Raw genomic sequence first — 56203 nt, forward strand, 5'->3', positions numbered from 1 at the left:
CATTGGCCTGTGGGTGCAGCCGGTCGCCCTCGATGAAACGCCAGCCCAGTGCCGTGGCGAGCCCCTCGCCGACCACCGTCTTCCCGCAGCCGGCTACGCCCATGACAACCACTGGCCGCCAGTGCGCAGGATCGGTCCGAGCTTGCGCTGTCCCCTCGGGCATTTCCATCACCGGCTAGCTGGGCTGCGGCCGTAAAGCAGCAGCATGACAACAATGACCACGCCGTAGATGATCTGGCGTCCGGCCTCGGGAATTTGCATGACCGACAGGATCGACTGCAGAAGCGTTATCAGGATCACGCCGGCGATAGTGCCGAGATAGGTGCCGCGCCCCCCCAGGATCGATGTGCCGCCAAGCACGACGGCCGCGATGGAGGGCAGCAAATAGGCGTCGCCCATCGCCTGCGCCGCCTTGGAGGCATAGCCGGCGAGCAGCACGCCGCCGAAGGCGCTGAGCCCTCCGGAAATGGCGAACGCGGTCATCACGACGCGCCGCGTGTTGACGCCGGAGAGATAGGCTGCGCTCTCGCGATTACCGATCGCATAGATCGAGCGGCCGAAGGTCGTGCGGGTGAGCAGGAAGATGGTGACAGCGCCTATCATGGCCCAGATGACGACCGCGTTGGGAATGCCGGGCAGCAAGAAACCGGTCGCGATGTAGCGCACCGCGGCCGACGCCGAATCCTGCGGCGAGAAGCCCCCGGTGTAGACGACCATCAGGCCCTGCGCCACCGCATTGGTCGCGAGCGTAACGATCATCGAGGGTATCCGCAGATAGGCGACCCCGACGCCATTGACCAAACCGATCGCGACCCCGCAAGCGATGCCGAACGGCATCGCCAGTATGATGCCGGCCGTGCCATAGGCAGCCGCCGCCGAGGACATCATGCCGCCAACTGCGACCACCCAGGGCACCGAAAGGTCGATCTGGCCGAGCAGGATGACGATCATCATGCCGGTCGCAATAACACCGAGGAAGGAAGCGACCTTGAGCTGCTGCAGCAGATATTCCGGCGAGAGGAAGCTCGTCGAATAGAGGCTGCCGAGGAAGAGCAGCAAAAGGATACAGGCAAAAGCGGTCGCCACGGCCGGGTCGACGCCGCGCAGGAAAGGGGGCAGTCGCCGAGCCGGAGCGATCTGGTCGCTCATTGGAACCACTCCAGCTTGTTGCGGACACGAAATAGCGCAAGTGAACCGAGGCTCACCGCGATCAGCAGCACCACGCCCTGGAACAGCGGCTGCCAGAGCGGGTCGAGGTCGAACACGAAGAGCAGGTCCCCGATCGTGCGGAATGCGAGGGCGCCGAAAATCGCTCCGATCGCGCTGCCACGGCCGCCGAATAGCGACACGCCGCCGAGCACGACCGCCGCGATCGAGAAGAGCGTATAGGTATTGCCACTCGCGAGCGCCGCCTCGCCAGTATAGGTGAAGAAGGTGAGAAACAGCCCGCCGATCGCTGCGAGCAGGCCGGCAAGAGCATAGGCGACGAACTTGCCCCTTCTGATCGGTAGGCCAGACATATAGGCGGCAACTTCCAGCGAGCCCGACGCATAGGCTGCGCGGCCGGCCATCGAGCGGCTGAACGGCACCCAGATCACCAGGACCACGACTGCCAGCGCAATGAGGCTCGACGGCACCACGCCGAACAGTCGGCCGGTCAGGGCATCGGCGAGGTCTTCGTTGACCGAGCCGCCGGGGAATGGCCGTAGTAGCAGCGCCAGCCCGAAATAGACCGCGCCGGTCGCTATCGTCGCGACGATCGGCTGCAAGCGTCCATAGATGACGATCGCGCCGTTGACCGCACCGCAGGCGAGGCCCGTCGCCAGCACCGCGAAGACCCCGATCGCGGTTTCCAGAGCACTACCCACCACGAGCCAGGAGGCCAGGCAATTGGTGAGAACGAAGATCATGCCGACGGAGAGGTCGATCCCGGCCGTAATCACTACCAGCGTTTGCGCCATGGCGACGAAGGCAAGCAGCACGCCCTTGTTCGCCGCCGTGTTGACGACATTCGCGATCGCGGCCGTCGTGAAGCCCTGGCTTTCGATGGCCGGATGGTTGACGAGATAGATCGCGAACATGATCGCGAAGATGCCGAGCGCGAGCAGTGTGCCGCGCTGCTCGGCGAGGCCGTAGCGCCATTCTTTCAATTGAGTGCCACCGACTGGATGCCGGCCTCCCCACCCTTGATGTCCAGCGCCGCCGCGACCAGCGCCCGCTCGGTGATTTCCGCACCGGTGAGTTCGCGTTTGATCGATCCGTCATAGAGGACGAGCACGCGGTCGCAGCAGCCGATCAGCTCGTCGTAATCGGTGGAATAGAAAAGGACTGCCGCGCCCTGGTCCGCCAGCTTTCGCAGAAGTTGATAGAGTTCCTGCTTGGTGCCGACATCGATACCGCGCGTCGGGTCGTTCAGCAGGATGATACGCGGCGAACGCATCAGCCATTTGGCAATCACGACTTTCTGCTGGTTGCCGCCCGATAGCGCGCCGACCGGGACGTCGAGGCCCGCCGTCTTGATGGCAAGCAAGCGGATCATCTCGTCGATCCGGGCCTGCTCGGCCGCACGGTCGACGACGCCGCCCCTGGAGATGCGGTCGAGGGCTGCGAAGGAGAGGTTCTCGCGCACAGACATCGGCAGCATCAGCCCTTCTGTCTTGCGATCCTCGGGAATGAGCGCCATGCCGATACGCTCTTCCTTCGCGGCGGCGGGGCTTTCGATCGTCTGCGCCTTGCCGTCGACGAGGATGGTGCCTGTCAGGCCGCGCAGCACTCCGAACAAGGCGAGCAGAAGCTCGCGCTGGCCTTGCCCGTCGAGCCCTCCCAGACCGACCACTTCGCCGGGCCCGACGCAGAGCGATACGTCGCGCAGCCGGTTGGTCCAGCCGAGATTGCGGCACTCGAGCACCGGCTCGCGGCCCGTCGGCGACATGGCCGGCTTGGGCGGAAAGACGTGGCTGTATTCGCGGCCGATCATCAGCTCGACCACGTCATTGTCCGATTTCGTGCCCGCCTGGTAGCTCGCGACATTGCGTCCGTTGCGGAAGACAGTGCATTCGTCGGCAAGCTGGGCGATCTCATGCATGCGGTGCGAGATGTAGAGCAGCGCCATGCCTTCCGAGCGCAATCGCTTCAGGACGGCGAAGATGCGTGCGACGTCGCTCGCGGTCAGCGCCGAGGTCGCCTCGTCGAGGATGAGGATGCGGGGATTGCGCGCCAGCGCCTTGGCGATCTCGACCATCTGCCGGCGCGACAGCGGCAGGTCTTTGACCAGCGCGCGCGGGTGGATGTCCTCAGCCCCGGCGCGTGCCAACGCCTCTTCGGCGATGCGGCGCTGCGCTTTTATGTCGATCATTCCGAACCGCGTCGGCGGATTCGAGATCACGACGTTGTCGGCAACGCTGAGGTCGGGGACGAGCGACAATTCCTGGAAGATGCAGGCGATCCCGGCGGCATTTGCCGCTGCCGGCGAGGCGAAGGTGACCTCCTGCCCATCGATGGTCATGCGGCCTTCGTCCGGAGCGACCACGCCAGCCACGACCTTGATGAGGGTCGACTTGCCCGCCCCGTTCTCGCCCAGGATCGCATGGATGCGGCCCCGATGGACCGTAAGCTCAGCCTTCTCCAAAGCGCGGACGCCGCCATATCGCTTGGAGACGCCCTCCATCCGGAAGAGCGGAACCGAGCCATCCTCCTGTTTCAGGACATTGCGCACGCCTTCCGCTGCCCTAATATCCATGCGAGCCATCGTGAGTTGGCACGGGCGCTGCGGAAACCCGCAACGCCCTGCGGTCATCACCGAAAGACTACTGGTTTTCCTTCGTCTGTCCCATGATTTCCTGCGCGGTAAAATTGATTCCGCAGGTCGGGAACGAATTGCCGACGAAGAAGCTGTCCGATTGGTCGGGGAAGTAGTCCTGCCCTTGCTTGAAGTTCGGATCCTCCACGATCGCCAGCGGCAGCTTGACGGACTGCGGAACCACTTGCCCTTCAAGCGCGGCTATCGCCGTCTTGATGGCGACTGCGACCTGCGCAGGACCGGTGCCCGCCGACGAGCACTTCAGGCCATCTGCCGCATGTTTCGCGCAGAACTTGCGGAACCCGTTCTCTGTCTCGCCGCCGAACGGCACGAAGGGATGCTTCGCGTCGATCATCGCCTGGACGATGCCGGTATCGCCGCCCTGCCCGGTGATGCCGTCGAACGGTCCGTTCGTGGCAATCGCATCAGCCGTCACCTTCTGAGCTGTCGGATCGTCCCATTTGCCCATGACTTCGGTCACGTTCCATTTCTTGCCGGACGCGGCGAGAGTCTCCTGGATACCGTTGTGGCGGTCGGTGTCGACCGACGTGCCGGCCACACCGCGCACTTCCAGAATTTTGCCGCCGTTCGGCAGGTGGTTGACCAGCCAGTTGGCCCACAGCACGCCGAGGCCTTTCTGGTCGACGTCGACATTGATGGCGTCCTGGGTGTCGAGGGTGTTGTCGAACGCGACGAGGACGACGCCGGCTTCCTTAGCGCGCTTGATGACCGGCGCAAAGGCTGTCGGGTTCTGCGCGTTGACGACGATTGCGTCGAAGCCGGAATCGATGAAGTTGTTGATCGCCGAAATCTGCGCCGGCACGTCCTCACCGGTCGAGACCACCTTGAATTCCTTGAGCTTGGCTTTGACGTCAGGCTGTGCCGCATAGGCCTTCGCCGTCTGGATCATCTGAATGCGCCAGAGATTGGCGATATAGCCGTTGGCGAGCGCGATACGATAAGGCCCTTCCTTCTTCGGAAACTTGAAGAACTTGGTGTCTGCCGACCAGGGCTTGAAGCATTCAGGATCGGCCGCCGGCCCCTTGACGATCTCCGGCCCGGCGATTGCCGTGGAGCTCAGCATGACGAAGGCCGTGGCGGCAACGATGCCGCCAAGCAGTGACTTGATCATTGGTTTCCTCCCAGTTTGTCATTGCGGATTGACTGCGTTCCCATCCGGAACGAGTACCTCCACTCGTCCCGGCAATCGGACCGGCATATGCGATGGCCGTCATCGACAGAAACCTCCCTTCCTGCCGGTCGCCCCGCTGACCCACCTTATCACGTACTCATTCTACCAGCTGCCGCTACGGAAGTGGTAGTGCCATCAAATCAGTCTCACCGGCGGCACGGGGATCGGTCCCGGCGGTGGGACGGGCTGAGGCATAGGGTCGGGATCGGGCGCCGGTCCCGGGAACGGCTGAGGAGGCACGGGTATTGGCTTGGGACGACTTGCGGACATCATCGCACGTCTCCTGCAAGAAATCGGTCCGGCGAGTTTATCCCGCCCTGTTCCTGTTTCCTCCGCACAATCTATGGCTGCCCAGGCGAATGAAACGGGATAGTCGAACGGGGTTTTCACGCGCTCACTGAGCGTGCTCCCCGGTGCGTTCAGCAAACGCGCACAAGCGCACGCCGTTCCGTCAGGATGCGAGCGAAATCAAAGGGCCTGCCCGGCGTAAGAGCAGACCGGGAACGCTTTTTCGATTGGGCGGTTGAATCGGGTAGTCGGTGACGGCCGCCGGCCCAGGAGAATCAAGCATGAAATTCAAGCTGATCGTGCTCGCCGCGTTGTCGCTCGGCCTGGCCGGAGCCCCCATTGCTTCTGCCCAGAACAACACTCGGACCTCGTCGACCGGCTCCGCAGAAACGGATGCTTCCCACTTCCTGTCCGGACCCGGGACCGAGGATTTCTTTACGGACGAGAACAAGCGCACGTTGAAATCGGAGGACGAGGTCAAAAAAACCTATGAGGCGATGAACAAGGACGACCAGGCCAAGCTGAAAGCCGCCTGCGCGGCCAACCAGGAATCCCGCTTCTCCAATCTCTGCAAGATTGTGAGCGCGATGTAGCTTCCGCGGCGAGCTGCCGCCCATTGCGCCGATCCAGGCCAATCGTGGGAGAAGTCGAGGCCAAAACGCTCTGGAAAGAACCCTCGGCGGAACGGTTCCGGCTGGCAGAGGTTTGAGCCGCGGCAGAAATTGCAGTTCAGGAGGAAAGCCGCCATGAAATCGAAACTGCTTGCTCTCACTGCCTTCTCGCTCACTCTCCTCGGAGCCGCCCCGCTTGCTTTCGCACAGACGAACAATGGCGGCCGGCTCACCCCCAGGAGCACCGGGCCCAGAACCGCCGAGCCCGGCAACACTTCTTCGATATCTCGCGAGGACGCCAACCCCTCGTCCTACCTCACCGATCGGAACGTCCGCCCCTTCTTCACCGACGGGAGCATGAGAACATTGCGCCCGGAAGGCGAGCTCAGGCAGACCTTCGATGCGATGAGCCTGGACGATCGCACCCGCTTGAGAGCGGCCTGCATTGCAAACCAGAACCCAAGATACAACCATCTCTGCACTACGGTGAGCGCGATGTAGGCTTCCAACCGTTGGAACGCCGCCACATCGCCTGCGTTATCCTCGGCACTCACCCTAACGGAGGATACGGATGGTCACGTTCAAAGAGATGAAGGTGCAGGAAATCATGCAGGACACCTCCCTCAGCCGAGACGATAAGATCTCCCGGTTGCGGGAGATCGAAGACGAAGCTCGGGCCCTGCAGCGCACTGCGTCGGAAAGCCCGATGAACGCTGACGACGGCTGGGAAGCCGATCTGCGCGAGGTACGGCTTGCGCTTGCCGAGCTCGGTGCCGAAACACCGCGGAAGGGGGCGGCCTCGCTCTGATCAGGGGAAGGTTTGGCTAGCCCAGGCTGATACCGGCCTTCTTCGCCTCCTCCTTCAGGAAAGGCAGCCCGATCTCGATGACATCGTCCGGCCGCTCGGCGACCGGCCGCCAGACGGCGAGCCCGGCGGCAATGTCGATATCGACATGGTTCATGCTCTCGAGCGTGACCGCTCCCTTGTATCCGATATCGGCCATCGCCTTCATCATTGCCGGCCAGTTGAGCATTCCCCTGCCCGGCACGCCGCGGTTCGCCTCCGAGAGATGCACATAGCCGAGATAGGGTTCGGCCGCCTTGAAGCCGGCCTCGAAGCTCTCTTCCTCGATATGCATGTGATAGGTATTGAGATGGATGAAGAGGTTTTCTGCGCCGATCCGTTCGATGATGCGCGCCGCATCCATGCCGCGGTTGACGAGATGCGTCTCGTAGCGGTTGCACGGCTCGATCCCGACCCTGAGACCGAAGCCGCGGGCGAGCCGGGCAGCACGTTCGAGAAAGCGGCAGACGCCATCGATCTCCTTCTTTGTCGCTGCCCTGCCCGTCGTTTTGCCGATCGAACCGTAAGTGACGCCGCCCAGCATGGAGCTGCCGACCTCGGCGCAGACCTTGAAAGCCGGCGCCAGGAAATCCAGCCCCTCGTCCGGCTGCTCCACCACGTCGAGCACGCGCGGCAGTGCGAGGGAGCAGACGAGTTCCACGCCCCAGCGGTTGCCAAAGGCGCGGCTGCGCTTCGCATCGATCTCATCCGGCCTCAGGAGTGGAATCTCCAGAAGGCCGATTCCGTATTCCCTGAGTTGCTCGATCCGGGGCTCGATGCGGTCGAGATCCCAGACCGGGGCAATGGCAAAGGTGTGGAGTCCAAAAACGTTCATCGGCTGGTCTTTCAGTTCGGTGGCGCTCGGGCACGGGGGGCTGGGGACCGTTTACTTTTTGCCGCTCGCGTGAGTTTTCCAGCGCAGTACCTTTCTGCGGCAAAAAGTAAACTGTCCCCGGAGCCTTGCTGGACGCGAGCATGGTCAAGTCCGGCCCCTTTTCGCGCCTGAATTCGGAAAGCGCCACAACGGTTCCCTCGATGAACCAAGAACACTCGCTCTCGAACTCGGGCAGTTTTCGGTTAAGATCGTGCTGGAAGAGCAAGAAGCAGGATGAAGTATTCCGCTCTCATTCATCCTGTCGGAGAGACGCGTTCCGCGCGCAGGGAGGAATTCGATGCCCGAAAGCAATAAGCCGCTGGTGGTGAGCACGCCCGATCCGCGTACGCTCGACCTGATCTTCACACCTGAAGCCCTGCAGCATCTCCGCGAGCGCTACGAAATCGTCGAGACGGAGCCCGACAGCATCGCCGCCTTGCCCGAAGATCAGCTCGAGGCTGCACGCTACATTGTCGGCCAGCCGCCGCTGTCCAAGGAGACTCTTGACCGGATGAAGTCGCTGCGCTGCATCTTCAACGTCGAGACCAATCTCCTCAACAACATGCCCTATGAGGTGCTGTTCGAGCGCGGCATTCATGTGGTGACGACAGGTGCGGTCTTCGCCGAGCCTGTCGCGGAGCTCGGGCTCGCTCTGGCGCTCGCCCTCGCGCGCGGCATCATCGATGCCGACCTCGACTTCCGCCACGGCATGGAGCAGTGGGGCGGCGAAGGCAACAAGAACGCCCGGCTGATCTCCGGCTCCGAAATCGGCATCATCGGCTTCGGCGATCTCGGCAAGGCGCTGAACCGGCTGCTGAGCGGCTTCCGCGCAAAGGTGCGGGTCTACGACCCGTGGCTGCCGCCATCGGTGCTCCTCGAACACGGCGTCGAGCCGGTAGACCTCCACACGGTGCTCTCCAACAGCGACTTCGTATTTGTGGTTGCTTCGGTGACCAGCGAGAACCAGGGCTTCCTCGATGCCGAAGCGTTCGCGAAGATGCGCAAAGGGGCTGCCTTCATCCTCTTGAGCCGTGCCGGTGTTGTCGATTTCGAAGCGCTGATGAAGGCCGTCCATGACGGCCATATCCGCGCCGCCACTGACGTCTATCCGGAAGAGCCGCTCCCGCGAGACCATCCGGTTCGCAAGCTCCACGGCTTTCTGCATTCGGCGCATCGAGCCGGCGCGCTCGACCTCGCCTTCAAGAAGATGGGCGACATGGTGCTGGAGGACATGGACCTGATCGACCGAGGCCTGCCGCCGATGCGCGGCAAGCGAGCCGAGCGGGAGACGGTATCGCGAATGAGGTCGAAGCCGGTGGACAGAAATTAGGTAAGCGCCGAAGGATAAGTGCCCGGGGACAGTTTACTTTTTTCCGCTTGCGCCAGCCTTGGTGCGCCTCTGCCTATGTGCGGAAAAAAGTAAACTGTCCCCTGCGCCTTCGCAGCTAAGATAGCTGCGCGGAAAGCAGGCGGCGCGGCTTCTGCCGCCCCGCCTGCAAGCGTGGATTTTCAGGCCTTGCAGAACGCCAGCAGGTCTGCGTTCACCTTGTCCTTCTCGGTCGTGCACATACCGTGCGCGCCGCCCGGATAGACCTTTAGCGTCGCATCCCTGACGATCTTGGACGAGAGCTCAGCGGAGGCGGCGATCGGCACGATCTGGTCGTCGTCGCCATGAAGGATCAGCGTCGGCACGTCGAACGCCTTCAAGTCCTCGGTGAGATCGGTCTCGGAGAAGGCCTTGATGCAGAAATAGGACGCCGGCAGGCCCGCCATCATACCCTGCAGCCAGAAGCTCTCGCGCACGCCTTCCGAGATTTTTGCGCCCGGCCGGTTGTAGCCGTAGAACGCCATCGAGAGATCCTTCCAGAACGCCGACCGGTCGGCGAGCACACTGGCGCGCAGCTGGTCGAACGCCTCGATCGGCGTGCCGTTGGGGTTGGTCTCGCTCTTCAGCATGACTGGCGGGATCGCACCGATGAGCGCCGCCTTGGCGACGCGGTCGGTGCCATGACGGCCGATATAGCGGGCAACCTCGCCGCCACCGGTCGAATGACCGACATGGATCACGTCTTCCAGATCGAGCTCATCGATGAGCTCGGCGAGGTCGTCGGCATAGGTGTCGAGGTCGTTGCCTTGCCAGGGCTGGCTGGATCGGCCATGGCCGCGGCGGTCATGAGCGATGCAGCGATAGCCATGCGAGGAGAGGAAGAACATCTGGTCCTCGAAAGCATCCGCCGAAAGCGGCCAGCCATGGCTGAAAACGACCGGCTGTCCCTCTCCCCAGTCCTTGAAATAGATCTCGGTTCCGTCTTCGGTTTCGATATATGGCATGGCTGACTTCCTTCTCGTGACTGAGGGTGGGGCGACAATCAGTCCGTCGCGCCGAGCCGGTGCATACGGCGACCGTCAGGGCGGTCGGGATCGGATCGGCATGCTGAGCCTAATCCGCGAACGATGACATGTCTTGTACGGAGAGATGGCGCGGGCATGGCAGCCACACGCTATGCACTGAATTGCTTCGCGGAGACTTAGCGGCCGAGCACCGGCGAGGGCTCGGTGTTTCGGCAATCCGGTGCGGAGAGGGAATTGGCCACCATCTCCCTCTCGCCCCGGGGCGCGCGGTATCAGTCAGTTTCCTCTCTGGGCACAGCACTGAGCCGCTCCGGAATGTCGGTCAGCGGCAAGTCCTGCACATCGGGATACCGTTCCTCGCGAACCCAGCGCGCCCGTCGCAAAAACCACCAGGCAATATTAGTCGCCAAACCCGGCCGGTACAGCGCATTCGGCATGAAAAGCGTAAAGGCCAGCACCGTTTCGTCAGTGCGACTTTCCGTTGCGTGCCAGCAGCCGAGCTGTGGAAAGCCAGTCCAGGAGAGAGTTTCATACAGGTTTAGCACGGCAGCTTCCTTCGCAATCGCGGGGAGCGTGTCCCCATATGGCAGCTCCAGTGTGGCCATGAGACCGTGGCCCAGCTGGAGATGTTTTGCCTCTGTCAGAAGGTGGATCATTGCGAAGTTGTTTCCAAAGGAAGTTGCAAGCGACAATCTCGTGCGATTACCCATGCTGACACAGTAATCGGACTGACCCCACTTCTCGGCAAAGATTTCGAATTCGTCTGTGCCGGACCAGCGGCTCGGGCCCTTGCCGCTAGGGGCATAGATATCACCCACGACGCCAAGGACCCCATTGAATTCAATGTCACGGAGATGGGCGGGACGAGACGTGTTTGGCTCCCCACCTAGCAACTCTGCCATCATAGACGCATGAAGCTGCGCATTGATCGGCTGAATCACCGCGGTCTCGGCCAAAAGTTCCGGCATCCAGCCGATTGTGTCACGCGTGAAGTAAGCAGAGCTGCTGAACCGCAAACCTGAGACCGTTGGTGTAGGCCCGGGTGACTCCACAGGAACATAAACCCACCCATAGGTCGATGTCGCGACCGGCGCCGTCATCGCGACGAATTTCATGAAACGATCACTCTCGATCGGTGCGTTCTTCAGAAAGTCCGTTACGACCATGATCCTCAGCTCGCTGTCCGCCGCCGCCTCCGCGGCCTGCTGAACGCGCGCGCATACACGGAAATCACCGGGCCACCAATTAAACCCCGGCGCCTCACCTTTCCCGCCTTTTATCCAGCGAACCTCACCATCGACCTCCCAGATTTCGGCAAGGCGCTCGAGCGCTCTCTGTCCGAGCTCATCGAAGCTGCTCATAGAACCTCCAAGCGCGAAGCCCTGTTCCCCCTGGACCTTATGGCGGCGCCAATCCCTCAACCAAAGATTGCAATCAAGCGACGCAGCAAATTCCGTCGCGCCGAGCCCTCGCGTGCTGCGGCGGACAGACCGATCTGGTTGGCGAGTTGGCAACCGCCTCCCGTCACCCGAGCGCTCCAGTCCCCTTCTATTTCTTCACTGAGCCTGCCAAGGCGCTGCTCTAGATCGTCGACCATCGGCAAATCCTGCATATCGGGATACACCTGCTCGTAAGCCCAGCGAAGCCGCTGCAAAAACCAGACAGTGATCTGAGTGGCCAATCCCGGCCGGTACAGCGCATTCGGCATGAAAAGCGTGAAGGCCAGCCCACTTTCTCCCGGGCGTATTTCGTCCGCGTGCCAGCACCCAAACTGCGGAAAACCGGTCCATCCCCCAAACTCGAACAGGTTTAGGGCCGCAGCCTCCTTGGCAATAAAGAGGGACGGGCCGAAATACGGCAGCTCCAAGCTGGCCATGAGACCGTGGCCCAACTGAGGATGAACCTCTGCTGTCACGAGGAGGATGTGTGCGCTGTCGCTTACAACAGGAATTTCAAGCGAGATCCCGGCGGGATCACCGTTGTCAGACAATTGATCTGACCGACCCCATCTCTCGGCGATCATCGTCAATTCATCCGTGCCGGACCAGCGGCTCGGGCTTTCGCCTAGAGGGGCATAGTCGTCAGCGACAACCTCGAAAATTTTGTGGAATTTGAGATGACGGAGATGCGCGGGACGAGACGTGTCGGGTTCCCCGCCGCCAATCTCATCTGGTATGACAGTGGTTTGGAACTGTGCATTGATCGGCTGAAGCAATGCTGTCCGAGCCAGAAGTTCCGGCATCCAGCCGATCGTATCCTGCGTGACGTAAGCGGTGCTGCCGAGCCGCAGGCGTCGCACCGCTGGTTCGGAGCCGGCTGCTTCCGGGGAAGCTAATTCCGGGAGAAAATAAACCCACCCATAGGTCGAATTCGTAAAGAGCGCTGTTGCCGCAGCCCATTCCACAAAGTGATCACTCTCGGTCGGCACGTCCTTTAAAAAGTCCGTGCTGACGATAACCCTCAACTCCCTCTCCGAGGCCCCTTCCTCGCGCCTGTTGATGCGTACGCTTACCCGGAAATCACCCGGCCACCAGTCAAACCCTGGTGGCTCATGTTCCCCGCCCTCCACCCAGCGGATTCCACTATCGATCTGCCAGATTTCGACGAGGCGATCGAGCACCTGCTTTCCGAACTCGCCCAAGCTGGTCATGGTACCCACCGTGAAGCCTGTCCTTTTTGGACCCGCAACCCCTATCACCGCGCCGTCATCTCTGCAACTGTCGGTTGCTGATAAGTCTAAGTGCTCTTACGATCGCATACACTCGCTGACGTCGCCGACTTACGTTTAGGCGGTGCCACGAGTCGTTTCGAGCATTTGCCGTGCCGGAGCCTGCATCAGGTTTGGTGCTCGTTCGAACTGAACGCTCTCTTAGCGCCTGATCAGTAGCTCATGATTCATTATGGGACGGGGCGTGCGACTGGCCCCGTCCGCGGGCGGATTGCCTGGTGCAACTCAACAGCGCTGCCCTGCCTTAGCCTGGTGTCCGGGCGCACAATTGCCGCTCGAACTTGAATTCCCGTTTATCGAGCCGGTAGAGCCGCTGTTACCATTGCTGCCGGTTCCGCCTCCGTTGTTCGTGGCGCCAGTGCTACCCGCGGCGCCTCCGGTTGCGCCGCCCGTGCCCATTGACCCGGTGCCACCCGAAGTGCCTCCGGTCGCGCCGCTCGTGCCCATGGAGCCGGTGCCACTCGAGGTGCCCCCGGCTCCGCCACCTGTGCCGGCGGAGCCGCCACCGGTCCCGGCTCCAGTTCCGCCCCCCGCGCCACCTGCGGCTCCCGTGCCGCCTCCACCCGTGCCGCCTCCGCCGCCGGCTTGGGCGACCGCCAGACAGGTTGATAGGGCGATCGCTGCCGACGCCAGTAGAAGTCGCTTCATCATGGGATTCTCCATCATTGAATGCGCATCATGCGCTGGGCCCTAACAGCATCAGCGATTGGGTGTTCCTGCCGCGCATGCGACGACTCGATGCACCGCCAGCGGCTGCCCTTCGGCATTCCCGTTCGCCTGACCTGGTCGGCGGCCACCTCCTCGATCATCCGGCGGCCTGCGTGAACGTCGCCGCATCCCGTCCCCTGGCGCGCAACGAGATCTGGAATTATGCCGGCGTGCTGTTTGCCCGCACCGAACCGGACGCGCCCTGGTCCGACATAGAAATTCAGCTCGGTCCGGAGCTCTTCGAACAGCAGACGGCGCCTGCGGGCTATCCCTCGTCGCCCTTCAGCTTCGCTGCCTATTTTACGGTGAACCGCGCGCGAAGCGAGGGCAGCGCGACCCTGGCGTCACCCGATCATCACGATCATCTCAGGGTCGATCCGGCTTACTTCACCGACCCCGACGGCTACGACATGCGCATCATGGTTGGCGGCGTGCGGATCGCCCGACAACTGTTCACGACGCACGCGATGCAAGGCCGGGCCGGCGCTCCATCCTACGGGCTTCCGGTTTCGATGCGTTTCAGAGTGCTTTCAGCCGCCATCCTCCGTTCGACGAGCCCAGTTGAAATTCGGTAGCGACTTCACCGCGCAAGTGCTGGTCGATCTGGATGATTTATAGCTCCACCTCCGAGGGCCGATATTTCGCCTGTTCGATGGCCGCCATGAGTTGACAATGCTCACCTTCGAGCCGCGCTGCATCGCGCTCCACCGCCATGAGGCGAATTGATCGAAGCAAATTCTTGCTCCCAAAGCGTCCTGACACTTTGAAGTTCAAGCGCTATGAGCTTAGAAGGGAGGCGTTGGCGAGGCCGCACGGAAGTGCTCGCGCAGCGTCTCTGTCTCATACTCGTGGCGGTACAAACCGCGTCTACGCAGAATCGGCACGAGTTCATCGACGATTACCGCAAGCCCATCGATTAACCGATCAGGCTGCAAATTGAAGCCGTCGATCGCCCCGCCATGGAACCAATCCTCAATGTGATCGGCGAGCTGCTCGGGCGTGCCAACAAATCCGGCATGGCCTGATCCGGTGTAGCGCGTCTGCTTGAGGTACTCGCGGACGGTCGGGTTCGTTTTGCGGATCTGCGCAACGATCGATTCGCGGAAGCCTATGCTGCCGAGGAAAGACTGAGGGTCCTTGAGCGGGCCGAGGACATCTTCGGGAAAAGGCTCGTCGAGTTCGAGTTTCGAAGCGTCGTAGCCGATCGCCTGCGACAGCCAGCCGATCGAATATGATGACGGTCCTGCGTCATGGAGTTCATCGCTGCGGCGACGCGCCTCTTCCTCGGTGCTGCCCAGGCTCAGCAACAGGCCGGGCAGGATCTTGATGTCGTCAGGTGAACGGCCATTGTCACGTGCAAAACCTTTGACCAGGCGGTAGTGCTCGATGGCTTGATTCTTGGTGAGTTCCGCGGCGAACACGCCTTCGGCCACGCGCCCAGCTAGAGCGCGACCCTGCGGCGAGCCACCTGCCTGAAAGATGACCGGGCGGCCCTGCTTCGACGGCGGCACCCGCAAACGCCCGTCGACATTGAAGAACTCGCCATGGTGATGAACGTCGTCACTTGTGGCTGCGGACTCCCATAGCGCCCGCACGACGTCGACGAACTCGCTCGCGCGTTCGTAACGGTCGTCGCGAAAGGGGATGTCGGGCAAGCCGAAGTTGCGTGCCGCGGGGACGCCGCGGGTGGTGACGACATTCCAGGCCGCACGGCCACCCGTCTGATGGTCCCAGGAGAGGAAGCGCTCGGCGAGCTCAAAGGGGTCATTGAAGGTCGACGAAGCGGTGGCGACCAGGCCCACGCGCGAGGTCGCTGCGGCCACCTGCCCCCAGTTCACCGTCGGCTCAAGTCGGATCGGATTGGCGTCATAGGCCGGGTCGCCCAATAGCGGTCCATCAGCTAGAAAGAGGGCGTCGAGGGTGCCGCGCTCGGCGGTCTTGCCAAGGCTCGACCAATAATCCGGGTCGACGAAGGAATCCTTCTTCAGAAGCGGCGTCTTCCATGCCGCCGGGAGATAGCCCAGCACCAACACGTTGATGCCGAGGAGCACGTGACCAGAACGCCTGTTCGTCATGAGTGATGTCTCCGTTGTCTCTAAAGCGAGACGTGCGGCTTTGGCGCAGGGAAGGCGGCGCGCGCTGGGGACGGCAGCGGCGCCGGTGCGGACAGGTTGAGCGCGGCGCGCAAAGAGCCGCCGGGCTCGATGGGAGCAAAGCCGTCGGCAAGCCACCGCTCGGCGGTGTCGAGCAGGTCAGCCACTGACTGCTCAACACCTGCGCGCAGAACGATGCCTTCGATCCCACCCGCCGGCGGCTCCTTGCCCAACTCTACGACCGGCACCGAGCCCGCAGCACCGAGGACGAGTTCGATCGGATCGTCACCGCTCACCGGCGGCGTGTCCGCCGCCGTTGCGGCGTACCACGCGATCACCGATGCACCCGTCGCGGGCTCGGGCGCGTTCAACGGCCCCGCGATCGAGAAACTGTTGTCGATATCGACATGCACGATGCGGTTCGACTGCACGAGGATACCAGTATCCCGGTCGCCGACGATTGAATCGTGCGGCCAGCTTTGCTCAAGTGCGCGCACCGCGCGGGCGGCGTCGTAGGCTGTCTGGGCGTTGAGCGGCGCGCCACCGCCGAGCCCCGCTCCACCCCAGGCCGGTGCTTCCTTCGGACCTTCTGGCGCATAGGCATCACGCACCCCGATCAGCACACCGCTGCGACCACCCGACAGGTGAGCAAGCGAGGCGACACGGCGCGCGATGTTGTAGGGGTGGTCGCGCTGCGGCGTCGTGGTGATGAGGAAACGGCCGTATTTCGTGCTGCCTGCCAAGGTCGCGCCGACCGCGCTGCTTGTCAGCGTGACGGCTGCCGGCGCGCTGCCGTCGACGCGGTCGATTCCAAGGACGGTGAACGCAACCGGCAATGCGTCCCACCGGGACAGCAGCGCGCGGTTGCCCGTGAGTTCCACAAGATGCGGTCCGGCCAGGCCAAGCGCGAGGTAGGGAGTTGTCATCGAGCCTTCTCCTCAGTTGCCTTGGCCGCCGCGCCCGAGTCGAGCGATGCTCGACACAGGCGAATTGTCATTGACCAGGTAGTCGCCCAGGATGCGCGCCTTGTAGGCGACCGGGTTATGCGACGCGAGCGTGCGTGCATTGCGCCAATGGCGATCGAGCGCGGTTTCCTCGGAGGTCGCGGACGCGCCGAGAGCATCGAAGACATGCGTGGCCGCGTAGAGGACGCCATCGATGATCGCGAGTTGCGCCTGCGATACAGCCACTTCTCCGTCCACGGCGCGCTTGTCGCGCAGCGCCACGTCGCCGGCCGCGTGGGCAGCGGCGATGAGATCGAGGGAGCTTGCGGCACGGCGCAAGGCGGCCTCCGTCGAGAAGACCCGCACCGATACTTCGCCGATCACTTGCAGCAGTTGCGGGTCAAGCGCCGGTACCGGGTTGAGACCTTGCGGGTAGTTGCGCCCGCGCGACTTGAGCGCAGCGATGCCGTCGCGCAGGATTGCGCGCGTGATGCCGGCGAGCACGGCCAGGATAGCCGTCTGGTAGAAGTGTCCTTGATAGACAACGCGCTCGCTTGCCGGGAAGACGTCGCCCTCGCGTGCGAGAGCATTCTGGTAGGTGGCGCTGCCGCTCGCCGTGGTGCGCTGGCCAAAGCCCGGCCAGTCGTCATTAACCACGACGCCCGGCTGATGGCGGCTCACCAGGGTGGTGATGAGCGAGCCGTCTTCGCCCTTGCCGATCACGTCGAGCCAGTCGGCATAGAGGCTGCCGGTGGCATAGAACTTCGCGCCGGTGACCTTGTAGTGGTCGTCCTCACGGGTCACGGTCGTCTTGATGGTGGCGTAGGTGCCGTTGTTGGCTTCCGTCCAGCCGCCGCCGACGAATTCGCGGTCACGGAAGCGCTGGAACCAGCGGTCGTTGGTCGGCGACGGCCGCGCGTTAAGGCGATCTTCGATGAAGGCCAGGTGATTGCGCCATACGTGGGCGACATTCGCGTCGGCTTCCGCCAGCAAGGCCAAAAGGTAGTACGTCTGCTCGAGCGAGGCACCCCACCCGCCAAACTCCTCGGGTATCCGCACTAGAGCGAAATCGGCATCCTTGAGCCACTGCACCTGCTCATAGGGAAAGGTGCGATTGCGCTCGCGCTCGACATTGCCCTCGGCGATGCGGTCGAAGATCGGCTGGAAGCGCGCCACGAGATCTTCCTCCCCCGCCGTAGCGGGGCGCAAATAGCTCAGCGAAGTTGGTGCTTCCACTGCCGTCATGTTCATTGTCTCCTTGTTGCTGACGCCGCGTGCTTCTGTGCCGATGTGACCTTCAGGAGGCATTGGAGGGATCGCGCCATCTGGTGACGACGTCGACGACAAAGGTGCAGAGCACGAAAGATGCGGCCGCAAAGATGGTCGTTCCGATGACGACGGGAAAATCGCCGTCCAGTGCCGAGTTGATCGCCAGCCGGCCGACGCCGTCCAGCCCGAAGATCGTCTCGGTGACGATCGCCCCGCCCATGATGACGGCAAGTTCCAGCCCACCGAGGGTGATTACTGGGTTGAGTGCAGCCTTCAGCGCGTGGTCGTAATAGATCCGCCATTCCGGCACGCCCTTGGCGCGCGCCGTCCTGATATAGTCCTCGCCGAGTACCTCGAGCATGCTGGCGCGGACGACCCTCTGGAAAATGCCGATCTCGGCAAGCGCCAGCGTCAGCCAGGGCAGCGCCAGATGACGTGCCCATTCAAACGGATTTGCGGTCAGCGGAACGTAGCCGCTGCTCGGAAACCAGAAGATCCCGTAGTTGGAGAGCTCGAAGAACAGAAAATAGGAAATGAGGATGCCGGACAGGAAGGTCGGCACCGACAAGCTCACATAGGCAATGCCGGAGATCCCGGTGTCGAGCCACGAGCCTTGCCGGCGCGCCGAAATGACGCCGAGCACGATCGAAAGCGTCATCCATATGACGACGGCGCCGAGGGCCAGCGACAGCGTCACCGGCGCCTTGGACAGGATCAGGTCCGTCACCGCCGTCTGCTTCCGAAAGGAATAACCCAATCCCGGCGGCCAGTGTGCAAGCCCCATCGGCGCACCCTGGATGTCCGGGCCGCGATAAAGGTAGTACCAGAGCTGCTGATACCACGGCTCGTTCAGTCTCAATGCATGTGCGATGGCGTCGATCGCCTGCTGGCTTGCGTTGCGCGGTGCCAGCATGGCAGCCGGATTTCGATAGGCGATGCGCGTGATGAAAAACGCGATCACCAGCACGATGAGAAGGGTCGAGGTGGCCCGAAACAGCAGGCCGGTAGCATGCCGGATCATCACGTCACCCGCTGTGGCGATGGGGATCGAGCACGTTGCGCAAACCGGCGCTCAGCGTGTTGAAGCCGGCGACGGTCAGGAACAGCGCTATGCCCGGCCCGAGCAGGAACCATGGCTGTACCTGGTAGAGTGACGAGCGCTGCGCCTCGGCGATCATGTTTCCCCAGCTCGGCTCGGGCGCCTGAACGCCGACTCCGAGGAAGGAAAGCGTGGCCTCGGCTATGATATTGGTCGGCAGTTGGACTGCCCAATAGACGAGGATCACCGGTGCGATGTTGGGCAGGATCTCGCGCAGGATGATGCGCGCCTTCGACGTGCCGATCGTCTGCGCGGCCTCGACCAGCGGGCTGCGGCGCAGCACCAGCACGAGGCCGCGTGTAAGACGCGCGAAATAGGTCCAGGAAAACAGCGTGATGATGAGCACCACCACCACCGAAGGCGCTACCAGCACCTTGCCGTCCGTGCCCCGGTTGAGCGAAAGCAGACTGAGCGCCGTGACGATGAAGGGGAACGAGAGCGCGACGTCGATCCCCTGCGAGATGATGCGATCGATGCGCGCCCCGAGAAAGCCGCTGACAAGGCCAATCGCAGTGCCGATGAACATGGCAAGCGTGGTCGCCGGGATGGCGATAGCCAACGATACGCGCGCGCCGTAAAGCGTGCGCACCAAGACGTCGCGGCCGTTACCGTCGGCACCTAGCGGAAATTCCAGTGTGGGGCCGGTGGGCAGTCCCATCTCGGTCAGCGCCGTATCGCGGAACTGTTCCGTTGGCCCGTGTCCCAGCAGCCACGCAACCGCCGGCGCCAGCAGCGCGCCCGCGGCAACGAAAGTGATGATCATTGCACCGGCGCGAAAGGATTTTTCCCGAAACAGCGCGCCAACGACAAGCGACGCATAGGACCTGACGACCTCGCTGCGGCCCTCAAGGACGTCCGTACCGGCAAGCGCGTGGACTTCAGCCATGCGCAGCCACTCTCTGTGTCGTGGGGCTTTCCTGCAGCGACTTGCCGGGAATGGCGTCCACCAGCTTGCGGGTATAGGGATGCCGCGGCGACCCGAAGAGGGTGGCCGTCTTGCCCGCTTCCACCACGACCCCCTTCTCAAGCACGACCACGCGATCGCACAGTTCCGACACCACGCCCAGATCGTGCGAAATGAACAGGAGCGACAGCTTCCTTCGCTGACGCAAGGTTTGGAGCAGGCGAATGATCTTCACCTGAGTTGTGATATCCAGCGCCGAGACCGGCTCATCGGCCACAACCAGCGAAGGCTCCAGCGCTATGGCGCGCGCGATGGCGACGCGCTGCCGCTGGCCACCGGAAAGCTGCGCTGGAAACCGGTCGAGGAGGTCTTCGCCGAGTTCCACATCGCGTGTCAGTTCCTGCACGCGCCGGCGTATCGTGACCGCATCGAGTTCGGTGCCGACGATGAAAGGCTCGGCCAGAATGGAGCGGACGCGTCGCCGCGGGTTGAGGCTTGCATAGGGGTCTTGGAAGACGACCTGTATCTCCGAGCGCAGTTGCCGGTCGATGCCGATCCCACCCGGCCCGGGACGCGAATACACGCGCTCACGCATCGACAGCTTGCCCTCGTCCGGCTGGTCGAGGCCCGCCACGAGGCGGCCGATCGTCGACTTGCCCGATCCGGACTCGCCCACCAGCCCGACGATCTCGTTCTCGCCGATCTCGAACGAGACATCTTGAAGCACGGGTCGGATCAGGCCACCGCCCAGAGGAGAGCGGCCTGCGAAGGAACGCCAGACGCCCGAAATCGAAAGCAGGTTCGGCTTCGGCGCGGCCGGCGGCAGCGGTTCTGGTGCGCGGGCAGCCAAACCTCCGAGCCGTGCGGCGCCCAACAGTTCTTTCGTATAGGCCTGCTTCGGCGCGTGGTAGATGACGCGCGCCGGAGCCTGTTCCACCACGTGGCCGGAACGCATCACCAGAACGTCGTCGGCAATGTCCGACACCACCGCGAGGTCGTGGCTGACGAAGATCATGCCCGCGCCGTGATCCTGCTGAATGCGCTTCAGCAGATCGAGGATCGAGGCCTGGACCGTCACGTCCAGAGCGGTCGTCGGCTCGTCGGCGATGATAAGGCCGGGATTGAGCGCAATGGCCGCCGCGATCATAACGCGCTGGCGCATGCCGCCCGAGAACTGTCGCGGATAGTCGTTGATGCGGGCGGCTGGATTTTGGATGCCGACATCGGCCAGAAGGCCGAGCACGCGCTCACGCAATTCCTGGCGCCCTACCCTGTGATGCGCGGTGATTGCTTCGCCGATCTGAGCGCCGATCGTCTTCAGCGGATGGAGGTTGCTAAGCGGATCCTGGAAGATGAACCCGATGTCGGCGCCGCGCCGCTTGCGTAGGCTTCGGACGGGGAGCCCAAGCAACTGCTCGCCCTTGTGCAGGACGCTGCCGCTGACGGTCGCCGTCGGCGCGAGGAGTCCGGTCGCGCCGAGCAGCGAGGCACTCTTGCCGGACCCCGACTCCCCCACGATGGCTAGCGTCTTGCCAGGCTCGACCGCGAAGGAGACGCCCTGGACGACCTCTGACGTGCCGAACGCGACGTGCAGGTCGGCAACGGAAAAGATGGCCACGCGCGCCTCCTTACAGGTACGCCAGTTACTGCTTGAGCGCGATGTTGGTGATGTCGGCGTTGACCGCCAGCGACGACCAGACCCAGTTCGCCAGGCGATCGGAAGTGATCACAACCTTGCGCTTCTCGAACAGCGGTATCCATGGCAGGTCGGTCGAGACAAGCTGGTCGGCCTTCGTCCAGATCGGGCCGGGATCGTCCGAGGGATAAGCCTCTGCCGCGAGCTTGTTGAGTTCAAGATTGCTGTAGCAGATCGCGTGAACGTTGCCGGTTCCGCAGGGTGCTGCATCCGAATTCAGCCAGCCACCGAGCAGCATGCGCGTGCTCGGTCCCTGCCAGTCGGGCGAGAAGCTGCCGCCAAGGTTCAAATCCCATCGGGCCTTCGGATCCTGGATGTTCGAATACCACTGCGTCAGCGGGATCGGAATCAGGTTCAGGGTGATGCCGGCCGCCTCGAGATCCTCCTTCAGCGTAATCGCTATCGCCTCGTACTGGGCGTTGGCGCGATAGATCGCGTCGAAGGCTATGCCGTCAGGATAGCCGGCCTCCGCAAGCAGTTCCTTGGCCTTGGCGGGATCGCCTTTGTTGCCTTCGCTCGGATAGGGATCGAACGGCTCGTAGCCAAGGATTGTCGAGGTGATGATCTGGGTGAGCGGCACGGCGCCGATCGAGCCTGCCTGCGTCTGGACCAGATGCTCGCGGTTCACCGCATAGGCGAGCGCCTGACGAACCTTGGGATTGCGCAGAGCCTCCGCGCCCTTGCTCTTCACCTCCGGCCGCTGGTTGAAGGTGATGAAGTTGGCTGAGCCGCTGTTCGTCACATGGAGGTTCGGGCTTTTTTGGGAGAGGAAGCGCTGGATTGTCGGGACCGGCGGGATGTCGAGATAGAGAGACAGATCGGCCTCTCCGGTGATGATCTTCTGGACGATGCTGTCCTCGCTGTTGGCGGTGAAGTCGATGACGATTTCGTCGACATAGGCCTTGCGGGCCTGATCGGATTCGGCCTTGAAGTTTTTGGCCTTATTCAGGACCAGCTTTTGACCCTGCTCGTAGCTGTCGACGTAATAAGGTCCGCTCGACGGAAGGTTCTTGCGGGAGTCCAAAGAGTCCGGGAAATATTTCGACGCAATCTCGGGCGCCACGGGCGAGACGAAATTCATCGAGAGAATGTTCAGGAAGTCGTAGTTCTTGGTGTCCGACTTGATGACCAGCGTGTAGTCGTCCGGAGCCGAAATCCCGGCGATCTCGTGCGTGTCGGTGAAGGCCTTAGTGGCCGCGAGGTCTCCCGTAGGGACCTTTGCGAACTCCTTGCAATAGTCGACGAAACCGGAAATCACGAGGTTGAAGTAGTTGATGGCGGCGACCTGCTTGTTGGGGTCGCAGAAACGCTTCACGCCGTAGACGAAGTCGCTCGCCACGATCGGACGCTCGGTGCTGCCGGAAAAGAAGACGTCATCCCTCAGGTGGAATGTGTAGGTCTTGCCGTCGTCGCTGATATCCCAGGACTTCGCCAGATCGGGTACAAGCGTGGTGTCTTCCTTCAGGCCGGCGGGCGAACCAGGATAGGTGACCAACTGGCGTGTGGTCGCGCGCAGGATCTCCCAGGAATCGATGCTGTAGCCGGTGAGCGGGTCGAAGGCGTCGAGGTCCGACTGCAGCGAGGCTATGCGCAGCGTGCCGCCGAATTTGAGCTGTTCTTCCGCCTGAACCGCACCAGAAGCTGACAGCATAAGAACGCTGGCGGCGACGCCACTGATTAGCTTACTTACAGTCATATTTGAACCACAAATGATACAATCTTATATTAATAGGCTATACAAGACCATTTGTGTTGTTGAGATAAAATAAACTATTTTATGTAATCCGAGTCAAACTTGATTTTATATTATGTAGTGACGTCAAAAGATTGTTCCTGAATATGGATTAGTCGGTACAGCGAACAAAGCATCAAGCATCTCGACCTCCTCTCTTTCAAATGTCCCGAGCCTTCCGGAATGGGCGAGTTGCCACCACTTCACACCGCCAAGATAAGCTGCGGACACAGTGGCGATGTCTGCCGTCACGGCGGCCGAGAGATTGGTGCGCTCCGCGCCATCACGTGAAATCCTGAGGCGGGTCGTGTTGGCGGGCAGGATAGGATCGGCAACCTCCAGCACGACGCTGTCCCGACCGGCATAGCTGCGCGATGACAACGCCTTCTCGACGTCCAGCAACCGCAGCCACGTCTCGTCCCGGATAGCCGTCACGCGAACGCTGCGGAAATCCTCAAACAACCAGGGAAGCAGATCGTCGGCGGGTCGGCTCGCGAAGAGAATGCGATGCGGCAGGTCAATGGCAAGGAGATGCGCAACCAGCGCGACATAGGCGGCCGGATCGTGAGCGACGATATCGTCGACCACGACGGTGCGTTCCGAACTGAGGAACCAGTGCTCGGAGCTAGACGGATGGTATCGCACGAAGCCGGTCTCCGCCCCCTCCGGGCCGACAACGGCCACGTAGGCCGGCACACCGCTTTTGTCCTGTCGCGTTTTCTGCATGTCCCACCAGTAGCGGGACCTGAAGATCACACCGGCCCGCGGAGCGGGCTGGCTTGCGTAGATGCGTGCCTGGGCGGGCCAAGAACTGTCGATGTCGATCAGGCGAACTCGATCGCTGGACGCGATGCTCTTTCTCAGGCGCGCGCGCTCGGCATCGACCTCGAAACTGACCGAAGTGTTTGCGATCGCGTAGCCGAAGTTGCCATAGATCCGTGCATCCGAGGCCCTGAGCGTGGCCACCGCCTCGCCCTGTTCGCGAGCCGCAGCCAGTTGCGCGTTGAACAGTGCTGTTGCGATGCCGCGCCGCGTATGCGTGGGCAACACGCCGACATGGGTGACGGCGGCCTGCGGCACCCAAGCTCCGCCCGGCACTGCAATACGTCCCGAGTAGGAATCGGTGGTTCCGACGAGCGCACCATCCTCGAAGGCGCCGTAGGTCCGATCGGGTTCAAACAGGCCTTCCAGGAGAGCGTCGTCAATCGGTCCGAGAGGCGGCAGACCAACCATTGCCGTGCGAAACGTACGCGCGGCCTGGGCCAGGTCGGCCTTATCCGTCAACAGGCGAACATCGATATCCGGCATTCTTTCTCCGTCTTGCTCAATTGATGCCACCCCGGCGGCGCCTGAGCATTGCCTAGGTCGCGAGGAGCCCTCTCGATCGCAGGATGGCGAAGGCTCCTTCGCCGAAATGATAGGCTTCCTCGACATGCGGCTGGCCCGAAAGAATGAAGTGGTCGAAGCCAATCGCGTGATATTCCTCGATCAGCGCCGCGACCTGCTCATGGCTGCCCACGATCGCCGTTCCGGCGCCGCCGCGCACCAGACCGTAGCCGGCCCAAAGATGGGGCGAGACTTCGAGATCGCGCACGCGAGGCGCCGTGAGCGCCGCGATTTCTCCGCCGCCATGCAAGGCGTTCATTCGGTGCTGCCCGTGCGATTCCGTGCGAGCGAGGATGGCCTGGGCGTTGGCGATCCGCTCCGGCGTGAGCTTTTCGAGCAGCCGCTCGGCTTCCCTCCAGGCTTCGGCTTCGCTGTCGCGGCTGATGACGTGAAGGCGGATGCCGAAGCTGAGATTGCGGCCATGCGCGGCAGCGAGTTCCCGTACATGCGCGACCCGTCCGGCCTCGGCGGCCGGGCTTTCGCCCCAGACAAGGTAAGTATCGACATGGCGGGCGGCGACTTCCTGGGCCGCGGAACTTGCGCCGCCGAAAAAAATCTGGGGCAGCGGCCATTTGCCGATATCGATCTGCGCGCCCTCGATATGGTAGTGCTTGCCTTCGAAGTCGAAGCGCTTCTCCGACTTGGTCGGCGAGACCACACCGCGCAGGATCTCCAGAAACTCTCCCGTGCGCTCATAGCGCTGGTCGTGGCCCAGATGATCGCCAAAGCGCCTCTGCTCAAGCGGATCGCCGCCGGTGACCACGTTGAGGAGGAGTCGTCCGCCCGATATGCGCTGGAAGGTGGCCGCCTGATGGGCCACCAGCGTCGGCGAGATCAGTCCCGGACGAAAGGCGACGAGGAACTTCAACCGCTTCGTCACCTGTGAGAGCGCCGCCGTAGTGATCCATGCGTCTTCGCACCAAGTACCGGTCGGCGTCAGCACAGCCTCGAACCCGAGCGTTTCGGCGGTCTTGGCGATCAATTCCAGATAGTCGAGGTTGGCTTCCCGGAATGCCGATCGTGACGGGCCGCCAGCGAGGTGGGAATCGTCCCCCGAGCCGACGATCTCGCGGCTGTCGCCGTTGGTCGGCAGGTACCAATGTAGGTGGATACCGCTCATCCTGCAGACTAGCCCCAGCCGGCCAGCTATTGCGCCACCGCGCGCGCCTGCGCGCGACGCGAGACAGCCGCTTCAACATCGTCCAACGCCAATTCGACGCGCGCCTTGATGGTGTCCGATACCAGGATGCCATCTACAAAATCCCTGTCGGATGCGTAGACCGCCGTTGGCAGCGACAGGGCTTCAAAGAAACTGAACAGTGGCCGCAGCTGATGCTCGACGATGAGGGCATGCCGATCGCCCCCGCCAGTGGCCAGGAGCACGACTGGCTTGCCGCGGAGCGCAGTCGGGTCGACGAGGTCGAAAAAATGCTTGAACAGGCCCGTGTAGCTGCCCTTGTAGGTGGGCGAGCCGACAACGAGGATGTCAGCTCCGACAACACGATCGAGCACGTCTTTGGCCTGCGCGTCCAACTCGCGCGACCACTTGGCATTTGCAAGGCTGGGGCCGACATCAAGAATGTCGTGGGTGCTCGCTGCCAATCCGTGCCTGCGGGCTATCTCCTTCACAATCTGATCGACGAAGCCGCGCGTCTTTGACGGTCGTGTGAAGTTGCCGGAGAAGCCGACGACGGTCGGGTTGGCCATGGCTGGAGCCCTCTTACTTAAATCGGGCTGCCGGCCCGCTGCTATTCTCCACAATTTTTATAGACACAATGGATAAAGAGAAGAGATGGACGAACTCTTGAGGGCGCGAGGGCGAGATAATTTTTTCGCGCCACAGCTGCGTAAGGCAGTGAGCGCAATGGTTTGATGTCCTAAGTTGTCAGTGGGAGAACAAGCTCGACCACGAGCGTAGGCTGGGCTAGCGCGTCAATCGGTCCGCCGATTCCGCGCACTGCCTTCAGATGTCCGGTATGGCTTTGATCTCGAAGAACGTACCGCGGGTGAGCGCGCCGACTGCATACAGCCTGTCCGACGCGATACCCTCCGCATTGATGACCGGGCAGTCTTCGGCTAGGTCGAGGCCCAGCCTGCGATGCATCCGGCCGCGCCATTCCGCGAACGGTGCCGCCAATATGTCGTGACACGAAGCCATCTCGTTGCAGGAATCGCAACACCTTTGGAATTATTGTCAGCGGCGGTCGGAGCGCTTGAGATAGCGTTCCAGCCACAGGCTGTAGCGCGACCCACCGAAGCAGAAGACAAAATAGATCGCGGCCGCGAACACATAGGCCTCGTTGTAGAAGCCAAGCCATTGCGGATCGGTTGCGGAGGCCCGCGCCGCGTTGAGCAGGTCGAAGATACCGATGACCGCGAGCAAGGAGGTCGCGAGCAGGAAGCCAATCGCGAGGTTGACCATGCCGGGTATGACGATGCGCAGCGCCTGCGGCAGCACGATGAGAAGCATGGTCCGCCAGTAGCCGAGGCCGAGCGCCGTGGCGGCCTCGTATTGCCCATCGTGGATCGCCTGCAGGCCGGCCCGCACCACTTCGGCGACATAGGCCGACCAGAAGAGCGTGATCATGATCATGGCGCGGATATTCTTGTCGATGAGCTGTCCGCCGGGGATCGCCATCGGCAGGATCAGCATGGCGACGTAGAGGATGGCGACCATCGGCGTGCCGCGCATCAGCTCGATGAAGGCGACGGCGACCCACCGCAGCCCGCCCATCTTCGATCGGCGCGCCAGCGCGAGCAGGATGGCGATCGGCGTGGCGAGGCCGAAGCACACCGTCCACACGAACAGCGTGACCGGCAACCCGCCCCAGGCGTTCGTGGGCACGGTGGGCGGCGTCAGCGTGCCGGCCATCAGCAACCAGCTTGCGGCGATCACTACGGGCCACGCGACGAAAAGTTCGCGGCGCCAGAAGCGCGGCTGAGCCGTCACCACCAGCAGCATGACGAGCAGCACCATGACGAGCAGCGGCCGCCATTGCAGTTCGGGCGGGTAAAAGGCGAAGAGGATGAAGCGGAACTTCGCCGCGACGAAGCCCCAGCAGGCGCCCTCCCCCGCGGCGCAGTCCTGTGCCGTGCCGCTCCATGTCGCGTCGAGCACCGCCCAGCGGAAAAGCGGCGGCACGATCCAGAGCAACAGGGCGCTCGTGGCGATGGTGATCAGCGTGTTGCCGAGCGAGCCGAACAGGCCCTGGCGCATGGTCGCCAGCCGTGCCGAGGCGCGGCCTGGCAGGACGACGAGCGTGTCGGCGATGCTCATCGGCGTTCTGTGCTCCTCAGCGCGACGCGGCGGTTGTAGACGTTCATCGAGGCCGACACCGACAGGTTGAGCGCGAGATAGATCGAGATCAGGATCACCAGCGCCTCGAAGGACTGGCCGGTCGTGTTCGCCGTCGTGTTGATGATGCTGACGAGGTCGGGGTAGCCGATCGCCACCGCGAGGCTCGAATCCTTGGTCAGGTCGAGATAGGTCGAGGTGGTGAGCGGGGTGATGACGCGCAGCGCCTGCGGCAGCACGATGAGACGCATGATCTGGCCGCCATGCAGGCCGAGCGCGCGCGCCGCTTCCCACTGTCCGCGGTCTACCGACTGGATGCCGGCGCGCACGATCTCGGCGACGGCCGCAGAGAATTTCACCACCAGCCCGGTGAGCAATGCGGCGAATTCCGGCGTCAGGTTGTAGCCGCCGCGGATGTTGAAGCCGGAGAGCTTCGGCGTCTGGGAGCCGATGCGGACGCCGCTCGCCGCAAGCAACAATACCACCGCGATAAGAGCGCCGAGCGCCGCGAGCGCAAGCCAGCGTCCCTTGAGCCGGCCGCGGCGCCGCAGGATTACGAGCAGAGTGGCCAACGCCGCAAGAAGGGCGCCGGCCGCAACCACCGCGCTTGCCGGTCCGCCGAGCCACACGAGGCCGGGGACATAGACGCCACGATTGGTCAGGTAAAAGGCGTCGAATGCGGAAATCGCCTGGCGAGGCGCGGGAAACGACTTCGCCAGCGCAATCCAGAAGAAGAGCTGGAGCAGCAACGGCGTGTTGCGCACGATCTCGACATACCAGCGCACGAGACCGACGAGCAGCAGGTTACCAGACAGGCCGGCGACACCGAGGATGACTCCAAGCATGGTCGCCAGCACGCAGCCCAGCACCGCGACCTTCACTGTGTTGAGGAGGCCGACGAGAATGGCCCGCGCATAGGGATCGCCCGCCTGGAAGGCGATCGACTTCTCGCCGATCTCGAAATTGGCCGGCCGTCCGAGGAAGTCGAAGCCGGGCGTCACGCCGATGCGGTTCATCGTGGCGAACATGTTGTCGGCTAGCAGCCACGCCACGACGATCAGGCCGGCGATCGCAACCGCCTGGAGCGTTGGGTGGGGTCCCCACCACGCTGCCAGCCGCGAAAAAGTGCCGGGCCTGTGGCGGCCCGGCACGATGTCTCGCGCAAGCGACATTCGCCGCCGCTTAGCGGAAGGGCGGCGAATAGAGCAGGCCGCCTCCCGTCCACAGACTGTTGTAGCCGCGCTCCCAGCCGAGTGGCTTCAGGTGCTTCTCGAAGATCTCGCCGTAATTGCCGACCGTCTTGATGATGTTATACGCCCATTTCGGATCGAGGCCGATCGCCTCTCCAAGCGACGGATCGACGCCGAGGAAGCGCTGGATAGCCGGATCTTTCGACTTCAGGAACTCGTCGACGTTCTGGCTGGTGATGCCCCATTCCTCGGCTTGGATGGTGGCGTTGACCGTCCAGTTCACGATCTCCAGCCAGCGGTCGTCGCCGCCGGCGATTGCCGGTGCCAGCGGTTCCTTCGACAGGCGCTCGGGCAGGATGACGTAGTCGTCCGGATTCTTGAGCTGCGTGCGCTTGCCGACGAGGTCGGACGAATCCTGCGTGATGGCGTCGACGCGGCCCGTCTCCAGCGCGTTGATGAACTCGTTGGTATCCTCGATGGTGACGGGGGTGAATAGCTTGCCCGTCTTGCGGAAGAAGTCGGCGATGTTGAGCTCACCGGTGGTGCCGCTCTGCACGCCGATCGTGGCGCCGTCGAGATCCGCCGCCGAGGTAACGCCGAGATCCTTGCGCACCAGGATGCCCTGGCCGTCATAGAAGATCGCCGGGCCGAAATGGAAGCCGAGCTGGAAGGCGCGGGTGACCGTCACGGTCACGCCGGACAGCAACACGTCATACTCGCCGGCCTGCAGGGCCGGCAGACGCTGCTGCGGCGACGAATTGGTGAACTCGACCTTTTCCGGATCGCCGAATACGGCGATCGCCAGGGCTCGGCCGTAGTCGATGAAGAAGCCCTGCCAGCGGCCGTTGCTGTCGGGCGCGAAGAAGCCGGGCGTCGTGCCGACGCCGACCTTGATGGTGCCTCGCTCCTTGATCTTGTCGAGTGTCGGACCGGCCGAGGCTGCCGAGGCAACGAGGCTGGCCGCAACCAGCATCGACGCCGCCAGACCCTTTCGCAGCAGGCCCGAGGGCTTTGTCATGATCGTCATGAAATTTCTCCTGAGATGCTTCTTCTGTTCGCCTCGCCCGACCCCCAGGGCCTGCTGACGCGGCCTTCAGCTTTAGCGTTGCGGTAGAGAGGTTCTAAGAAATACAAATCCAAATTTTCTTTGTGACCTGAAGTAAATTCCTGCACAATATCCAAAAGACGAGTCATGTTTATGAGATCGACCAATCAGACGGTTGATGAGCTTCAGGGGGATCAGCAAGACGTGGGAGACAGTTCATGCCGACGCATTTATGTTCTCAGCGTCTCTGTCCCATAGACACAAAACGCATGCCAATATACTGATGGAAACAAGGCGGATTTTACAATGGGAGCGGCTACTAGGCTGCCGCGAAGTCCTTGGTCAAGAGATCCGAATAGTGCCGGCTTGCGACGTCCGGATGCGACCGCAGCCGGCTTTTCAGCACGTTGGTTCCGACGTCGCGGAAGAGCGGGTTGTCGGGATCGCTGGCCGGACCGCGCGACTGCACAGCCAGTTCCTCGGGCAAGGTGAGCAGCGGGATGGTCGCGTCGAGCCTGGCGCTGAAGAAGAACGGCACGGAGATGCGCTCGACGCCGGCAGGCGGCGTGACGACGCGGTGCACGGTGGCGCGCAGATAGCCGTTGGAGGCGAGCTCTAGCAGCTCGCCGATGTTGACGACCAGCGTGCCCGGGATCGGATCGACGTCGACCCAATGCCCCTCATATTCGACCTGCAGGCCCTTGTGCTCGTCCTGCAGCAGAAGCGTAAGGAAGCCGCCGTCCTTGTGCGCGCCAACGCCCTGGTCGCCCTCAGCCGCATCGCGTCCCGGATAGCGCACGATCTTCATGCGATGGTTCGGCTGGTCGGCATAGATCGGATCGAACGCGTCCGCGCGCTGCTCTAGCGCCAGCGCGAAGGCCTTGAGCAGACGGATCGCCACAGCGGTCGCCTTCTCCTGCCAGCCGATGAGTGCGGGCCGCAACTGCGGCAACGACGCCGGCCACTGGTTCGGACCCTGAAGCCGTGTCCAGACCGGCAGGCCGGGCTTCTGAGCGATCGCCTCGCGCTCGACGCCGATGTCGAGTTGTTCGCGCCAATCCGCCTTGCCCTTCGTCAATTCGCCGCCAGTGCGGGTGTAGCCGCGGAAGTGCGAGGAGTTGACCATCTCGATGGCGAGCTTGTCGGCCTCGGGCAAAGCGAAGAAGCTGCGTGCAGCCGACAGCACGTCATCGATCTCGGATCGCCCGATCCCATGGCCGGCGAGATAGAAGAAGCCGACATCGCGCGCCGCTGACCTGAGGTCGGCCAGAAAGGCGCGGCGCTCGGAGAGACCCTGGTTCAGCCTGTTGAGCTCCAATACGGGGACGATCCTGGTCATAGGTTCTAGGCTCCATTTCCTTTCATGTTCGCCCGGCCCGAAAATCTTGCCGCCGCGATCGCGAAGACCGAGACCGCGGCACCCACCCACAGAAGCTCGGCCGAGTAGCGCTTGATGCCGAGGAAATGCCAATCCTTGCAGAGCGACATGGCGAGCGAGCAGCGGTCGGAAGTGTAGACCAGACAGGGCAGCGTGCGCGCGAAGGGGAAGCCCGTGTTCGCCATCACCTGCGCATAGACCACTGCCCACCAGAGCACTGCGCCGAGCAGCAGAAGCACGCCGATGGCTTCGATACGCCGCGGCCCAAAAGTCGGGAGCGCGCTCATTCGGCGAACCCCAATATTTCGAGGATCTCGCGTCGCTTGTCGACGATCCACGGATCGTCGCGGTGGCGCGGATAGGGGCGGTCGGCGACGATCTCGGCTTTCACACGCGCCGGCCGCTCCGACAGCACGATGACGCGCTGCGCGAGCAGCAGCGCCTCCTCGACGTCGTGCGTCACCAGCATCACCGAGTAGCCGGCGCGCTGCCAGAGCGCCAGAAGCTCCTGCTGCATGGAAAGCCGGGTGAGCGAATCGAGGCGGCCGAGCGGCTCGTCCAGCAAAAGGAGTTCCGGGTCGTTGACTAGAGCGCGCGCCAGCGCCGCGCGCTGCGCCATGCCGCCCGAAAGCTGATGCGGGAAGACGTTGGCGAAGGATTCCAGCTTCACCAGCTTCAGCGCATCGTCGATGCGTGCGCCGCTGGCAGCGAGCACGCCACGCGCTTGCGGGCCGATTGCGACGTTGTCGCGCACGGTGCGCCAGGGGAAGAGCGTCGGGTCCTGGAAGACGAGCACCCGGGACGGATCGGGTTTCGTCACTGTGACACCGTCTGCCAGCACCTCGCCGCGGGCAGGCGTTTCCAGCCCGGCCGCCAGCCTCAGCAGCGTCGACTTCCCACAGCCCGACGGGCCGAGAAGCGCGACGAATTCGCCCGGCGCCACCTTGAGGTCGATGCCATCGAGCACGGGCAGGATGCTTTTGCCTAGGTCGTATTGGTGCGAGACGGCATGCAAGTCGACGGCGAGGCCCGTTTGGGTCGAGCGTTCCGCGAGGGTGGCTGCTGCTACCATTGCACGACTCCCTTCTGCCAGGAGAGAAGGCGGTCGCGGACGAGAAAGAGCAGTTTGACCAGGCCCGAGCAAATCAGGGCCATGATAATCAATGCGGCATAGACGTTCACGTAGGCCGAATAGGCGGTCTGGAACTGCAGATACCAGCCGAGCCCGTATTTCGCGCCGAGCATTTCCGCCACCACCAGGATGGCGAAGGAATAATAGAGACCCATGAAGAGGCCGACGAAGACATTGGGCAGCGCTGCCGGAACGGCGACGCGTCGGACGAGGAAACGGCCGTCGGCGCCGAGCGTGCGGGCAACGTCGTAGTAGGCGCGATTCACAGTGTTGACGCCGGACGCGGTGAGGATCGCCACCGGTATGCCGGAAGCCAGCGCGACGATGAAGATGCTCGCCTGGAAGGTCGTAGGGAAGAGGAAGAAGGTCGCCGGGATCCAGGCGCTTGCCGGCACCGGGCCGATCAGCTTCAGGACCGGCATGCCCCAATAGGCGAAGGTCTTCGACCAGCCGAGCGCGACGCCGAGCACGAAGCCGAAGGCGATGCCACTGAAGAAACCTATCGACCACAGGCGAGCCGTGTAGAAGATGCAGATGAGCAGCCGCTCCCAGTCGGTGACGTAGACATGGAAGAGCCCGTGCGGCGGCGCGAAGAACGGTTTGGGCAGCCAGCCGAATTTCGCGGTGATGAGTTCCCAGATCGCGAGCCAGATGCCGAGCGCGATATACCAGGGGCCATAGTGGACAAGGCCGCGGCCGATGCGGCCAAGCCTGTCGGCCAGGAAGGAAAGCACGATAAGCACGGCCGCCCCGGCAGCCAGTATGCCGGCGAAAAGCCCGCGACTGCCGTAGGGAACGATGTCAGGCAGGAAGAAGGTGACTGCCGCGGCGAGGAGCCAGGTCCCCGCCGCGATCAGACCATTGTGCCACAGCACCGGAAAAGCTGCGCGTAGCGCAGGCTCCTTGCGGTCGGCAATGGCGCTCATGGCCTGCGTCATCGGGTCAGGCCAGGATGTCAACCGTCACCCTCGCCGCGAGCTCGGCGCTGTTGGTCGTCGGATCGAGCACCTTGATCAGCGCAAGATCGTCAGCCGCCCACTTCACTTGGTCCTGCAGCTCCTTGCCGACCGGATGGTTGTGCAGCACCCAGGAACTCACTTGCTCGTGGATGTCCTCGACCGGGAAGCCGGGATTGAGATTCTCCACGAACCACTTCGCGATCTCGTCGGGATGGGCGGCGGCGTATTCGTGGATCTCGATATTGGCTTCGGCGAGGCGGCGGATCGCGTCCCTGTTCGCCTCCAGAAAGGCGGAGTTCACGCCAAGCACGCAACAGACGGCGCCGTCGAAGAAGCCGGTTTGCGTGTTCGCCACCTCGACGAGGTCGAACTTCTTCTTGTGTGCGAAGGCCCAGGGATCGAGATGAGCGAGCGCGTCGGCGTCGCCCCGATTGACACTCTCGCCGACGAGATCGAAGGGCACGTTCAGCCAATTGACGTCGCGCTCCGGATCGAGCCCGGCCTTGGCGAGCGCCACCTGGAATGAATGCTTCGGCGGGCTGGCGACGTCGTAGGAGACGATGGTCTTGCCCTTCAGCCCTTCCAGCGTGGTGACGCCCGAGGCCTTCGAGGCGAGCAGCCGCGTGCAGCCGCCATGCGAGCCGACGAAGAGCTTCACCTCGAGCCCCTGTTCGAGCGGCTTGATCCAGTCGTAGAGCAGGCCGGCGCCGGCGTCGGTCTTGCCGGTAGCGATGGACTGGACCAGCGTCTGTCCGCTGGAGCCCTGGTAGAAGAGCTCCACGTCGAGGTCGTGCTTGGCATAGATGCCGTTCGCCAGCGCGAAGGCGACGGGCGAGTGGCAGGCCGCGAACTCGGTCCAGGACAGCCTGAGCTTGGTCGCATTGCCGGCAATCGCGTAGCTCGTCGGCCTCGCCAGCAAGCCGACCGCCGCCGCGCCGGCAGCGAAGGTTGCGCCTTGCAGGACCCTTCTGCGCGAAACGCGCACGCTAGCGTCTGTCTTCGTGGTGCCCGTCATAACCCTCTCCTTGCCTGGGTCGCCGTTGGCGACGTTGGTTGCTCAAGCTGCTGCCCGCTGGTCTGCCCCGACCGCCTGGTCGAGTGCCTGCGAGAGATCGCGGATGATGTCGTCGGGATGTTCGATGCCGACCGAGAGCCGGACGTAGCCGGGCGTCACGCCTGTCGCGAGCTGGTCCTCGGGCGAGAGCTGCGAATGGGTCGTGGTCGACGGATGGATCGCCAGCGAGCGCGCGTCGCCGATGTTGGCGACATGATAGAAGAGCTTCAGCCCGTTGATGAAGCTGCGGCCGGCCTCGCGCCCGTCCTTCAGCTCGAAGCCGACGAGAGCGCCGTAGCTGCCGTTGCGGAAATAGGCATCTGCGCGGCGCTTGGCCTCGCCGGTCTGGTATCGCGGGAAGATCACGTTCTTGACCTTCGGATGGCCCTTCAGGAATTCCGCGACGCGGATGGCGTTCTCGCTGTGCTGGCGGATGCGCAGCGGCAGCGTCTCCAGCCCCTGAATGAACTGGAAGACGTTGAACGGGCTGATCGCCGCGCCGACGTCGCGCAGCAGCACCGTGCGGATGCGAAGCACGTAGGCGACCGGACCGAGTGGCTTCGCCGCCTCGACCCACACCTTGCCGTGGTAGCTGGGGTCAGGCGCGTTGAGCGTCGGGAAACGCTCGGGATGCTCTTCCCAAGGAAAGTTGCCGCCGTCGATGATGAGGCCGCCGATCGAGGTGCCGTGTCCGCCGATATATTTGGTTGCCGAATAGACGACGACGGCCGCCCCGTGGTCGAAGGGCCGCACGATGAGCGGTGCCGCCGTGTTGTCGACGATCAGCGGAACGCCGAGCGAACGGCCGATGTCGGCGACCTCCTTGATTGGGAAGAGCTGCAGCTTCGGGTTCGGCAGGGATTCCGCATAATAGGCCTTGGTGCGGGAGTCGGTGGCGCGGCGGAAATTCTCGGGGTCGGCCGGATCAGCGAAGCGCACCTCGATGCCGAAATGCTTCAGCGAGGCGGCGAACAGCGCCCAGGTGCCGCCGTAGAGGTCGGTCGAGCTGACGATGTTGTCGCCGGCGCCGGCGAGATTGAGCACCGAATAGGCGGAGGCCGCCTGTCCGGAGGACAGCGCAAGCGCCGCAGCGCCGCCTTCGATCGCGGCGATGCGCGTCTCGAAGGCTTCCTGCGTCGGGTTGGAGACGCGGGTGTAGATGTGGCCGACCTCGTCGAGCGAGAACAGGCTGTCGGCGTGCTCGGTGTCGCGGAACTGGTAGGAGGTGGTCTGGTAGATCGGCACCGCAACCGCCCCACTGGAGGGGTCGGCGCGGTAGCTGCCGCCATGCAGGGCGAGCGTCTCCGGAGCGAGGTTTTCGAGCGTCATCTTTTCCTCCTGGTCAGGCCGCGGTGGCCTTGGGTTTATTCTCGGCGTCGAGCAGGTCGGCATGGTGGCGCTGGGCCACATCGGGGTGCGAGCGCAGCCGACTCTTCAGCGCGTTCTGACCCGAGTTGCGGAACAGCGGATTGTTGGGATCGCGGGTGACGCCGGTCGCCTCGGCCTTCAGATGCGGCGCGAGATCGAGCACCGGGATCTCGGCGTCGAACGGCGCACCGAGGAAGAATGCGACCGACAGCCTGTCGCTTCCCGCCGGCGGCGTAACGACCCGGTGCACGGTCGCCTTCAGATAGCCGTCGGTCGCCATTTCCAGCAGCTCGCCGACATTGACCACAAAGGTGCCTGGGCGGGGCTCCGCCGCGATCCAGCTTCCGTCGTCGGCCTGCACTTCGAGACCCTGCTGCCTCTCCTGCAAGAGCAAGGTGAGGAAACCGCTGTCCTTGTGCGCGCCGACGCCTTGTTCGCTTTCGGTGGAATCTCGGCCGGGATAGCGGATGATCTTGATCAGATGGTTGGGCGTGCCGGCATAGATCGGCTCGAAGACGTTCTCGTCCTGCTCCAGGACGATCGCGAAAGCCTGCAGCAGCCGTGTCGAGAGTTTTGTCAGCTCGTCCTGCCATTCGAGCAGGATGGGCTTCAGCTCGGGCAGCGCGCTCGGCCATTGGTTGGGGCCCTGCAGCCGCGTCCAGGCGGGAAGGCCTTTGTCGAAGGGGAGCGCCGGCGCCTCGGAGCCGATGTCGACCTGCTCGCGCCAGTCGCGCTGGCCCTGGGTGAGTTCCTGACCGACCCGGTTGTAGCCGCGGAAATGCGGCGAGTTCACCATCTCGATCTCAAGCTTCGCCGCCTCCGGCAGCGCGAAGAAGCGGCGCGACAATCCAAGAACATCGTCGATCAGCGACTGCGGCAGGCCGTGGCCTTCAAGGTAGAAGAAGCCGACATCGCGCACGGCGCTGCGGAGCTGTTCCAGAAATGCGCCCCTTGCGGTGGGACCGGCATCGAACTCTCTGAAATCGAGAACAGGAAGAGCGGTTACGTTGCTGTTCGACATTTCGAGGCTCCGGCAATGACGCTTCAAATGCTGTCACCTCACCAGCCCTCGTTACAGGCACGCCAAATTTGCACGCATTGCTTCCGAGGGAATAATTTGGTCGATAGCCGCGTGTTCCGGAGCAGAATTTTATAATGTCTATAACCTAACTATACTTTGGCCTGCACATCACCTGGCGATGTCCCCTGCCTAACGGCCACCTCAAAGTGGTTTCTACTCTCGCGTGCGTCGCTGCCGTCGCATCGGTGTGTCAGAAATTCGCAGTCTGATCGAAGCCCCCCGACGCAAAACCGCCTGCTTCTATCCGGCCCCCCATCCTGGTCAGCTGCGCTGAGGAGAGGTCTGTGGCTACTGCCTGGAGTCCGTTGTTCAGCAGCTGCACTTCGTCCAGGCTGACGATGCTGCGGCCGAGGTAGATCACCCCCGCCCCCGCGCCTGTCCTCTTAACCCGGGTGATTTGAGTGAAGGCATCCTTGCCGCAGCGCTCACCGCTTCACGGCAGTGCCTCGACAGATTTCAGACGCGGAGCAACCGGCTTAGTTGGCGTTCAGCAGGAGCGCGTCAACGCCGCTCACTCTTTCGGCGCCTCGCGTGGACAGGTGATCCGCCAGGTCGTGCTGCAGAGCGCCCTGCCCTCGATCATCACCGGCGTCCGTATTGCGCTCGGCGCCGGGTGGTCGGCACGGAGGCTTGACATCGAGGCAGTCAGCCAGCGCGGGCAGCGAGTTTACGGCCAACGCGCTCAATGGCATCGATGACGGGCAGGAGTTCGCGGCCGAGAGCCGTCAGCGCGTATTCGACCGTGGGTGGTGACGTATCAATGACACTGCGGGTAATGACGCCTTTATCCGCAAGCGCACGCAGCCGCGCGCTGAGCACCTTGGCCGAGATGTTCGGTATGTCGCTCCGCAGCTCGCTGAAGCGGCGCGGGTCGCCGGAGAGGTTCCATACGATGTTCGGTGTCCAGGCGCCGCCGAGGAGCTCCATGCATTGCTGCAGCGGACAGGGCTGCGGCGGACAAGCCGGCAGAGGCGGCACCTTCGATTTCCTGCGGCTGAGCACCATTATCGCACTCCAGAAGTTACCGGGAGGAAACTCCTTTCTTCAGTTACCAAAGGTTATCTCATTTACTTTGGTAACCGCAACTTCCTAGATGCGCGGCGAACCCGTTGCTCCGAAGAGGCCCGCCATGAGTGCAGAAACCCTTCTTCCGTCTTCTGCATCCAAGAGGATCCATCGATACCGATGGCATGTGGCGGTGCTGCTCATCCTCGCCTTCATGCTGGATCTTCTGAACGTCACTATCGTCAATGTCGGCCTGCCGGCGATCCAGCGCGACCTGGACGCAAGCGTCAACGAGGTTGGCTGGATTTCGGCAGCCTATCTCCTGGCCTTCGCGGTCGCGCTGATCACGGCGGCCCGCCTCGGCGATCTCTGGGGGCGCAAGCGTGTCTTCCTTTGCGGCGTGGCCGCCTTCGCGGCGACGGGCGTCTGGAGCGGACTTGCCGGCAGCGCCGCCGAGTTGATCGCCGCGCGCACCGCACAGGGGCTGTCCGCGGCTCTGATCGTTCCCCAGGTCATGAGCATTCTCTACGGACTGTTCGACGACAAGGAACGCACAGCGGTCTTCGGTATCTTTGGTCTCGTCGCGGGCCTTGCGCAGACTGGGGGACTGCTGCTCGGGGGGCTGCTGGTCACCGCCAATCTTGGCGGACTCGGGTGGCGCACGATCTTTCTCGTCAGCGTGCCCTTTGCCCTGCTGCTGACTGCAGTTGGCGCATGGCTCGTGCCGGAAAGCCGGGTTGATGGGGCGGCGCGGCCGCGATGGCTCTCGGCGGCCGTCCTGACCGCCGGGCTCGTGGCGATCGTCTTTCCCCTGCTCGAGGGGAATCGCTACGGCTGGCCATTCTGGGGCTGGGTGCTGCTTATCGCAGGACTTCTTGCACTCGCGGCACTGGCTTTCATGGAAGACAGAAGGCCGGCATGGCGGGCTGGAGCGCTCCTGCCCCTGCCCTTTTTCCGTCCTCGTACCGTCAGGGCAGGGATCGCCATTCTCGTACCAGCCTTTGCCGGCTTTAGTGGTTTCCTGCTCGTATTTGCGCTGTGGCTGCAGGACGGGCAAGGCTATTCGCCGCTGCAGGCCGGACTTGTCACCGTCGCGTTTTCCGCAGGCGGCCTCGCCATGGCACTGTTCGTCGGGCGCCTGACCATGCGTTTTGGGCGCATGGTTGTGCTTGCCGGCTGTCTGGCGGCGGCGACTGGTGCGCTCGCCGTGCTCGGCGCCGCGCTCCTGGGGCTGCATACACTGGGGCTCTGGTCTCTGGTGCCAGGCCTGTTCCTATTCGGCGTTGGCATCAACATGGTCATGCCGCCGCTCACCAGCCTGTTCCTCTCGGCTGTGCCGCCGGACAACGCAGGCTCGGCCTCCGGCATTTGGACCACAGCGCAGCAAATCCCGGAACGTGGGAGCAAACTCTTGCCGCAGGCTCCATTCGGACGATTGCGATCATTGGCGGCGGCGCGAGCGGGGTGCTGATGGCAGCGCACCTGTTGCGCGCTCGAGTGCCCGGCCTCGAGATCATCGTCGTCGAGAAGCAATCTGACCTCGGCCGCGGCCTCGCCTACTCGACCTCCCTGCCCGACCATCTCCTGAATGTTCGCGCATCGAACATGAGCGCCTTCGCGGATGATCCCGATCACTTCGCGCGATGGCTTGCCGGGCGCGGCATCAATGTAGCCGATCCGTCGACGTATTTCGCGCCTCGTCGGCTCTATGGCGACTACCTCGGAGAGTTGCTGGACGGCGCACCCGCCCGAGTGAAACGCGCCAACAGGCTCAGCATTGTCGACGACGAATGCGTCGAGATCATTTCGCACGGCCCACAACTCGAGTTGCGCCTTGCAGGCGGCTCGAGCGCTGTCGCCGACCGCTGCATTCTCGCGACGGGGCACGACGTGAAACCCTATCGCGGCGAATCCTTGCTGGCGCCGCGCGGAGCAGCGCAACGAATGCCGTCCGATCCGTCCGACCCAGTCCTGATCATCGGCACCGGCCTCAGCATGATCGACACCTGCCTCTCTCTCGTTCTGCGAGGGCATGTCGGCCCGATCTTTGCCGTGTCACGCCGTGGCCTGCTTTCGACCGTCCACGGCAGGACCACGCCAATCGAAATCGCGCGAGCCGATATCCCGCTCGGTGCCGGACCGCGGGAATTCGTCCGCTGGTTCCGGGCACTCGTGCGTTCGACAGAGACCCGCGGCGGAGACTGGCGTGATGTGGTCGACGGACTTCGCCCGCACAATCAGTCGATCTGGCAGAGTTGGTCCGACAGCTCCAAACGCCAATTCTTCCGGCACCTGAAGGCCTGGTGGGACATCCACAGGCATCGTATGGCGCCGCAGGTTCATGAGCGAGTTTCAAGGGCGATTGCGGACGGGCAACTGCGAGTGATTGCCGGCCGGATAGTTGACGCGAAGCCCATCGCAAACGGCTTCGTCGCAATCTTGCAGCGTCGAAACAGCCAGGTCGCAGAGGAATTCAGAGTTACGCGAATCTATGACTGTGCGGGCGTCATTGCAGATCCGGAAAAGAGCTCGAACCCTCTCATCCAGTCGCTTCTGGCTTCAGGCATGGCACGGCCGGACCCGCTTCACATAGGCATCGACGTCTCGCCAGAGGGTGCGCTCATCAGTAACGACGGAACTCGCGAAGATCGCATCTACGCTGTAGGCCCGCTTACCCGAGGCAGGTTTCTCGAGATCGAAGCGATTCCGGACATCCGCGTCCAATGCCAGCGGCTCGCGACCGCCCTGCTTGATCTGCCGGGAAGGTTCCGTGCAGCCTAGAGAGTTGTTCCGGTTTCTGCTCTCGCGCGTTGGCAGCGACTGGACGGACGTGCACCGCGAAGCTGTATCACAACTCGACGATGAGGAGCCCATCTTTTGGCTTGTTGCCCGCAATGAGGCGGAGAAGCGCGCCTCGGTGCGGCCGGGCGAGAACTCCTATTACAGCGGCTTGTATATAGACGAGAACAATGGTCTGCGAGAGCAACTGGATATCCGCAAGGCACTCCCGGAGAGCTAAAGCCAGCCTTTGTTGCCCCGACAAATCCCGGCTATGTCCCTCAAACCAGTTACTTTCCGCGCCCGCATTGGACTTAGCAATCCACCCGTTGCGAACGTCGTCGGCCAGTGGTTAGCCCGTGAGGCCGCGGCGAAGGAACGCAAGCCGCTGAGAAGGATCGGGAATTCAACGAGGCGATGTTGGTGGGTGTGCACAGGATCGAACTGTGGACCCGCTGATTAAGAGTCTCATCGTATCTGCTGGAATTTCAATCGCATAGGGCCTGGTTGCCTGTAAAATGCGGCCCGAAAAAGCCGAACAAAACCAATGCCACCCTATGCGAATTGTAAAACGAGGCCCCGAATAGTTGCGCCAGGTAAGGATAATAGTTTCCGGCTTTATGGAGGCAAAGAAATCGGGTCCCGAGAAATCCGGGGCGGCCTCGGCGTCTGCTGAGCACGTCAACCTGGCTCGACATGCTCGGTTACGTCCAAGTGAAAACGTCGGCCCGGGAGGGCCGGCGCTCGACACGCAGGGGCATTAGATCTCAGCAGCCCGTTGGCTTAATGATGCTCATTGCAGTACTCCTCGTTTCGGATTGATGGACGGGGCGATGCGGGTCCGGAAATAGGCAAGATCCGGATCTTGCGCGGGATCAACGAGCGACCAGCCCTTATGGTCAAGATCTCTGAACTCGGGCCAGCGCGCGACCAGCGCCTTGAACGCGCTCGCGCACACCTTTCTCGCTTCCGCGTTCTTGCGGGCATTGTCGACCTTGGCGGCATAGGCCGACCCCGAGGCGATCACGTTGAGCGCCGCCGACTGCAGCCGCGGATCGTGCATCGAGCGGGCATACGCCCGGGCGGCCTCGTCGTGGTAGCGGTAGAGCGCGCGCATGTCGTCGGCGCTCAGCATCGCGCCCAGCGCCGGCACAATCCCCGTCCGATGCAAGGCAAGAAGCTGCAGGATTGCAGCCTTCTGCCTGAGCACGCGGCCGAGAACGCGCCGAATCTCCTTGTCCCGCGAGCGGCGAACGGCTTTCTCCGCCTTGTCGATGTCCGCCAGACCGAAAAGAAGGCCTTCCGCCAGCGACAGCCCGGGCAGCGGCACCTTGGTCCATGCGGCAATGGACGTATACCGCGCGCGCAGGTACCGGGCGCCGACTGGATCGTCGCTCTCGTCCGGATCCATGGCCTTCAGATAGAACCAGTCGTGCTCGAACCGGCGAGTGAGGTCGATGCGATCCTTTTGCTGACCGCGATTGACGTCCGCCTTTTCGAAGTCGACCGTCAGCGCCAAATCGTCATCCTCGATCCGCCGCGAAAAAGTAGGAAGGCCGAGTTCGGCCTCCACTAGCCGGGCGAGATTAAGGGAGTTCGCACGGCTGAAACTAGCCTCCGGAATCCGATAGACCCGCCCAAACGTGTTTACGTGAACTCCGATCCTGTCCGCGATCACCTGTTGGCTCGGAATGAGATCGTGCGCGATCTTCGCGTAGCAATGATCTGAGATCTGCGTAAGGGACTCGGACAAGGCAACCTCCCTTCAAATTCGGATTACGCAACGTCCCGAGAGATTGTGGCGAAATCATGCTTAACATGGGTGGCGCAAGCCCACAAATGTTCAGAATTGTTGTGTAGCTTAATATTTTGTATTGTTGTGTACACATCTTTCCACCAAAAATGTTCACACAATTCTCGAGATATTGCTGCTTTGCTGTAATTTTGACTTTCTATATTTCAAGCAGCAAGCCTCGATTTCGAGGTGACGCGAGACGTTCTACCTACAAGGAGAAAACATGAAGAGCTCCCTTAACCTCGCCGCGGCCAGCGCACTGGCCCTTGTCGTGGCTTCGCAGGCCTTCGGTCAGGCACAATCGACCAATCCCCACCAGCCCGGCGGACCGCCCGAACCCAGCCCCGGCGCTCCTGCGATCCGCACCTATCCTGGCGCCGTTGCCGTACCGCTGCCCGACGGCCGCATCCAAGGCGGCGCGACCTACCGCAGCGACGACCTCAATGTGGATGTACGCGGTTCGGTCTCCCCGAACGGGGACGTAAGCGGCAATATCAGGGCGACGATCAACCCGTTGGAGCCCACCAGACCTGCAGAGCCCCCGATCGAGACGCCCAAGATCGGCGAGCCCGAGCCCGGCCCGGGTTATCCGGGCTTCCCGAATGGGCTTGACGTCCCGCCTGACGCGCCTGGATCCTCGTCAGAACCGCCGCCCGCCGTCGAACCTCCGGCTCCCGCGCCGGAGCCCGAACCGTCAATGGAACCGATGGCTCCCGAGGCGGCACCTTCCGAGGAAGGTTCGTCCTTCGACGGTGGCGACTCTGGGGTTGACTTCGAGTAATCCCATCCGCGGGCGCCGCTCCAGGCGCCCGCACCTCCCCACCAACAGAAGGCAAGAGGCTACGCACGTAGGTTAACTTTGGCGCATTGCAGTTGATCAGAGGCTAGCCTTTTCATCACCTTTACCTTACCTCGCCGGCTCGTCGCGCCAGATCACCTTGCGGATCATCCTCGTCCCGACTAGGCGCCTGACGATTAGCCCCTCTAACTCCCGGCCGGTCGGAATCCAGAACTCGACCGATAGCCACTCGTTGCTGCTGCACTTCTCGCAGCGCATCCTGTTGCGCACGCCCTCTGTCCCGACGTCGCCGACGAGTTGCTTCAGGTCTCCCGGATCATAGAACGCGCCGGATATTGCAGCTGCCGCAGCGCACGCGCACCAGCCTGCCCTGGTGGAAGGCGGCAAGCAATGTGAAGGCGTATGGCCCTCGCGATTCCCCGTTCTGTTCCGGCACGAGAACGAAATAGGAACAAATGCCTTGCCTCGTCAATCGAGGGGTGGCATGCTTGAGGCGAATTGAACGAGGCCAGACATGACCAACCCTGCCAATCCGCGGGAGGGCGAAGCTTTGCCCGACCGGTCGGCCGTCGACATAGCGATCGAGGAAGCTGGCGGCGACCCGCGCCGTGCGATCGAGGCGCTCCTTTGCGAGGTCGACCTGCTAAGCCGTCGCCTGGCGCTGGTGCAGGGCGCGACGTCTTATGGTTTCTCTCGCGGCTGGGCTCGCCAGAAGGATTTATCATGCCCGGAAGACGGACCGGTGAGCTGACCTAATCGGCAATCGACCGAGCTTACCCATATCAGGTGGCGCTGCCTGAGGATCTCTGTTGCATGCGCAACTACACGCTGATCGTGGAGTTCTGTCGGGCCCACGGGCTTGATTACGAGACGCGTCAGGTGAAGGCGATCTGGTCGCCAAGCAGGCAGGAGGATTATCGCCTCCACTGCTTCACCGACGCTGCGTCCGCGGAGTTGTTCAGGGATTATTTCGGCGGGGTGATGTTCAATCCCAAGTGCGACCGGGAGAATGGTCGCGCGCAGGGAGCTTGGCATAGGAAGGATGAATATAGGAGGATCCTTGAAAGCGGGCCGCTGAGCGTACCGGAGATCCTGCGGAATTAAATCATGTGCGGACGCTTTACCCGATACCTTACCTGGGGCGAGATTCAGCAGCTCTACCGGCTGACAACGGATTGGGAGCGGCAGCGCAACGACGAGCCAGGCTATAACATTGCGCCGACCGAGACCGTGCCTTTCGTCACGGCCGGCGAGAACGGCGCGCACAAACTGCGCGAGGGTCGCTGGTGGCTTGTGCCGTGGTGGGCAAAGGAAATTCCCAAGCAGGCCATGTTCAACGCCCGGATCGAGACGGTCGACACATCCAACGCATTCAAAGACGCCTTCCGGGAGACCCGTTGCCTCATCCCGGCCGACGGCTTCTACGAATGGACCGTGAACCCCGGCGACAAGGGCAAGGACCCTTGGCACATTTTCCTGCCTGACCACCGGCCGTTCTCGTTCGCGGGCCTCTGGGCCTACAACAAGAAGCTCGACATCACGAGCTGCACGATCATCACCATGGATGCCGGCGAGCCGATGCGGAAATTGCATGACCGCCAGCCGGTAATCCTCGACCGGGCCGTCTATGACGCTTGGCTCGACCCGTCGACGCCCATCGAGGCGGTCAAGCCGCTGCTGGCGCGAAATCTCGATGGCGAGCTGCGTTTCAATCCCGTCAGCCGCGCCGTCAACCAGGCTAAGAATAAGAGCTCTGAATGTATCGAACCGATCAACCCGCTTTGACCATGGCCGAAGATCTCGCGGCTGCGAACGCCGCAAGCTGTGTTCGGCACCAGCACGCCGCAATCTGGGCGGCAATCGACCAGATAGCCGCCAGCCGACGGATTTCCGCGTCTCGACTCTCGATCCTGGCCGGCCGGGATCCAACAGCGTTCAATCCCTCGAAACGAGTGAAAGGCGAGGAATTGCGCTGGCCATCGACGGAGACGATCGCGAAGGTGCTGGCGCTGGCTGAGATGACCTATTCGGAGTTCGGCACCCTGGTGGATGAAAACATGGGCGACGCTTCGCCTTCCTCGCTGGCCCGTCGCGCCAGGTCACTTGCGGATCACTCTCCTGATGATCATCACTTCCAGGCCACTCCCGTCCAGGGCGGTCAGACCCTAGTCTTCGTTCTCTGCTGGAATTGCAGTATATTGTGCGCACCTAGTTCGTTTTGACGGTTGCGTTATGCCATGTGGATTTACGTTGCCAGGGAGTCGCAGTGCGACCAAGCTTCTGTTGGACCTGCACACACGGTTTGCAGAATTTGTCTGAACGAAGATCTTGAGCCGTCTTTCAAGAATTCACAGAGAATTGGAGGGTCATGCATGAAACGCACCACTTCCCTACTCATGGCGGCTGTTTGCCTCGGCTTCTGCTCAGTAGCTCGATCCGATAATTTCCCGCAAGTGGACTCCCGCGCAGAATGCCAAGGAAGACCTGGAGGCAGCTATTATGTTGCTGTCTGTCTGGCCCGAGAGGAGCGAGCCAAGCGCGAGTTACGGCCAAAATGGAGTGCACTCCCAACCGAAATTCGGCAGCACTGTTTTTTTAATGTCCAACCGTCGTACGATTCTATGGCAACCTGCGTGGTTGCAGACGTTGTTGAGCTTAAGGCCAAAAAAGGTCAGTGTAATAATGGTCCTTGCGGCCCAGATCCGGAATTGGATCCTTTAATACCAAACATTCCTATCGGAGACCCCGACGTTGCGCCATTTCCGCGCTGGGATGTAATTGTTGGGTGCGGCAATTCCTTAATAGCAATTGGTATGAAGTCTGACGTAGGTCTCTGTATCAGTGACGAAACCCTCGCCAAAGCGCGGCTGGCGCTTTATTGGAACAGCCTTCAAGGCGTCCTCCGCTACGATTGCCTGGAGCGTACCGCTGAAATGAAGTCTTATGACCTGTTAGGAGCCTGCATAAAAACTACATTGATCAACGCCAAGTAACGGAGTCAGGTGCGCTTCCACTTTCAATATACAACAGGCCAAGCGTGAGATGTCGGCGTCCTTGGCTGCCCAACTAGTCCGGGCACGATCCGACGGCGTTCAACCCCTCGAAGCGCATGAAGGGCAAAGAACTGCGCTGGCCCTCAATGGAGACGGTCGCCAAGGCTGGCTCTGGCCGGGATGAGCTATGAGGAGTTCGGGGGCGAGGGTCGACGCGAAGATGGGTCAGGGGATCCATGGCTGAACATCCTATTATCGTTCCTGACGTTCCACGCCCGCCAGCCAACAATTCAAGCCCATTGGTGCCGGTATCCCGGCTGCAAATGGGCCGGCTTCGGCTTAGCCGGGCAAGACAGCGCCGAGTCGGTCTATCCTGACCGAGATCGGCCTGGCCTGATCGCCAGTCTTCAGTTTTCATACAGTCACAGCAGCTCACCAGAAAACGAAATTTCCTACTCACAGGCGCGCACATTTATGCGATCAAAGCACCTGGGATTGTAAGGTAGGTGTTTCGGAGCTCTTGAAGTGAAGCTGAGATCAGTAGCCCTCAGAAACGTGCGGAGTTTCTTAGTCCGACAAGAGCTCCGGGTGGAAGGCGACATTGGAATCTTGGTTGGGCCAAATGGAGGCGGGAAAACGAATCTGCTTGACGCTCTGATGATATCAATGCGGCGGCACATCACTCCTCCCGTGTACGAGCAACACAGTCCAACTGAGGAGGAGCCAAATCGCTATTTCTTTGCCGATAATGAAGCTGTGAATCGCCTCGTATTAGAACGTCACGCCAAAGCCAAAGGTGAAGACCAGCAGGTGATAATCATCCAGTTGGAGGCAACACCTACCGACGTTGCCAACATGGCGACTATGAAGAGTGAGGTCAAAGTCGTGATGGCCGGAGAGCGCTACCGTTTCGAAGGCGGCGCAATCGCAGACGCTGTGAACTGGGATTTGGCAGTGATCAGGCCAGGAGATCGCATCAGCCTGATGATCAGCAACGGTGCTGTCGTAACCAGTACGCCTGCCGAGCAACTCTATCTCTCGTATCTCCATGCGTTTGAGCAGGACAGCTTAGCCCGGCGCCTGAATGGAAAGAAGGACCTTCAAACACCGCTGCTTTATTTGCCTGTAACCCGGTCGGCGAGCGAGGTGACATCTCAGGTGTCCCTTGCGGGAATTAATGCCTCGGACTTAAGGCGGCAGACTGACGTCATGTCTTCGCGAAATCCCGGAGAAATCTCGGCGCGCGCCATCGCGACGATCGCCCAGCGTCATCGGATCCTTGAGCAGGAATATGGTCGCGCTGCGCTCGAGAAACTGAAAGAAGAGGACAACATGATGCGCCTTTCCCAGGCGCTGCGTGAACTAGGTTATGACTGGGGTGTTGAGTGCCTAAATCCCGATACCAACACCTACACGATCAAGCTGCAAAAACAGGGCTCAGACTTCCTAATCAGTAGCGCCTCGTCAGGCGAGCGGCAGCTCCTCACATATCTGCTTTCGATATATGCGCTGAATGTGCGCGATGCCCTCATTGTAATTGATGAACCCGAGTTGCACTTGCACCCCAGATGGCAGCGTTCACTTTTAAGGCTGTTTGAAAAGCTCGCGGTGGACACTGGCAACCAGTTTCTGATGGCTACGCATTCTCCTACATTCATTTCGCCCACGTCGGTTCAGTATGTTTCACGTGTCTATTCGGAAGCCCAGGAGAGCCGCATAGTTGGGCTCAACCCTGGTGGTTTGCCGAGCATAAAACACCAGTTCGAAGCCATTAATAGCCAGAACAACGAACGAATTTTCTTCGCCGACCTAGTTGTGCTGGTTGAAGGGCCAAGCGACAGGATGGTCATAGAACGCCTGCTGGCCGAAAGAGAAGCAGCCGGAGCTAGCGGGGCAACGGTGGAGGTTGTTGCCGTCCACGGCAAAATGATGTTCGCGCACTATGCTACTCTGCTGGATGCGTGCCGTGTTCGCCATGTTCTAGTGGCGGACCTTGATTATGTGCAGCAGATCGGTGACGACGATATCAAAGGTCTGCTTAGGCTGAACGCCAGGAAGATAAAGGACGCCATCGGTGATCCAAGCAGCATCGACGGCGAAACGATTGTGCGGATGATCGAAGACTCAATCGCCGCGGGACGATGGGTCGGGAGTCCTGAGGAATGGGAACGAATAAAGGCATATCGAACCAAACTCGGCCAGAACCTCTCCGAGCAAGAGCAAGGCCGGCTCGAGGCCTTCATAGGATCTCAACGGCAGAAGGGAATCTATATTCTTCGGCGCGGCGCTCTAGAAGCGTACTTGCCCGCCGGTTACGGCCGCAAAGATATCGACAAGCTTATTGAACTGGTAAACGCTCCCGATTTCGAAGCGCGGTTGCCGGAACCCAATCGCAACGAATTGCTAGGCATTGCCGATGCGATTGAGGCTTTGCGTCAAGAGATCTCCAATAATGGCGTTAGAGTGAGTGAACCGCCGGCGCCTAAATAAACAGTTCTACCAGCCGCGCGTGCCGGAGCGCACCCTCGCCGCGCAAATGCAGCACGCGGCAGAGCAATCTCGACTTGATCCACTCGGCCGGGAAGCTCTTCTTCGGCTCATAGCCCTTAGGCATCCGCCCGCCACCCGCCGCGGCGAGCTCGTACAGCCGATCTCGCTGGCCACGAGGTAGCGCGATGAACGCCGAGCCGACATAGCTGCCGTCCTTTGGCGAGGCCATCACGGCATAGGAAGGCTTGCCCCGCTCGCGCTGGATGCCGGCGACGATCAGTTCAGATTCCTGATAGCACTTGGTCTTCACCCAGGCCTCGGTCCGACCACTCCGCTAAGGCGCATCAGCCCGTTTGGATACGATCCCCTCGAGGCCGAGCTCACAGGCATGGTCATAGTAGCGGGCGCCATTGCCGACGATGTGCTCGCTGAATTGGATCGGCCCGCCGGATCGGCCCGCAAGAAGCCCCTCCAGCCGTTCACGGCGTCCCCTGCACGGCAGCTTTCGCAGATCCTTTCCGTCGAGGTGGAGCAGGTCGAAGGCGACATAGACCAGCCGCCCCGGAGCCGAAGACATGGCATTTCGAAACGCCTCGATGCTGGTTCGGCCGTCATCTTCGAAGGTGACAACCTCGCCATCGACGATCGCGCTCTCCACCGCCAACTCGGCCGCGGCCTCGATGATCGGCTGATATTTTCTAGACCAGTCGGCGCCGCGCCGGGTGAAGGCGCGCGCCCTGCCCTGCTCGATGATCAGCTCGGTGCGGTACCCGTCATACTTGATCTCGTGCAGCCAGTCGGGGCCGGTCGGAGGCGTCTCGACCAGTGTGGCTAATTGAGGCTCGATGAATTTCAGGGCAGCGACCTTGGCAGGCACGTTCGCTCCCCTCCCTGCAAACCCGATACCCCGCGCATCTCATCGCGCGTCGCTCCCTCGGTACCCGGTGCACCAGTACCAGGGGGAGCTGGCGGGGCAATAGGTGCCGGTGTCCACAAACCGCGGGTTTCTGCCGTGGGTTGAGCCTGTGGACGTGCATGCCGTGAGCGACGCGACGAGCCCGGCAAGGCAGATCAAACTGCGCATGACGATCCCTTTGCTTCTCAAGCCGACGATCATCCTCGTAACATGCCATAGGCCCGGATGTTCCGGAACCAAGTAGCTGGCGAACGGCTTTCCCTGAGGAAACGACAGGAGAGCGAGAATGGCCGACGACAAGTCGAAGCAGGACAAGCGCGATCGCGACCGGGTCGCCGGCGATGAGGACTACGAAGTGCGCTACTTTGCCAATTCGAACGGCATTTCGGTAGACCAGGCGCGGGAGCTCATCAGGAAGCACGGCAATGACCGCAAGACGCTCGAGCGGGAGGCAAAAAGCCTCAAAGGGTGACAGCGCGGCAGAAATCTGTCCGAACTGCAAGGGTCAGCGCTGGGTCTGCGAAAACCATCCCCGCCTGAGTTGGCCAGAGGAATGTGCTTGCGGTGCCGGCATGCCCTGCCCGGTTTGCAATCTTGCCGAACCGCCAGAGATGATGCCGGGATTCATGCCGGACGTGGAGGCTGATTGACGGCCGACCCGATTGAGGCGATCAGGCTCCCTCGCCTTCCACAAGCTGCAAAGCAGCGCCGAAGGCCTTGGTCGCCGCCTTTGGATCAGCCTTCATCATGGCTGCGGCCAACTCTGCAAAACTATCGGATTCTATTTGCAATTCGATAATCGTGTCGCCGCCGCCTTTTGAGGGTATCGAGAAGCTCATACAGGTGGACTTACCTCCAAACTCCCAGAGGTATACCTCCTCCATCACGCGACGGCGATTGACATAGATCGATCTAGCACCGCGTCTCCAAATAATGATTGCCATCGATCCCTCCCGCATAATGGGCCGATCGAATCGTGTCCAGGCAACTTGGGATTGTCAACTGATCACTAATATCCACGTCGCCGCTGGCGAAGCTGATGGGGATGGCGACAAGCCCGGAAACGAAAAAAGGCCGGCGATGCCCCCCAAGGACACCGCCGACCAGACGACAGGGAAGCCAGCCCGGATTACCCGCCACTTTGCATTTTCGGGTATTAATTAATTGTCCGATTCGCTACGTGGCGCGGCATCGGGGATAAGGATCAGGGCGGCGGCTCGGCCGGCCTGAATCGCCGCACGATGTATTCAAACACCATATCGCTGATCCACATCGCGCACGTCCCGATCAGGAAAGCGCCAGCAAGCACTGATTGCGGATCTTCGCCAGGCATAGGCCAGCCGACGGCCTTGACGTAGTGGACAACTGGTAGCGTCAGATAGGCGGCTGCCAGCGCGCCGCAGACCGGCGAGAGCAGTACCTCCCGCACCTTCAGCTTCCGCCGCGACAGGGCGCGCAGAACGCCTCCCGCCCCGCCGGCATAGAGCACTGCCGGATCGATGCCGACCGACAGGAGGATGTCATGCAGGTTCATTTGCGGAGCCTCGAAATCAGCTCGCCACCAGCCTTGCCGATGAACAGCGAGGCGACGATCGCGCCCATCCATTCGTTGAGCGGTGGAGGAAGAGCGGCAATTGTCCAGGCTTGCGGCCAGGCACAGGACCGGCACCAGAGCACCGAATAGACGCACACCGCGCCGAACCAGAAGCCGGCCGGCACCAGGAAGAGAAGCGGGAACCACCACCCGCGGCCGGTTAGGATCGAGGCCTGCGCCTTCAGGTATTCGGCGACGACCTCACCCTTGATCCGCTCCCGCTCGGTTTCGTTGTTGACCCTGGCGTCGACGGTATCCAGGATGCGATCCAGCGCGCCGCCGGTCAGCCATCCGAAAAGCAGCTTGAATAGGGTTAGCATCTAGAGTTTCACCAGTCGGTCGATGCACAGGCCATTATGGCATTGACTTCCGCGCCCCTTGGGAATGCGACTTAGACGACGATGAACGTAGCCGATACGAGGCTCTTGTCGAAGCATTGGAAGCCGTGCTTGCCCTCCCTGCTGCGGATTCGGTGGCGTCGCTAGACGAACGGATGAAGGCGGCCGGAATGATCCCGCTGTCAGACCTTCTCGCCGGCAACACGCCCCTCGAAAAGTGGATGGCGCATACCGGCGTCCGCGACCTCGCCAGTTTCGAGGAATGGCTCACGATGAAACATCGCGAGTTCATGACTATGCGAATGTCGTATGAGCTTGGCGACAAAGACCAGAGCGACGAGCTTTACGAATGGGTCTTTGCGCACGCGGCTGCATTTGGCGAAGTGGCGGCGAACTTCCGAGCGATGAAAGAGCGCGCCTCCCGCGCGCCCGGCGCAGAAGCCCAGGTAGAGGCGCTGAGGAAGGCGCTGCAGCCGTTCTCCAGCTTCGCGGAACACGCAATCGAGCACTTGCCAGATGGTAGCGCGATCTGGGCGAATAGCAGCCGGGAACGAATCTGCGACTGGTTCGGCCCTTCGGACTTCGCCGCCGCCCTCTCCCTAAAGGAGGGTTGAGATGGGCATGGCAGAACTCATTCGCAAGGTGGACGGGCTGAGCGGGCCGGATCGGGAGGTGGATGCGCTGATCGCCACCGTGCTCGAGCCTCATCGGTTCGACGCGCCCGGTTTCACGCCGAAGCGGCCCATCCCACCATTCCGCTACGATCCAGCCGAAGGCGCGATCAGGTTCGAAGGTGGCGGCATCATGGATGTGCGGTTCTTCCCGCCGGTCACCGCCTCGATAGACGCCGCTATGTCTCTAGCCATCTCCAAACTCGACACTGGAGCCGTCGATATCGAAGTCTCCCACCGATCGGTTGGCGGCAGCGTCTATGGCCGCGCCGAGATTTGCGGGCCGCAATGCTACGGCGTAGCCCACCACATCAGGGGCGGCCCGGCGATCGCGCTTTGCATAGCCATCCTCCGGGCTGTGGAAAACAAGGACAGCGGGCATGAGTAGGGCGCGCACCTTTACGAAGGGCGAAATCCTGGATGCTGCTCGAGCGGCAGCAGAGACCGGCTTGAGCGCCCGACTATTGCCGTCAGGCGAAATTGAGTTCACCCATGGTGCCCGCAAGCGCGAGGTCCCGGTTTCGACGCCGGAGTCTGCGCTGGAGGGCTGGCTCAATGGAAGCGAAGCTGGTGGGCGTGCATAAGGTCAAGGCGAAGCTCAAGAGCGGCGCCGAGGTCACCTATTACTATGCCTGGCGTGGCGGCCCGAAGATCGAGGCCAAGCCGGGGACAAAAGCCTTCGTTCAGGAATTCGCCCGCCTCACGCGCGACCGCCCCCAGCCAACCGAACAACAGACGATCGGCTGGTTGATCAGCGAATACCAGGCCAGCGCGGACTATCAGAAGCTCAGGGCGAGCACGCGCCGCGACTACGAACGCATCATAGGCGCGATCAGGATCAAGTTCGGCACCTTCCCCCTTGCCGCCATTGAGGCAAAGGGAGCCCGCAAGGTGTTCCTGAACTGGCGCGACACGATGCGCGACACTCCGCGCTCGGCCGATCTGCACATTGTCGTTCTTGCTCGCGTCCTGTCATGGGCAAAGGACCGGGAGGATATCGCGCGGAACCCGCTTGAGGGGGTCGACAAACTTCATGAAGGCGGCAGCCGCAAGGATGTGATCTGGATGCCGTCGCAGCTCCGCAAGCTGCTTGACGAAGGCGTGTCGCATCTAGTGGCTGTCGCCAAGGTCGCCTTGTGGACCATGCAGCGGCAAGGCGACATACTGACGATGCCGACTATCGCCTAGGATGACGGGCGGCTCTGGATCACCCAGGGAAAGACTGGCGCCCGCATCAGGGTGATCCCCGCCGCCGAGATAAAGCCGATCCTGGCCGATGCGCAGGAGAAGAAGCGGCAACGCATCCTCTCCAACAGCTTCGGGGAGAACTGGACCTCAAGCGGCTTCCGGGCGTCCTGGCGCAAGGAGATGCAGCGGCTCGGTATCAAGGGCGTCACGTTCCACGACTTGCGTGGGACCGGCATCAGCTATGCCTACGCAAACGGCATGGACATCGAGCGAATTGCGGAAATTTCGGGGCATTCAAAAGCCGAGTGCGAGGCCATCATCCGCAAACACTACCTTGCCGGCGGCGACGTGATCGAGGCGATCCGCGCCGGAACGAAAGGCGCATAAACTGTAAAATGTCGGCCGAACTGTAAAATGGCCCCACAAAATTCCAGCTAAGTGCTTGTTTTTGGTGGGTGTGCACAGGATCGAACTGTGGACCCGCTGATTAAGAGTCAGCTGCTCTACCAACTGAGCTACACACCCACGGCCGGTGACGGCGAGGCCGCGATATAGACGGTGGCTGTGCCCATGTCCACCCCTTTTCCGCAAGGCGTTTACGCGGCCAGCCTGCCTCGGCGCAACGCCTCGGGCGACTTATCCCGCGCCTCCCGGACCGCGCTAACATTGACGGGGTTTTCGGCCAGGTTTGACAATCGCTGCATGCCCTCTGTCCAGTTCCGCCTCTTGTCCTCGGCCACCGGCGTTAGTTTCCGCGCCTTCTTCGCGCTCCGCGAATAATGCAGCGCTATGGATTCCGACTTCTGCGGCAGCATGTCGACGATCGTGCGGCTGTCGGCCCCCATCCCGCAGACGATCGTCGCGATTGTGTGGCGCAGTCCCTTTCGGGGCGTGGCCTGGGCTATCAGCAGTTCGATCTCGACGACGAGGATCAGGCGCGGCTACAACGCTCGTACTCGGCATCGTATTCACCGCCTGCAGGCCATGACGGTCAGGCGCGCTAGAACGACTCGAATGGGTGAGAAGGTAACCGTCACGAAGAGTTCGTTTGGCTCGCCGCCAGAATGGCGTTCGCACGGCCGCCCGGATCTAGGCGAGCTCGTGTATTGTGACGCTGGGCACAACTGCCTTGGCTATCTCGCATAGATGCTGGTGATGTGTGAGGTAGATCACCTGCCCGGCGCACGCCATCTGTCCAAACAGCCTGAAAACCTCTTCGGACCGGAAATGGTCGAAGGTCTCCATTATGTCGTCGGCAATGAAGGGCACCGAGGGTCGAAGCCGGGCAAATTCGTAATACCCGGCGAGCCTCAAGGCCAGATAGAGCTGGAAACGCGCGCCCTTTGAGAGCGCGTCGGCCACCTTCGACTGTCCGTCACGCTGCACCGCGATAAGGACTTCGCCGCCCTTCACAGGCTGGGTTGCAAGACCCGAATACAGACCGCGCGTGATAAGGGCGAAGGCGTCGGACGCTCGCGCCATCATCCCGGAGCGATGACGCTCGCGGTACGCGCGCAGAGCGTTTTCTGCCGACATGACGCCCAGTTTCAGCTCGAGATAGCGGAGGGCTTTTTCCTCGATCTCCAGTAGGACAGTACGGCGTTCGGCATCAATCCGGGCAACGGCGCTGTCCCCGCCGATGGCCTCCAGCTTGTCTGCCGCCCGAGTTTGCCTGACAAGCTGTTGCCGTATCATTTCGTCAAGGTCTCGGAGCCGTTGCTCGCCTTCGGCCTTTTCGATTGCAAGGCTGTCGAAATCGAGACTGTCCATTATCGAGCGCGCCTGCTCGAAGCTCTCGGCATCGAGCTCGGCCGTTACTCGCTCCTCAAACTCGGCTACGGATGCGCGCAGACGATCCCTTTCCCGCAACATTTCGTCGCGTTCAACGACTTCAGACAGGGTGGCTACACCGAATGCGTCCAAGATCTCGCTCTTGCGGTGCTCGTGCGCTGCGATTTCAGCATCGAGCGCGTCACGGGCATCCTGCAGGCGCTGCAGATCATTGGCGAGGTTTGACTTTATCTCTCGGGCGCGTTCAGCGCCCTCAAGGCGCTCGGCAAGCCGGATCGCCAACTGTTCCGGTTCACCGTTGCTCGCCGCCTCACCCGCTTCGACTGCCGCAGCTCTGACCTCCGCAATGAACTTCTTCCTGTCCGCCTCCATCTTGTCGATGCGTAGCTGCAACGCGTCTCGCTCCTGAACGGCCTTGGACAGCTCAGCCAGTTGATCAAGCACGTTCCCGACTCCGGGCACCGAAACACCGTTCTCCAGCCACGTGCCTTTCAGCGCTCCCGCTAGGTCGGCCAGCCACTCCTCCTCACGTCTTTCTGCGGCGTCCACCGCCCTCCGCCTCGCCGCCAGGTCTTCCTCCTTTGCGGCGACCGACTTGAGCGCCTCTGCACGTTCGGCGTCCACTTTCAGCTGTCTGTCGAGGAACAGCTCCGCGACGGTCATGATCGTTTCCAGACTCTCTCCGGCGTCCGGCTGAATGCCGACGCTCTCCAGTGCGGAGGCCAATTCCAAGCGTAGCCGGTCAGCTTCTTCGGCCGCCCGCACAGATCTTTTGCGTGCGGCCTCGATCTGGTCCCACGAAGCGAGCGCATCGTTCCTGGCAG

General features: G+C 62.2%; 57 protein-coding genes, 1 tRNA gene and 2 pseudogenes (2 of these 60 only partly in view). 21 read left to right on the forward strand and 39 right to left on the reverse strand.

Annotated elements, in window-relative coordinates:
* The 5 genes from SAZ10_RS02345 to SAZ10_RS02365 all read right to left on the reverse strand — a co-directional run.
* A protein-coding gene (locus SAZ10_RS02345) for a gluconokinase (RefSeq protein ID WP_318607544.1) crosses the window boundary here: on the reverse strand, positions 1-163 show its start. The gene continues 380 nt to the left of window position 1, outside the view; 163 of the gene's 543 nt are visible here — the first part of the coding sequence; its start codon is at positions 161-163; its stop codon lies off the left edge, out of view.
* 5 nt (positions 164-168) lie between these two features.
* Positions 169-1149, reverse strand: a complete 981-nt coding sequence (locus SAZ10_RS02350; RefSeq protein ID WP_318607545.1) for an ABC transporter permease — start codon at positions 1147-1149, stop codon at positions 169-171.
* Positions 1146-2150 (reverse strand): ABC transporter permease, encoded by a 1005-nt coding sequence (locus tag SAZ10_RS02355; RefSeq protein WP_318607546.1) that lies wholly within the window; start codon positions 2148-2150, stop codon positions 1146-1148. Before SAZ10_RS02355 ends, SAZ10_RS02350 begins: the two co-directional genes overlap by 4 nt.
* Positions 2147-3739, reverse strand: a complete 1593-nt coding sequence (locus SAZ10_RS02360) for a sugar ABC transporter ATP-binding protein (RefSeq protein ID WP_318607547.1) — start codon at positions 3737-3739, stop codon at positions 2147-2149. Before SAZ10_RS02360 ends, SAZ10_RS02355 begins: the two co-directional genes overlap by 4 nt.
* Before the next feature lie 67 nt (positions 3740-3806).
* Positions 3807-4931 carry a sugar ABC transporter substrate-binding protein gene (locus SAZ10_RS02365; RefSeq protein ID WP_318607548.1) on the reverse strand — a complete coding sequence of 375 codons (1125 nt, stop codon included), beginning with the start codon at positions 4929-4931 and terminating at the stop codon, positions 3807-3809.
* 629 nt (positions 4932-5560) lie between these two features.
* On the opposite strand from SAZ10_RS02365, the gene SAZ10_RS02370 reads away from it, so the two are divergent.
* The 3 genes from SAZ10_RS02370 (at position 5561) to SAZ10_RS02380 (ending at position 6698) form a co-directional block, all read left to right on the forward strand.
* A complete protein-coding gene (locus SAZ10_RS02370) occupies positions 5561-5872 on the forward strand; it encodes a hypothetical protein (RefSeq protein ID WP_318607549.1) in 312 nt (103 codons plus the stop codon).
* Positions 5873-6025: 153 nt separating this feature from the next.
* Positions 6026-6391, forward strand: coding sequence for a hypothetical protein (locus SAZ10_RS02375; RefSeq protein WP_318607550.1), 366 nt, complete (start codon positions 6026-6028; stop codon positions 6389-6391).
* 70 nt (positions 6392-6461) lie between these two features.
* Positions 6462-6698, forward strand: a complete 237-nt coding sequence (locus tag SAZ10_RS02380; RefSeq protein WP_318607551.1) for a hypothetical protein — start codon at positions 6462-6464, stop codon at positions 6696-6698.
* 16 nt (positions 6699-6714) lie between these two features.
* On the opposite strand, the gene SAZ10_RS02385 is transcribed toward SAZ10_RS02380, so the two are convergent.
* Positions 6715-7569: a sugar phosphate isomerase/epimerase family protein gene (locus tag SAZ10_RS02385; RefSeq protein WP_318607552.1), complete on the reverse strand. Its 855-nt coding sequence runs from the start codon at positions 7567-7569 to the stop codon at positions 6715-6717.
* A 337-nt stretch (positions 7570-7906) separates the two neighbouring features.
* Between SAZ10_RS02385 and SAZ10_RS02390 the strand changes: the two genes are divergently transcribed.
* Complete coding sequence (locus SAZ10_RS02390) at positions 7907-8938, forward strand: hydroxyacid dehydrogenase (RefSeq protein WP_318607553.1); 1032 nt, start codon at positions 7907-7909, stop codon at positions 8936-8938.
* Positions 8939-9117: 179 nt separating this feature from the next.
* Here the strand turns inward: SAZ10_RS02390 and SAZ10_RS02395 are convergent, their stop codons facing one another.
* The 3 genes from SAZ10_RS02395 to SAZ10_RS02405 all read right to left on the reverse strand — a co-directional run bounded on the left by SAZ10_RS02395 (position 9118) and on the right by SAZ10_RS02405 (position 12610).
* Positions 9118-9939 (reverse strand): alpha/beta hydrolase, encoded by an 822-nt coding sequence (locus SAZ10_RS02395; RefSeq protein WP_318607554.1) that lies wholly within the window; start codon positions 9937-9939, stop codon positions 9118-9120.
* A 293-nt stretch (positions 9940-10232) separates the two neighbouring features.
* Positions 10233-11321, reverse strand: coding sequence for a hypothetical protein (locus tag SAZ10_RS02400; RefSeq protein WP_318607555.1), 1089 nt, complete (start codon positions 11319-11321; stop codon positions 10233-10235).
* A 56-nt stretch (positions 11322-11377) separates the two neighbouring features.
* On the reverse strand, positions 11378-12610 hold the full coding sequence (locus SAZ10_RS02405) for a hypothetical protein (protein WP_318607556.1): 1233 nt from the start codon (positions 12608-12610) through the stop codon (positions 11378-11380).
* A 743-nt stretch (positions 12611-13353) separates the two neighbouring features.
* On the opposite strand from SAZ10_RS02405, the gene SAZ10_RS02410 reads away from it, so the two are divergent.
* A complete protein-coding gene (locus tag SAZ10_RS02410; RefSeq protein WP_318607557.1) occupies positions 13354-13971 on the forward strand; it encodes a GMC oxidoreductase in 618 nt (205 codons plus the stop codon).
* Between the two features lie 210 nt (positions 13972-14181).
* On the opposite strand, the gene SAZ10_RS02415 is transcribed toward SAZ10_RS02410, so the two are convergent.
* The 21 genes from SAZ10_RS02415 to SAZ10_RS02515 all read right to left on the reverse strand — a co-directional run bounded on the left by SAZ10_RS02415 (position 14182) and on the right by SAZ10_RS02515 (position 36961).
* Entirely contained in the window at positions 14182-15471 is a 1290-nt protein-coding gene (locus SAZ10_RS02415; protein ID WP_318607558.1) for an NtaA/DmoA family FMN-dependent monooxygenase, read from the reverse strand.
* 20 nt (positions 15472-15491) lie between these two features.
* A complete protein-coding gene (locus SAZ10_RS02420; RefSeq protein WP_318607559.1) occupies positions 15492-16415 on the reverse strand; it encodes a hypothetical protein in 924 nt (307 codons plus the stop codon).
* A 12-nt stretch (positions 16416-16427) separates the two neighbouring features.
* Positions 16428-17678 (reverse strand): acyl-CoA dehydrogenase family protein, encoded by a 1251-nt coding sequence (locus tag SAZ10_RS02425; RefSeq protein WP_318607560.1) that lies wholly within the window; start codon positions 17676-17678, stop codon positions 16428-16430.
* 52 nt (positions 17679-17730) lie between these two features.
* Positions 17731-18723: an ABC transporter permease gene (locus SAZ10_RS02430; RefSeq protein WP_318607561.1), complete on the reverse strand. Its 993-nt coding sequence runs from the start codon at positions 18721-18723 to the stop codon at positions 17731-17733.
* A 4-nt stretch (positions 18724-18727) separates the two neighbouring features.
* Positions 18728-19687, reverse strand: a complete 960-nt coding sequence (locus SAZ10_RS02435; protein ID WP_318607562.1) for an ABC transporter permease — start codon at positions 19685-19687, stop codon at positions 18728-18730.
* The gene (locus SAZ10_RS02440) at positions 19680-21323 is read right to left on the reverse strand and encodes an ABC transporter ATP-binding protein (RefSeq protein ID WP_318607563.1); all 1644 of its coding nucleotides are present in this window, start codon (positions 21321-21323) and stop codon (positions 19680-19682) included. Before SAZ10_RS02440 ends, SAZ10_RS02435 begins: the two co-directional genes overlap by 8 nt.
* Positions 21324-21348: 25 nt before the next feature.
* Positions 21349-23052 carry an ABC transporter substrate-binding protein gene (locus SAZ10_RS02445; RefSeq protein ID WP_318607564.1) on the reverse strand — a complete coding sequence of 568 codons (1704 nt, stop codon included), beginning with the start codon at positions 23050-23052 and terminating at the stop codon, positions 21349-21351.
* Between the two features lie 168 nt (positions 23053-23220).
* On the reverse strand, positions 23221-24441 hold the full coding sequence (locus tag SAZ10_RS02450) for a GNAT family N-acetyltransferase (RefSeq protein WP_318607565.1): 1221 nt from the start codon (positions 24439-24441) through the stop codon (positions 23221-23223).
* A gap of 52 nt (positions 24442-24493) precedes the next feature.
* Entirely contained in the window at positions 24494-25639 is a 1146-nt protein-coding gene (locus SAZ10_RS02455; protein ID WP_318607566.1) for an LLM class flavin-dependent oxidoreductase, read from the reverse strand.
* Between the two features lie 26 nt (positions 25640-25665).
* Positions 25666-26226, reverse strand: a complete 561-nt coding sequence (gene msuE / locus SAZ10_RS02460; protein WP_318607567.1) for an FMN reductase — start codon at positions 26224-26226, stop codon at positions 25666-25668.
* A 256-nt stretch (positions 26227-26482) separates the two neighbouring features.
* The gene (locus tag SAZ10_RS02465; RefSeq protein WP_318607568.1) at positions 26483-26623 is read right to left on the reverse strand and encodes a hypothetical protein; all 141 of its coding nucleotides are present in this window, start codon (positions 26621-26623) and stop codon (positions 26483-26485) included.
* Between the two features lie 90 nt (positions 26624-26713).
* Positions 26714-27796, reverse strand: a complete 1083-nt coding sequence (locus SAZ10_RS02470; RefSeq protein WP_318607569.1) for an amino acid ABC transporter permease — start codon at positions 27794-27796, stop codon at positions 26714-26716.
* On the reverse strand, positions 27793-28986 hold the full coding sequence (locus tag SAZ10_RS02475; RefSeq protein ID WP_318607570.1) for an ABC transporter permease subunit: 1194 nt from the start codon (positions 28984-28986) through the stop codon (positions 27793-27795). The genes SAZ10_RS02470 and SAZ10_RS02475 overlap by 4 nt, the downstream gene beginning before the upstream one ends.
* 10 nt (positions 28987-28996) lie before the next feature.
* Positions 28997-29977 carry an amino acid ABC transporter substrate-binding protein gene (locus SAZ10_RS02480; RefSeq protein ID WP_412535152.1) on the reverse strand — a complete coding sequence of 327 codons (981 nt, stop codon included), beginning with the start codon at positions 29975-29977 and terminating at the stop codon, positions 28997-28999.
* Between the two features lie 391 nt (positions 29978-30368).
* Positions 30369-31388, reverse strand: coding sequence for an isopenicillin N synthase family oxygenase (locus tag SAZ10_RS02485; RefSeq protein WP_318607571.1), 1020 nt, complete (start codon positions 31386-31388; stop codon positions 30369-30371).
* Positions 31389-31393: 5 nt separating this feature from the next.
* The gene (locus SAZ10_RS02490; protein ID WP_318607572.1) at positions 31394-31714 is read right to left on the reverse strand and encodes a hypothetical protein; all 321 of its coding nucleotides are present in this window, start codon (positions 31712-31714) and stop codon (positions 31394-31396) included.
* The gene (locus SAZ10_RS02495) at positions 31711-32499 is read right to left on the reverse strand and encodes an ABC transporter ATP-binding protein (RefSeq protein ID WP_318607573.1); all 789 of its coding nucleotides are present in this window, start codon (positions 32497-32499) and stop codon (positions 31711-31713) included. Before SAZ10_RS02495 ends, SAZ10_RS02490 begins: the two co-directional genes overlap by 4 nt.
* A complete protein-coding gene (locus SAZ10_RS02500) occupies positions 32493-33485 on the reverse strand; it encodes an ABC transporter permease (protein WP_318607574.1) in 993 nt (330 codons plus the stop codon). The genes SAZ10_RS02495 and SAZ10_RS02500 overlap by 7 nt, the downstream gene beginning before the upstream one ends.
* A gap of 16 nt (positions 33486-33501) precedes the next feature.
* Positions 33502-34533, reverse strand: a complete 1032-nt coding sequence (locus SAZ10_RS02505; protein ID WP_318607575.1) for an ABC transporter substrate-binding protein — start codon at positions 34531-34533, stop codon at positions 33502-33504.
* Positions 34534-34575: 42 nt separating this feature from the next.
* A complete protein-coding gene (locus tag SAZ10_RS02510) occupies positions 34576-35901 on the reverse strand; it encodes an O-acetylhomoserine aminocarboxypropyltransferase/cysteine synthase family protein (RefSeq protein ID WP_318607576.1) in 1326 nt (441 codons plus the stop codon).
* A 13-nt stretch (positions 35902-35914) separates the two neighbouring features.
* Positions 35915-36961, reverse strand: coding sequence for an isopenicillin N synthase family dioxygenase (locus tag SAZ10_RS02515; protein WP_318607577.1), 1047 nt, complete (start codon positions 36959-36961; stop codon positions 35915-35917).
* 527 nt (positions 36962-37488) lie between these two features.
* Between SAZ10_RS02515 and SAZ10_RS02520 the strand changes: the two are divergent.
* Positions 37489-37641, forward strand: a pseudogene (locus SAZ10_RS02520) (ABC transporter permease subunit); the annotation flags it as partial.
* Between the two features lie 25 nt (positions 37642-37666).
* Here the strand turns inward: SAZ10_RS02520 and SAZ10_RS02525 are convergent.
* The gene (locus SAZ10_RS02525; RefSeq protein WP_318607578.1) at positions 37667-38026 is read right to left on the reverse strand and encodes a helix-turn-helix domain-containing protein; all 360 of its coding nucleotides are present in this window, start codon (positions 38024-38026) and stop codon (positions 37667-37669) included.
* 124 nt (positions 38027-38150) lie between these two features.
* Here SAZ10_RS02525 and SAZ10_RS02530 point away from each other — a divergent pair, with 124 nt between their 5' ends.
* From SAZ10_RS02530 to SAZ10_RS02540, 3 genes are read left to right on the forward strand one after another with little or no spacing between them, the layout of a single operon-like run.
* Positions 38151-39497 carry an MFS transporter gene (locus SAZ10_RS02530; RefSeq protein WP_318607579.1) on the forward strand — a complete coding sequence of 449 codons (1347 nt, stop codon included), beginning with the start codon at positions 38151-38153 and terminating at the stop codon, positions 39495-39497.
* Positions 39497-40807, forward strand: coding sequence for an FAD/NAD(P)-binding protein (locus SAZ10_RS02535; protein ID WP_318607580.1), 1311 nt, complete (start codon positions 39497-39499; stop codon positions 40805-40807). The genes SAZ10_RS02530 and SAZ10_RS02535 overlap by 1 nt, the downstream gene beginning before the upstream one ends.
* Positions 40797-41045, forward strand: a complete 249-nt coding sequence (locus SAZ10_RS02540; protein ID WP_318607581.1) for a hypothetical protein — start codon at positions 40797-40799, stop codon at positions 41043-41045. The genes SAZ10_RS02535 and SAZ10_RS02540 overlap by 11 nt, the downstream gene beginning before the upstream one ends.
* Before the next feature lie 552 nt (positions 41046-41597).
* On the opposite strand, the gene SAZ10_RS02545 is transcribed toward SAZ10_RS02540, so the two are convergent.
* Positions 41598-42557, reverse strand: coding sequence for a hypothetical protein (locus SAZ10_RS02545; protein ID WP_318607582.1), 960 nt, complete (start codon positions 42555-42557; stop codon positions 41598-41600).
* 265 nt (positions 42558-42822) lie between these two features.
* On the opposite strand from SAZ10_RS02545, the gene SAZ10_RS02550 reads away from it, so the two are divergent.
* The 7 genes from SAZ10_RS02550 to SAZ10_RS02580 all read left to right on the forward strand — a co-directional run bounded on the left by SAZ10_RS02550 (position 42823) and on the right by SAZ10_RS02580 (position 48881).
* Complete coding sequence (locus SAZ10_RS02550) at positions 42823-43380, forward strand: hypothetical protein (RefSeq protein WP_318607583.1); 558 nt, start codon at positions 42823-42825, stop codon at positions 43378-43380.
* Between the two features lie 532 nt (positions 43381-43912).
* Positions 43913-44149 carry a hypothetical protein gene (locus SAZ10_RS02555; protein WP_318607584.1) on the forward strand — a complete coding sequence of 79 codons (237 nt, stop codon included), beginning with the start codon at positions 43913-43915 and terminating at the stop codon, positions 44147-44149.
* Positions 44150-44211: 62 nt separating this feature from the next.
* Positions 44212-44502 carry a hypothetical protein gene (locus tag SAZ10_RS02560; protein ID WP_318607585.1) on the forward strand — a complete coding sequence of 97 codons (291 nt, stop codon included), beginning with the start codon at positions 44212-44214 and terminating at the stop codon, positions 44500-44502.
* Between the two features lie 3 nt (positions 44503-44505).
* Entirely contained in the window at positions 44506-45183 is a 678-nt protein-coding gene (locus tag SAZ10_RS02565; protein WP_318607586.1) for an SOS response-associated peptidase, read from the forward strand.
* The gene (locus SAZ10_RS02570) at positions 45156-45620 is read left to right on the forward strand and encodes a hypothetical protein (RefSeq protein WP_318607587.1); all 465 of its coding nucleotides are present in this window, start codon (positions 45156-45158) and stop codon (positions 45618-45620) included. Before SAZ10_RS02565 ends, SAZ10_RS02570 begins: the two co-directional genes overlap by 28 nt.
* Before the next feature lie 150 nt (positions 45621-45770).
* Positions 45771-46391, forward strand: a complete 621-nt coding sequence (locus tag SAZ10_RS02575) for a hypothetical protein (protein ID WP_318607588.1) — start codon at positions 45771-45773, stop codon at positions 46389-46391.
* A 588-nt stretch (positions 46392-46979) separates the two neighbouring features.
* Positions 46980-48881, forward strand: coding sequence for an AAA family ATPase (locus SAZ10_RS02580; RefSeq protein ID WP_318607589.1), 1902 nt, complete (start codon positions 46980-46982; stop codon positions 48879-48881).
* Here SAZ10_RS02580 and SAZ10_RS02585 read toward each other — a convergent pair.
* Together SAZ10_RS02585 and SAZ10_RS02590 are read right to left on the reverse strand one after the other, a co-directional pair.
* Positions 48874-49191, reverse strand: coding sequence for a hypothetical protein (locus SAZ10_RS02585; protein ID WP_318607590.1), 318 nt, complete (start codon positions 49189-49191; stop codon positions 48874-48876). The genes SAZ10_RS02580 and SAZ10_RS02585 overlap by 8 nt on opposite strands.
* Positions 49192-49215: 24 nt before the next feature.
* Positions 49216-49758: a hypothetical protein gene (locus tag SAZ10_RS02590; protein WP_318607591.1), complete on the reverse strand. Its 543-nt coding sequence runs from the start codon at positions 49756-49758 to the stop codon at positions 49216-49218.
* Between the two features lie 325 nt (positions 49759-50083).
* Here SAZ10_RS02590 and SAZ10_RS02595 point away from each other — a divergent pair, with 325 nt between their 5' ends.
* Positions 50084-50269: a DUF3606 domain-containing protein gene (locus tag SAZ10_RS02595; RefSeq protein ID WP_318607592.1), complete on the forward strand. Its 186-nt coding sequence runs from the start codon at positions 50084-50086 to the stop codon at positions 50267-50269.
* Between the two features lie 199 nt (positions 50270-50468).
* On the opposite strand, the gene SAZ10_RS02600 is transcribed toward SAZ10_RS02595, so the two are convergent.
* From SAZ10_RS02600 to SAZ10_RS02610, 3 genes are all read right to left on the reverse strand, one after another.
* Positions 50469-50741: a hypothetical protein gene (locus tag SAZ10_RS02600; protein ID WP_318607593.1), complete on the reverse strand. Its 273-nt coding sequence runs from the start codon at positions 50739-50741 to the stop codon at positions 50469-50471.
* A 260-nt stretch (positions 50742-51001) separates the two neighbouring features.
* Positions 51002-51331 (reverse strand): hypothetical protein, encoded by a 330-nt coding sequence (locus tag SAZ10_RS02605; RefSeq protein WP_318607594.1) that lies wholly within the window; start codon positions 51329-51331, stop codon positions 51002-51004.
* A complete protein-coding gene (locus SAZ10_RS02610; RefSeq protein WP_318607595.1) occupies positions 51328-51711 on the reverse strand; it encodes a hypothetical protein in 384 nt (127 codons plus the stop codon). Before SAZ10_RS02610 ends, SAZ10_RS02605 begins: the two co-directional genes overlap by 4 nt.
* Positions 51712-51827: 116 nt before the next feature.
* On the opposite strand from SAZ10_RS02610, the gene SAZ10_RS02615 reads away from it, so the two are divergent.
* The 4 genes and pseudogenes from SAZ10_RS02615 to SAZ10_RS02630 all read left to right on the forward strand — a co-directional run.
* A complete protein-coding gene (locus SAZ10_RS02615) occupies positions 51828-52343 on the forward strand; it encodes a hypothetical protein (protein ID WP_318607596.1) in 516 nt (171 codons plus the stop codon).
* Between the two features lie 7 nt (positions 52344-52350).
* The gene (locus tag SAZ10_RS02620) at positions 52351-52788 is read left to right on the forward strand and encodes a hypothetical protein (protein WP_318607597.1); all 438 of its coding nucleotides are present in this window, start codon (positions 52351-52353) and stop codon (positions 52786-52788) included.
* A 167-nt stretch (positions 52789-52955) separates the two neighbouring features.
* On the forward strand, positions 52956-53588 hold the full coding sequence (locus tag SAZ10_RS02625; RefSeq protein WP_318607598.1) for a hypothetical protein: 633 nt from the start codon (positions 52956-52958) through the stop codon (positions 53586-53588).
* A 15-nt stretch (positions 53589-53603) separates the two neighbouring features.
* Positions 53604-53975 (forward strand): annotated as a pseudogene (locus SAZ10_RS02630) (tyrosine-type recombinase/integrase); the annotation flags it as partial.
* Between the two features lie 62 nt (positions 53976-54037).
* On the opposite strand, the gene SAZ10_RS02635 reads toward SAZ10_RS02630, so the two are convergent.
* Both SAZ10_RS02635 and SAZ10_RS02640 read right to left on the reverse strand, forming a co-directional pair.
* Positions 54038-54113: transfer RNA gene (locus tag SAZ10_RS02635), tRNA-Lys, on the reverse strand.
* Between the two features lie 564 nt (positions 54114-54677).
* Positions 54678-56203, reverse strand: the 3' portion of a protein-coding gene (locus SAZ10_RS02640; protein WP_318607599.1) for an ATP-binding protein. The gene runs 1945 nt beyond the window's last position; only the last 1526 of its 3471 coding nucleotides appear in the window; the start codon falls outside the window, past its right edge; the stop codon is at positions 54678-54680.

It is taken from the genome of Mesorhizobium sp. BAC0120 (genome assembly GCF_033542235.1).
In the GTDB taxonomy this organism is placed as follows: Bacteria; Pseudomonadota; Alphaproteobacteria; order Rhizobiales; family Rhizobiaceae; genus JAWRCU01.

Coding starts and splice junctions, on each gene's coding strand:
- SAZ10_RS02620 (WP_318607597.1), top strand. CDS start 52,351: ATGGCAGAACTCATTCGCAAGGTGGACGGGCTGAGCGGGCCGGATCGG.
- msuE (WP_318607567.1), bottom strand. CDS start 26,226: ATGGCCAACCCGACCGTCGTCGGCTTCTCCGGCAACTTCACACGACCG.
- SAZ10_RS02435 (WP_318607562.1), bottom strand. CDS start 19,687: ATGGCTGAAGTCCACGCGCTTGCCGGTACGGACGTCCTTGAGGGCCGC.
- SAZ10_RS02565 (WP_318607586.1), top strand. CDS start 44,506: ATGTGCGGACGCTTTACCCGATACCTTACCTGGGGCGAGATTCAGCAG.
- SAZ10_RS02390 (WP_318607553.1), top strand. CDS start 7,907: ATGCCCGAAAGCAATAAGCCGCTGGTGGTGAGCACGCCCGATCCGCGT.
- SAZ10_RS02610 (WP_318607595.1), bottom strand. CDS start 51,711: ATGCTAACCCTATTCAAGCTGCTTTTCGGATGGCTGACCGGCGGCGCG.
- SAZ10_RS02550 (WP_318607583.1), top strand. CDS start 42,823: ATGAAGAGCTCCCTTAACCTCGCCGCGGCCAGCGCACTGGCCCTTGTC.
- SAZ10_RS02385 (WP_318607552.1), bottom strand. CDS start 7,569: ATGAACGTTTTTGGACTCCACACCTTTGCCATTGCCCCGGTCTGGGAT.
- SAZ10_RS02525 (WP_318607578.1), bottom strand. CDS start 38,026: ATGGTGCTCAGCCGCAGGAAATCGAAGGTGCCGCCTCTGCCGGCTTGT.
- SAZ10_RS02575 (WP_318607588.1), top strand. CDS start 45,771: ATGAAACGCACCACTTCCCTACTCATGGCGGCTGTTTGCCTCGGCTTC.
- SAZ10_RS02395 (WP_318607554.1), bottom strand. CDS start 9,939: ATGCCATATATCGAAACCGAAGACGGAACCGAGATCTATTTCAAGGAC.
- SAZ10_RS02490 (WP_318607572.1), bottom strand. CDS start 31,714: ATGAGCGCGCTCCCGACTTTTGGGCCGCGGCGTATCGAAGCCATCGGC.
- SAZ10_RS02480 (WP_412535152.1), bottom strand. CDS start 29,977: ATGCTGGTTGCGGCCAGCCTCGTTGCCTCGGCAGCCTCGGCCGGTCCG.
- SAZ10_RS02450 (WP_318607565.1), bottom strand. CDS start 24,441: ATGCCGGATATCGATGTTCGCCTGTTGACGGATAAGGCCGACCTGGCC.
- SAZ10_RS02375 (WP_318607550.1), top strand. CDS start 6,026: ATGAAATCGAAACTGCTTGCTCTCACTGCCTTCTCGCTCACTCTCCTC.
- SAZ10_RS02595 (WP_318607592.1), top strand. CDS start 50,084: ATGGCCGACGACAAGTCGAAGCAGGACAAGCGCGATCGCGACCGGGTC.
- SAZ10_RS02405 (WP_318607556.1), bottom strand. CDS start 12,610: ATGACCAGCTTGGGCGAGTTCGGAAAGCAGGTGCTCGATCGCCTCGTC.
- SAZ10_RS02530 (WP_318607579.1), top strand. CDS start 38,151: ATGAGTGCAGAAACCCTTCTTCCGTCTTCTGCATCCAAGAGGATCCAT.
- SAZ10_RS02625 (WP_318607598.1), top strand. CDS start 52,956: ATGGAAGCGAAGCTGGTGGGCGTGCATAAGGTCAAGGCGAAGCTCAAG.
- SAZ10_RS02495 (WP_318607573.1), bottom strand. CDS start 32,499: ATGGTAGCAGCAGCCACCCTCGCGGAACGCTCGACCCAAACGGGCCTC.
- SAZ10_RS02485 (WP_318607571.1), bottom strand. CDS start 31,388: ATGACCAGGATCGTCCCCGTATTGGAGCTCAACAGGCTGAACCAGGGT.
- SAZ10_RS02475 (WP_318607570.1), bottom strand. CDS start 28,986: ATGTCGCTTGCGCGAGACATCGTGCCGGGCCGCCACAGGCCCGGCACT.
- SAZ10_RS02365 (WP_318607548.1), bottom strand. CDS start 4,931: ATGATCAAGTCACTGCTTGGCGGCATCGTTGCCGCCACGGCCTTCGTC.
- SAZ10_RS02430 (WP_318607561.1), bottom strand. CDS start 18,723: ATGATCCGGCATGCTACCGGCCTGCTGTTTCGGGCCACCTCGACCCTT.
- SAZ10_RS02455 (WP_318607566.1), bottom strand. CDS start 25,639: ATGAGCGGTATCCACCTACATTGGTACCTGCCGACCAACGGCGACAGC.
- SAZ10_RS02570 (WP_318607587.1), top strand. CDS start 45,156: ATGTATCGAACCGATCAACCCGCTTTGACCATGGCCGAAGATCTCGCG.
- SAZ10_RS02445 (WP_318607564.1), bottom strand. CDS start 23,052: ATGCTGTCAGCTTCTGGTGCGGTTCAGGCGGAAGAACAGCTCAAATTC.
- SAZ10_RS02605 (WP_318607594.1), bottom strand. CDS start 51,331: ATGAACCTGCATGACATCCTCCTGTCGGTCGGCATCGATCCGGCAGTG.
- SAZ10_RS02370 (WP_318607549.1), top strand. CDS start 5,561: ATGAAATTCAAGCTGATCGTGCTCGCCGCGTTGTCGCTCGGCCTGGCC.
- SAZ10_RS02535 (WP_318607580.1), top strand. CDS start 39,497: ATGGCAGCGCACCTGTTGCGCGCTCGAGTGCCCGGCCTCGAGATCATC.
- SAZ10_RS02415 (WP_318607558.1), bottom strand. CDS start 15,471: ATGACGAACAGGCGTTCTGGTCACGTGCTCCTCGGCATCAACGTGTTG.
- SAZ10_RS02380 (WP_318607551.1), top strand. CDS start 6,462: ATGGTCACGTTCAAAGAGATGAAGGTGCAGGAAATCATGCAGGACACC.
- SAZ10_RS02555 (WP_318607584.1), top strand. CDS start 43,913: ATGACCAACCCTGCCAATCCGCGGGAGGGCGAAGCTTTGCCCGACCGG.
- SAZ10_RS02560 (WP_318607585.1), top strand. CDS start 44,212: ATGCGCAACTACACGCTGATCGTGGAGTTCTGTCGGGCCCACGGGCTT.
- SAZ10_RS02515 (WP_318607577.1), bottom strand. CDS start 36,961: ATGTCGAACAGCAACGTAACCGCTCTTCCTGTTCTCGATTTCAGAGAG.
- SAZ10_RS02510 (WP_318607576.1), bottom strand. CDS start 35,901: ATGACGCTCGAAAACCTCGCTCCGGAGACGCTCGCCCTGCATGGCGGC.
- SAZ10_RS02470 (WP_318607569.1), bottom strand. CDS start 27,796: ATGAGCATCGCCGACACGCTCGTCGTCCTGCCAGGCCGCGCCTCGGCA.
- SAZ10_RS02500 (WP_318607574.1), bottom strand. CDS start 33,485: ATGAGCGCCATTGCCGACCGCAAGGAGCCTGCGCTACGCGCAGCTTTT.
- SAZ10_RS02400 (WP_318607555.1), bottom strand. CDS start 11,321: ATGAGCAGCTTCGATGAGCTCGGACAGAGAGCGCTCGAGCGCCTTGCC.
- SAZ10_RS02360 (WP_318607547.1), bottom strand. CDS start 3,739: ATGGATATTAGGGCAGCGGAAGGCGTGCGCAATGTCCTGAAACAGGAG.
- SAZ10_RS02465 (WP_318607568.1), bottom strand. CDS start 26,623: ATGCATCGCAGGCTGGGCCTCGACCTAGCCGAAGACTGCCCGGTCATC.
- SAZ10_RS02420 (WP_318607559.1), bottom strand. CDS start 16,415: ATGACAACTCCCTACCTCGCGCTTGGCCTGGCCGGACCGCATCTTGTG.
- SAZ10_RS02600 (WP_318607593.1), bottom strand. CDS start 50,741: ATGGCAATCATTATTTGGAGACGCGGTGCTAGATCGATCTATGTCAAT.
- SAZ10_RS02425 (WP_318607560.1), bottom strand. CDS start 17,678: ATGACGGCAGTGGAAGCACCAACTTCGCTGAGCTATTTGCGCCCCGCT.
- SAZ10_RS02350 (WP_318607545.1), bottom strand. CDS start 1,149: ATGAGCGACCAGATCGCTCCGGCTCGGCGACTGCCCCCTTTCCTGCGC.
- SAZ10_RS02505 (WP_318607575.1), bottom strand. CDS start 34,533: ATGACGGGCACCACGAAGACAGACGCTAGCGTGCGCGTTTCGCGCAGA.